General features: G+C 50.9%; 67 protein-coding genes and 2 pseudogenes (1 of these 69 cut by a window edge). 32 read left to right on the plus strand and 37 right to left on the minus strand.

The features are described from left to right. Positions 1-864 carry the 5' portion of a hypothetical protein gene (locus tag NQL71_RS31135; protein ID WP_274644685.1) on the minus strand. 531 nt of this gene lie to the left of the window's left edge, so only the first 864 of its 1,395 coding nucleotides appear in the window; the start codon lies at positions 862-864; its stop codon lies beyond the left edge, outside the window. Positions 865-1,303: 439 nt separating this feature from the next. Here NQL71_RS31135 and NQL71_RS31140 point away from each other — a divergent pair, with 439 nt between their 5' ends. From NQL71_RS31140 to NQL71_RS31150, 3 genes are all read left to right on the plus strand, one after another. After that, positions 1,304-2,062 (plus strand): GNAT family N-acetyltransferase, encoded by a 759-nt coding sequence (locus NQL71_RS31140; RefSeq protein WP_274644686.1) that lies wholly within the window; start codon positions 1,304-1,306, stop codon positions 2,060-2,062. Positions 2,063-2,192: 130 nt separating this feature from the next. Then, positions 2,193-2,426 carry a hypothetical protein gene (locus tag NQL71_RS31145; protein ID WP_274644687.1) on the plus strand — a complete coding sequence of 78 codons (234 nt, stop codon included), beginning with the start codon at positions 2,193-2,195 and terminating at the stop codon, positions 2,424-2,426. A gap of 272 nt (positions 2,427-2,698) precedes the next feature. After that, entirely contained in the window at positions 2,699-2,983 is a 285-nt protein-coding gene (locus tag NQL71_RS31150) for a nucleotidyltransferase domain-containing protein (RefSeq protein ID WP_274644688.1), read from the plus strand. 230 nt (positions 2,984-3,213) lie between these two features. On the opposite strand, the gene NQL71_RS31155 is transcribed toward NQL71_RS31150, so the two are convergent. Both NQL71_RS31155 and NQL71_RS31160 read right to left on the minus strand, forming a co-directional pair. Next, positions 3,214-3,639, minus strand: coding sequence for a hypothetical protein (locus NQL71_RS31155; RefSeq protein WP_274644689.1), 426 nt, complete (start codon positions 3,637-3,639; stop codon positions 3,214-3,216). 46 nt (positions 3,640-3,685) lie between these two features. Further along, the gene (locus tag NQL71_RS31160; protein WP_274644690.1) at positions 3,686-4,216 is read right to left on the minus strand and encodes a hypothetical protein; all 531 of its coding nucleotides are present in this window, start codon (positions 4,214-4,216) and stop codon (positions 3,686-3,688) included. Between the two features lie 173 nt (positions 4,217-4,389). Between NQL71_RS31160 and NQL71_RS31165 the strand changes: the two genes are divergently transcribed. Next, positions 4,390-4,638 (plus strand): hypothetical protein, encoded by a 249-nt coding sequence (locus tag NQL71_RS31165; RefSeq protein ID WP_274644691.1) that lies wholly within the window; start codon positions 4,390-4,392, stop codon positions 4,636-4,638. A gap of 102 nt (positions 4,639-4,740) precedes the next feature. Here NQL71_RS31165 and NQL71_RS31170 read toward each other — a convergent pair whose 3' ends face one another. Further along, positions 4,741-5,259, minus strand: coding sequence for a DUF4262 domain-containing protein (locus NQL71_RS31170; RefSeq protein WP_274644692.1), 519 nt, complete (start codon positions 5,257-5,259; stop codon positions 4,741-4,743). A gap of 108 nt (positions 5,260-5,367) precedes the next feature. After that, positions 5,368-6,360, minus strand: a complete 993-nt coding sequence (locus tag NQL71_RS31175; protein WP_274644693.1) for a Fic family protein — start codon at positions 6,358-6,360, stop codon at positions 5,368-5,370. A gap of 540 nt (positions 6,361-6,900) precedes the next feature. On the opposite strand from NQL71_RS31175, the gene NQL71_RS31180 reads away from it, so the two are divergent. From NQL71_RS31180 to NQL71_RS31205, 6 genes are all read left to right on the plus strand, one after another. Beyond that, the gene (locus tag NQL71_RS31180) at positions 6,901-8,199 is read left to right on the plus strand and encodes a tyrosine-type recombinase/integrase (protein ID WP_274644694.1); all 1,299 of its coding nucleotides are present in this window, start codon (positions 6,901-6,903) and stop codon (positions 8,197-8,199) included. Between the two features lie 278 nt (positions 8,200-8,477). After that, entirely contained in the window at positions 8,478-9,119 is a 642-nt protein-coding gene (locus tag NQL71_RS31185) for a DUF3841 domain-containing protein (RefSeq protein WP_274644695.1), read from the plus strand. A 115-nt stretch (positions 9,120-9,234) separates the two neighbouring features. After that, positions 9,235-9,855 carry a hypothetical protein gene (locus NQL71_RS31190; protein ID WP_274644696.1) on the plus strand — a complete coding sequence of 207 codons (621 nt, stop codon included), beginning with the start codon at positions 9,235-9,237 and terminating at the stop codon, positions 9,853-9,855. Between the two features lie 161 nt (positions 9,856-10,016). Beyond that, entirely contained in the window at positions 10,017-10,574 is a 558-nt protein-coding gene (locus tag NQL71_RS31195; protein WP_274645078.1) for a histidine phosphatase family protein, read from the plus strand. A 270-nt stretch (positions 10,575-10,844) separates the two neighbouring features. Next, positions 10,845-12,548 carry a hypothetical protein gene (locus NQL71_RS31200; RefSeq protein ID WP_274644697.1) on the plus strand — a complete coding sequence of 568 codons (1,704 nt, stop codon included), beginning with the start codon at positions 10,845-10,847 and terminating at the stop codon, positions 12,546-12,548. A 478-nt stretch (positions 12,549-13,026) separates the two neighbouring features. Beyond that, the gene (locus NQL71_RS31205; protein ID WP_274644698.1) at positions 13,027-13,608 is read left to right on the plus strand and encodes a hypothetical protein; all 582 of its coding nucleotides are present in this window, start codon (positions 13,027-13,029) and stop codon (positions 13,606-13,608) included. Between the two features lie 74 nt (positions 13,609-13,682). Here the strand turns inward: NQL71_RS31205 and NQL71_RS31210 are convergent, their stop codons facing one another. Together NQL71_RS31210 and NQL71_RS31215 are read right to left on the minus strand one after the other, a co-directional pair. Continuing rightward, positions 13,683-14,096, minus strand: a complete 414-nt coding sequence (locus NQL71_RS31210; RefSeq protein ID WP_274644699.1) for a hypothetical protein — start codon at positions 14,094-14,096, stop codon at positions 13,683-13,685. A 223-nt stretch (positions 14,097-14,319) separates the two neighbouring features. Continuing rightward, the gene (locus NQL71_RS31215) at positions 14,320-14,610 is read right to left on the minus strand and encodes a hypothetical protein (RefSeq protein ID WP_274644700.1); all 291 of its coding nucleotides are present in this window, start codon (positions 14,608-14,610) and stop codon (positions 14,320-14,322) included. Between the two features lie 233 nt (positions 14,611-14,843). Between NQL71_RS31215 and NQL71_RS31220 the strand changes: the two genes are divergently transcribed. The 5 genes and pseudogenes from NQL71_RS31220 (at position 14,844) to rnhA (ending at position 19,706) form a co-directional block, all read left to right on the plus strand. Beyond that, positions 14,844-16,601 (plus strand): 3'-5' exonuclease, encoded by a 1,758-nt coding sequence (locus tag NQL71_RS31220; RefSeq protein WP_274644701.1) that lies wholly within the window; start codon positions 14,844-14,846, stop codon positions 16,599-16,601. A gap of 115 nt (positions 16,602-16,716) precedes the next feature. Then, positions 16,717-17,268 carry a hypothetical protein gene (locus NQL71_RS31225; protein WP_274644702.1) on the plus strand — a complete coding sequence of 184 codons (552 nt, stop codon included), beginning with the start codon at positions 16,717-16,719 and terminating at the stop codon, positions 17,266-17,268. Then, on the plus strand, positions 17,269-18,315 hold the full coding sequence (locus tag NQL71_RS31230; protein ID WP_274644703.1) for a hypothetical protein: 1,047 nt from the start codon (positions 17,269-17,271) through the stop codon (positions 18,313-18,315). A gap of 407 nt (positions 18,316-18,722) precedes the next feature. After that, positions 18,723-19,028, plus strand: a pseudogene (locus NQL71_RS36935) (RNase H family protein); the annotation flags it as partial. Positions 19,029-19,223: 195 nt separating this feature from the next. Further along, a complete protein-coding gene (gene rnhA, locus NQL71_RS36940) occupies positions 19,224-19,706 on the plus strand; it encodes a ribonuclease HI (protein WP_274645079.1) in 483 nt (160 codons plus the stop codon). Positions 19,707-19,788: 82 nt separating this feature from the next. Here the strand turns inward: rnhA and NQL71_RS31245 are convergent, their stop codons facing one another. The 3 genes from NQL71_RS31245 to NQL71_RS31255 all read right to left on the minus strand — a co-directional run bounded on the left by NQL71_RS31245 (position 19,789) and on the right by NQL71_RS31255 (position 21,554). Continuing rightward, on the minus strand, positions 19,789-20,229 hold the full coding sequence (locus tag NQL71_RS31245; protein WP_274644704.1) for a hypothetical protein: 441 nt from the start codon (positions 20,227-20,229) through the stop codon (positions 19,789-19,791). Positions 20,230-20,316: 87 nt separating this feature from the next. Then, entirely contained in the window at positions 20,317-20,862 is a 546-nt protein-coding gene (locus tag NQL71_RS31250) for a M15 family metallopeptidase (protein ID WP_274644705.1), read from the minus strand. A 185-nt stretch (positions 20,863-21,047) separates the two neighbouring features. Continuing rightward, positions 21,048-21,554, minus strand: coding sequence for a 3'-5' exonuclease family protein (locus tag NQL71_RS31255; protein WP_274644706.1), 507 nt, complete (start codon positions 21,552-21,554; stop codon positions 21,048-21,050). Between the two features lie 110 nt (positions 21,555-21,664). Here NQL71_RS31255 and NQL71_RS31260 point away from each other — a divergent pair, with 110 nt between their 5' ends. Further along, positions 21,665-22,378, plus strand: a complete 714-nt coding sequence (locus tag NQL71_RS31260) for a metallophosphoesterase family protein (RefSeq protein WP_274644707.1) — start codon at positions 21,665-21,667, stop codon at positions 22,376-22,378. A 41-nt stretch (positions 22,379-22,419) separates the two neighbouring features. Here NQL71_RS31260 and NQL71_RS31265 read toward each other — a convergent pair whose 3' ends face one another. The 4 genes from NQL71_RS31265 to NQL71_RS31280 form a co-directional block, all read right to left on the minus strand. Continuing rightward, a complete protein-coding gene (locus NQL71_RS31265) occupies positions 22,420-23,220 on the minus strand; it encodes a hypothetical protein (protein WP_274644708.1) in 801 nt (266 codons plus the stop codon). A gap of 64 nt (positions 23,221-23,284) precedes the next feature. Further along, positions 23,285-24,553, minus strand: a complete 1,269-nt coding sequence (locus NQL71_RS31270) for a hypothetical protein (RefSeq protein ID WP_274644709.1) — start codon at positions 24,551-24,553, stop codon at positions 23,285-23,287. A 239-nt stretch (positions 24,554-24,792) separates the two neighbouring features. Beyond that, positions 24,793-25,566, minus strand: a complete 774-nt coding sequence (locus tag NQL71_RS31275; protein WP_274644710.1) for a metallophosphoesterase — start codon at positions 25,564-25,566, stop codon at positions 24,793-24,795. Positions 25,567-25,576: 10 nt separating this feature from the next. Beyond that, entirely contained in the window at positions 25,577-26,191 is a 615-nt protein-coding gene (locus tag NQL71_RS31280; RefSeq protein ID WP_274644711.1) for an HAD family hydrolase, read from the minus strand. Between the two features lie 179 nt (positions 26,192-26,370). Between NQL71_RS31280 and NQL71_RS31285 the strand changes: the two genes are divergently transcribed. Continuing rightward, a complete protein-coding gene (locus NQL71_RS31285; protein WP_274644712.1) occupies positions 26,371-26,646 on the plus strand; it encodes a hypothetical protein in 276 nt (91 codons plus the stop codon). A gap of 26 nt (positions 26,647-26,672) precedes the next feature. On the opposite strand, the gene NQL71_RS31290 is transcribed toward NQL71_RS31285, so the two are convergent. Continuing rightward, on the minus strand, positions 26,673-27,062 hold the full coding sequence (locus NQL71_RS31290; protein ID WP_274644713.1) for a hypothetical protein: 390 nt from the start codon (positions 27,060-27,062) through the stop codon (positions 26,673-26,675). Between the two features lie 122 nt (positions 27,063-27,184). Between NQL71_RS31290 and NQL71_RS31295 the strand changes: the two genes are divergently transcribed. Beyond that, on the plus strand, positions 27,185-28,876 hold the full coding sequence (locus tag NQL71_RS31295) for a Shedu anti-phage system protein SduA domain-containing protein (protein WP_274644714.1): 1,692 nt from the start codon (positions 27,185-27,187) through the stop codon (positions 28,874-28,876). Positions 28,877-28,974: 98 nt separating this feature from the next. Here NQL71_RS31295 and NQL71_RS31300 read toward each other — a convergent pair whose 3' ends face one another. Then, positions 28,975-29,793 carry a WaaZ-like lipopolysaccharide core biosynthesis protein gene (locus NQL71_RS31300; RefSeq protein WP_274644715.1) on the minus strand — a complete coding sequence of 273 codons (819 nt, stop codon included), beginning with the start codon at positions 29,791-29,793 and terminating at the stop codon, positions 28,975-28,977. A 228-nt stretch (positions 29,794-30,021) separates the two neighbouring features. After that, a complete protein-coding gene (locus NQL71_RS31305) occupies positions 30,022-30,240 on the minus strand; it encodes a type II toxin -antitoxin system TacA 1-like antitoxin (RefSeq protein WP_274644716.1) in 219 nt (72 codons plus the stop codon). Positions 30,241-30,409: 169 nt separating this feature from the next. On the opposite strand from NQL71_RS31305, the gene NQL71_RS31310 reads away from it, so the two are divergent. Together NQL71_RS31310 and NQL71_RS31315 are read left to right on the plus strand one after the other, a co-directional pair. After that, positions 30,410-30,679, plus strand: a complete 270-nt coding sequence (locus NQL71_RS31310) for a hypothetical protein (protein WP_274644717.1) — start codon at positions 30,410-30,412, stop codon at positions 30,677-30,679. Between the two features lie 147 nt (positions 30,680-30,826). Next, a complete protein-coding gene (locus NQL71_RS31315) occupies positions 30,827-31,207 on the plus strand; it encodes a hypothetical protein (protein WP_274644718.1) in 381 nt (126 codons plus the stop codon). 33 nt (positions 31,208-31,240) lie between these two features. Here NQL71_RS31315 and NQL71_RS31320 read toward each other — a convergent pair whose 3' ends face one another. Then, entirely contained in the window at positions 31,241-32,383 is a 1,143-nt protein-coding gene (locus tag NQL71_RS31320) for a methyl-accepting chemotaxis protein (RefSeq protein WP_425520715.1), read from the minus strand. Further along, a pseudogene (locus NQL71_RS36945) lies at positions 32,384-32,794 on the minus strand (methyl-accepting chemotaxis protein); the annotation flags it as partial. Between the two features lie 347 nt (positions 32,795-33,141). Between NQL71_RS36945 and NQL71_RS31325 the strand changes: the two are divergent. From NQL71_RS31325 to NQL71_RS31335, 3 genes are all read left to right on the plus strand, one after another. Beyond that, positions 33,142-33,426, plus strand: a complete 285-nt coding sequence (locus NQL71_RS31325; RefSeq protein WP_274644720.1) for a hypothetical protein — start codon at positions 33,142-33,144, stop codon at positions 33,424-33,426. Between the two features lie 124 nt (positions 33,427-33,550). Next, positions 33,551-33,859: a hypothetical protein gene (locus tag NQL71_RS31330; protein ID WP_274644721.1), complete on the plus strand. Its 309-nt coding sequence runs from the start codon at positions 33,551-33,553 to the stop codon at positions 33,857-33,859. A 60-nt stretch (positions 33,860-33,919) separates the two neighbouring features. Beyond that, positions 33,920-34,411, plus strand: coding sequence for a hypothetical protein (locus NQL71_RS31335; RefSeq protein WP_274644722.1), 492 nt, complete (start codon positions 33,920-33,922; stop codon positions 34,409-34,411). A gap of 79 nt (positions 34,412-34,490) precedes the next feature. On the opposite strand, the gene NQL71_RS31340 is transcribed toward NQL71_RS31335, so the two are convergent. The 7 genes from NQL71_RS31340 to NQL71_RS31370 all read right to left on the minus strand — a co-directional run bounded on the left by NQL71_RS31340 (position 34,491) and on the right by NQL71_RS31370 (position 37,552). Then, positions 34,491-34,913, minus strand: coding sequence for a hypothetical protein (locus NQL71_RS31340; protein ID WP_274644723.1), 423 nt, complete (start codon positions 34,911-34,913; stop codon positions 34,491-34,493). Next, on the minus strand, positions 34,913-35,242 hold the full coding sequence (locus tag NQL71_RS31345; RefSeq protein WP_274644724.1) for a hypothetical protein: 330 nt from the start codon (positions 35,240-35,242) through the stop codon (positions 34,913-34,915). The genes NQL71_RS31340 and NQL71_RS31345 overlap by 1 nt, the downstream gene beginning before the upstream one ends. A gap of 3 nt (positions 35,243-35,245) precedes the next feature. After that, positions 35,246-35,431 carry a hypothetical protein gene (locus NQL71_RS31350; protein WP_274644725.1) on the minus strand — a complete coding sequence of 62 codons (186 nt, stop codon included), beginning with the start codon at positions 35,429-35,431 and terminating at the stop codon, positions 35,246-35,248. Positions 35,432-35,527: 96 nt separating this feature from the next. Then, positions 35,528-35,845: a hypothetical protein gene (locus NQL71_RS31355; protein ID WP_274644726.1), complete on the minus strand. Its 318-nt coding sequence runs from the start codon at positions 35,843-35,845 to the stop codon at positions 35,528-35,530. Beyond that, the gene (locus NQL71_RS31360; protein WP_274644727.1) at positions 35,838-36,275 is read right to left on the minus strand and encodes a YoqU family phage-derived protein; all 438 of its coding nucleotides are present in this window, start codon (positions 36,273-36,275) and stop codon (positions 35,838-35,840) included. The genes NQL71_RS31355 and NQL71_RS31360 overlap by 8 nt, the downstream gene beginning before the upstream one ends. A gap of 55 nt (positions 36,276-36,330) precedes the next feature. After that, positions 36,331-36,726 (minus strand): hypothetical protein, encoded by a 396-nt coding sequence (locus tag NQL71_RS31365; protein WP_274644728.1) that lies wholly within the window; start codon positions 36,724-36,726, stop codon positions 36,331-36,333. A 70-nt stretch (positions 36,727-36,796) separates the two neighbouring features. Beyond that, entirely contained in the window at positions 36,797-37,552 is a 756-nt protein-coding gene (locus NQL71_RS31370; RefSeq protein WP_274644729.1) for a hypothetical protein, read from the minus strand. Between the two features lie 214 nt (positions 37,553-37,766). On the opposite strand from NQL71_RS31370, the gene NQL71_RS31375 reads away from it, so the two are divergent. Both NQL71_RS31375 and NQL71_RS31380 read left to right on the plus strand, forming a co-directional pair. Then, positions 37,767-38,954, plus strand: a complete 1,188-nt coding sequence (locus NQL71_RS31375; RefSeq protein ID WP_274644730.1) for an AcrVA2 family anti-CRISPR protein — start codon at positions 37,767-37,769, stop codon at positions 38,952-38,954. A 592-nt stretch (positions 38,955-39,546) separates the two neighbouring features. Beyond that, complete coding sequence (locus NQL71_RS31380; RefSeq protein ID WP_274644731.1) at positions 39,547-39,963, plus strand: hypothetical protein; 417 nt, start codon at positions 39,547-39,549, stop codon at positions 39,961-39,963. Positions 39,964-40,023: 60 nt separating this feature from the next. Here the strand turns inward: NQL71_RS31380 and NQL71_RS31385 are convergent, their stop codons facing one another. Then, a complete protein-coding gene (locus NQL71_RS31385; RefSeq protein WP_274644732.1) occupies positions 40,024-40,608 on the minus strand; it encodes a hypothetical protein in 585 nt (194 codons plus the stop codon). A 215-nt stretch (positions 40,609-40,823) separates the two neighbouring features. On the opposite strand from NQL71_RS31385, the gene NQL71_RS31390 reads away from it, so the two are divergent. Beyond that, entirely contained in the window at positions 40,824-41,330 is a 507-nt protein-coding gene (locus tag NQL71_RS31390; RefSeq protein ID WP_274644733.1) for a hypothetical protein, read from the plus strand. A 45-nt stretch (positions 41,331-41,375) separates the two neighbouring features. Here the strand turns inward: NQL71_RS31390 and NQL71_RS31395 are convergent, their stop codons facing one another. Next, positions 41,376-42,050, minus strand: a complete 675-nt coding sequence (locus NQL71_RS31395) for a hypothetical protein (RefSeq protein ID WP_274644734.1) — start codon at positions 42,048-42,050, stop codon at positions 41,376-41,378. Between the two features lie 242 nt (positions 42,051-42,292). Here NQL71_RS31395 and NQL71_RS31400 point away from each other — a divergent pair, with 242 nt between their 5' ends. Further along, positions 42,293-42,811, plus strand: coding sequence for a hypothetical protein (locus NQL71_RS31400; protein ID WP_274644735.1), 519 nt, complete (start codon positions 42,293-42,295; stop codon positions 42,809-42,811). Between the two features lie 19 nt (positions 42,812-42,830). Here the strand turns inward: NQL71_RS31400 and NQL71_RS31405 are convergent, their stop codons facing one another. The 3 genes from NQL71_RS31405 to NQL71_RS31415 all read right to left on the minus strand — a co-directional run bounded on the left by NQL71_RS31405 (position 42,831) and on the right by NQL71_RS31415 (position 44,673). Next, positions 42,831-43,469: a S1 family serine peptidase gene (locus NQL71_RS31405; RefSeq protein ID WP_274644736.1), complete on the minus strand. Its 639-nt coding sequence runs from the start codon at positions 43,467-43,469 to the stop codon at positions 42,831-42,833. Between the two features lie 109 nt (positions 43,470-43,578). Further along, complete coding sequence (locus NQL71_RS31410) at positions 43,579-44,166, minus strand: hypothetical protein (RefSeq protein WP_274644737.1); 588 nt, start codon at positions 44,164-44,166, stop codon at positions 43,579-43,581. A 126-nt stretch (positions 44,167-44,292) separates the two neighbouring features. Then, the gene (locus NQL71_RS31415; RefSeq protein WP_274644738.1) at positions 44,293-44,673 is read right to left on the minus strand and encodes a hypothetical protein; all 381 of its coding nucleotides are present in this window, start codon (positions 44,671-44,673) and stop codon (positions 44,293-44,295) included. A gap of 111 nt (positions 44,674-44,784) precedes the next feature. On the opposite strand from NQL71_RS31415, the gene NQL71_RS31420 reads away from it, so the two are divergent. The 4 genes from NQL71_RS31420 to NQL71_RS31435 all read left to right on the plus strand — a co-directional run bounded on the left by NQL71_RS31420 (position 44,785) and on the right by NQL71_RS31435 (position 47,170). Further along, entirely contained in the window at positions 44,785-45,159 is a 375-nt protein-coding gene (locus NQL71_RS31420) for a hypothetical protein (protein ID WP_274644739.1), read from the plus strand. 98 nt (positions 45,160-45,257) lie between these two features. Continuing rightward, entirely contained in the window at positions 45,258-46,268 is a 1,011-nt protein-coding gene (locus NQL71_RS31425; protein ID WP_274644740.1) for a DUF4419 domain-containing protein, read from the plus strand. A gap of 73 nt (positions 46,269-46,341) precedes the next feature. Beyond that, complete coding sequence (locus tag NQL71_RS31430; protein WP_274644741.1) at positions 46,342-46,542, plus strand: hypothetical protein; 201 nt, start codon at positions 46,342-46,344, stop codon at positions 46,540-46,542. A gap of 37 nt (positions 46,543-46,579) precedes the next feature. Next, on the plus strand, positions 46,580-47,170 hold the full coding sequence (locus NQL71_RS31435) for a hypothetical protein (RefSeq protein WP_274644742.1): 591 nt from the start codon (positions 46,580-46,582) through the stop codon (positions 47,168-47,170). Between the two features lie 89 nt (positions 47,171-47,259). Here the strand turns inward: NQL71_RS31435 and NQL71_RS31440 are convergent, their stop codons facing one another. From NQL71_RS31440 to NQL71_RS31455, 4 genes are all read right to left on the minus strand, one after another. Further along, positions 47,260-47,610 (minus strand): hypothetical protein, encoded by a 351-nt coding sequence (locus NQL71_RS31440; RefSeq protein WP_274644743.1) that lies wholly within the window; start codon positions 47,608-47,610, stop codon positions 47,260-47,262. 141 nt (positions 47,611-47,751) lie between these two features. Next, positions 47,752-47,961 (minus strand): hypothetical protein, encoded by a 210-nt coding sequence (locus NQL71_RS31445; protein WP_274644744.1) that lies wholly within the window; start codon positions 47,959-47,961, stop codon positions 47,752-47,754. Between the two features lie 20 nt (positions 47,962-47,981). Continuing rightward, complete coding sequence (locus NQL71_RS31450; protein WP_274644745.1) at positions 47,982-48,149, minus strand: hypothetical protein; 168 nt, start codon at positions 48,147-48,149, stop codon at positions 47,982-47,984. A gap of 113 nt (positions 48,150-48,262) precedes the next feature. Next, complete coding sequence (locus NQL71_RS31455; protein ID WP_274644746.1) at positions 48,263-48,727, minus strand: hypothetical protein; 465 nt, start codon at positions 48,725-48,727, stop codon at positions 48,263-48,265. Between the two features lie 369 nt (positions 48,728-49,096). Between NQL71_RS31455 and NQL71_RS31460 the strand changes: the two genes are divergently transcribed. After that, positions 49,097-50,884 (plus strand): type IV secretory system conjugative DNA transfer family protein, encoded by a 1,788-nt coding sequence (locus tag NQL71_RS31460; RefSeq protein ID WP_274644747.1) that lies wholly within the window; start codon positions 49,097-49,099, stop codon positions 50,882-50,884. 241 nt (positions 50,885-51,125) lie between these two features. Here the strand turns inward: NQL71_RS31460 and NQL71_RS31465 are convergent, their stop codons facing one another. Beyond that, positions 51,126-51,563, minus strand: a complete 438-nt coding sequence (locus NQL71_RS31465) for a DUF6957 family protein (RefSeq protein WP_274644748.1) — start codon at positions 51,561-51,563, stop codon at positions 51,126-51,128. A gap of 110 nt (positions 51,564-51,673) precedes the next feature. Continuing rightward, on the minus strand, positions 51,674-54,469 hold the full coding sequence (locus tag NQL71_RS31470) for a hypothetical protein (protein WP_274644749.1): 2,796 nt from the start codon (positions 54,467-54,469) through the stop codon (positions 51,674-51,676). Between the last annotated feature and the right edge of the window lie 247 nt (positions 54,470-54,716).

A 54,716-nucleotide genomic window follows, 5' to 3' on the forward strand; every position in this document is an offset into this window, starting at 1 on the left:
TGAAGTTTCGGGTGGGGCAAGTGGGTCAGCCCTGTGTTTCTGGCCTGTTGCAATGGGGTTGTCCTCATGCCATATGCGCATGTTTGAGAACATGGTGTTCACGGGGTCTCTGAGATACGTAACCCCTTTGGCCATAGCCTGAGAAAGACTTGGCGCGGAGAACATCAGGCACGACAGATTATCGTCATCGTCCATGCTCACCGTGTATTTGGTCATGAAAATATCTTCCCTGACCAGGGCCTTGTTGACTTGATCGATGACGTAGATTTCGTCATCCATCACTCTCGTCTCATAAGTCTCTTCGAGCGAAGCCGGCAGGGTCAGATCAGGCTCCTGAATGCTCAACAGGTCGACCAAGTCACGGTTCAAGACCTGGGTGAAAAATCCAAGCAGAGCTTTCTGCTGCACCACATCAGAAGCGTTGTAGAGTTCGGCCAATTTACCCCAATGGACATTTGGACTAACCAATGCCTCGGACATAAAGAAACTCTCGATCTGAGACAGATTCGCGTGACCTTTTTCTTCCTCGAACTCATTGATCTCCGGTTCTTGTAATAGAGCCAAGGCCTGAAGGCCGGCCTTGTTCACGATGGGCATTCCATCCCACATCGGCTCCATCGCCTTGCAAAGACCCGTAAACGTCGCTTCGCTGAGATTTTCAAGAGCCGCTATCTGCAACTGGCCGACACGGGAGGGCAGGTAAAAATTGGCATCTCGAAATGCGACGTCTGTATTGCTTGGCCAGTTGGCCATCGTCTGCCCAGGAGGTGCGAATTCACCAAAATCAGCTTCGTACTTGAGTTGAATCAGCGGGTGGGAGTTGATGCTTGGCGGTTTCAAAGAGGTTGGATGTGGCGCAGACATGATTTTGCTCGCTCGGGTGCTTATAGCTCCATTGTGCTGTGTAAGCGCGGACTGAAGCAATTGAGGCACACGGTTGGGCTGAAGGAAGACGCCAGAGGCTGGAGCCGTCGAAAGGTCATTCCCTCGCTGGCCCTGGTTGTGTCCAAAGCATAAGCAGCCCGCCTTAAGGGCGGGAATGCCGACCCTTTCGCTGATCATCCCCAACTGCTCGATGCGGGGCGGAAAAGCTTAACTACCGCTCAGCCTGCCAACTACTCGTCGCCTTGAAGAACGGCGTAAGGGATCCCTACGGTTTAAGGCCACTTGCGATGCCCGCTAACTCCAGTTGCTCATGGAAGATCGAACCCTGGAAGGCATGGCATCAATAAATTGCATGACTTAGACGTCCTAGCCTAAAATATTTACATAGGTGATGACAGAGTTGAGAGTGGTCGCGCAAATGAAAAGTAAAAAAATCGATTATAAAATCTCTGTAACGCCAGCCAGGAATATGTGCGACTACGAAGACTCTCACCTATTTGTCAAAAATTTTAAGATTTCAGCCAAGAAGGGCGAAAAAGAGATTGGTGTAGCTAACGGATATATATTTAACATGCGCGCCTTAGCTGAATGCAACATGCTAGATATTCTGGATGACACCGAAACAACAGATAGGCTGTTCTGCTCCTTGTATCACAGCACGCCGTTAAATGCCGACATTGAAAGCATGGTTAAAGGGTTCAAACCAGAGTGCCTCGAGGCTATAAATGAAAATTTTGAGTGCTCATTCGATTCTGTAGATGATCACGATGACGCTTGGTTTAGTCATTACGATATAACAATTGGATTTCTTGATAGTGTAGATGTTCGCAAGGAGTACAGAGGTCTTGGTATTGGCTCAAAAATGATGAACATGCTAAAGCGATTTAGGAATACCGTTGATTTTATGTTTCTTCAGAGCTACCCAGGAGAAGTCTATGAGGAACTTCGAGACCTTAAGATTAGCTATGATGAGGAAGATCAGTATCTCAAAACTGACGCAGGAAAGAAGCAACTGATGGATGGGCAACTTAATATCGATAAGTTTTATTCGAGTCGCGGATATAAGCCATTCAAAGTAGATGGTTGGACGTGGATGGTTATTGATAAGCAGGGCCTCAAGACATTGGAAAAAGAATCCAAAAAAGAAATACAAACGCCGTCTTTCGATCCGTGTTGACCGACCGATCCGACTGAGGTTGGAATTTTTTTTCGATGCGTCCCCCTAGGCCGTCTTCACAAGCTCTTGAGATCTACAAGCTGGTGCGAAATAGCATTACTTGTACCCACTCAATCATGGAGCGACCTAGATGAACGACTCAGTAATCGACTACGCGCTGGAATGCACGCCGGCCCAGGAGCGGGCTCGTCTCACCAAAATTGTTGTTGCGCTGACCGAGGACGAAGTTGGCGAAGTGGCTGCGCGTGTCTACCAGGCTGTCAGCCGTTTTAACCTCTACCGCAATGACACTCCAGGCTCTGCAGGCGGGACAGCCTATAACGCCTTGGTGGGCGCTATCAGGGCGGTGATGATGGTTCGATAGGGGATATCTGAGCTGACTACGGTAGGTGCTGCGAAAACTATTGAGGGCGGACTGGCCACCATCGCTGACATCTCAATTACATGCCGAAATCAACATCGGGTTACTTTCGCACATGAACATCATCCTTGAAGGCGTTCAGGATACTGGTTACCTTCTCGAAGGCCTCGCGGGATGGTGTTTTCGGCCCGGCATGCTATATTTCCAGAACATACCTATGCCATTATTTAGCAAATTAAGGTGCATGATCATTATCAATGTAAGTGGAGGTCGTCATGATCACTGCAATTGATGCTGAAAAACAAATTAACGAATTAATTGCCAAGCAGGACGTTTCTGCCACGATCAATGAATTCAAATCAAGAATTGAAGTGGAGATAGAATTAGAAAAGGTTGTCCTATTTGGAAGCAGGGCTCGGGGAGATAATGACCTTGATAGTGATATTGATATCAGTCATTGTGCCAAATCCTCCCGTCACGTATGTAGAAAAAAGACTGTTTGCAAAAAAGCTATCGAAAGTTACTTTCGATATAGAGCTAAGAACTGGCTTGGTTATTAACCCGTTAATAGTCGGCGTTGCTGAATTTAATAAAACAGATGGTTTATCAGAACTTTTAAAGAACATTAGACATGACGGAGTTGAAATTAGATGAGAAAAGATATTCTAGATAAGCCTAAGTCGCTTGGTAAGGCTCCTGATGGATTAAAGTCCAAGTAATTACTCGCTAAACTCAGCCTCATTACTCTCGAGATAGTCATTTGGATATGTCAACTTTGGCGAGACTGAAGTCACATGCTGAACTCCGCATCTGGCTCCTTCCTCGCATGAACCTCATCCTTGATGGCATTGAGGATGCTGGTAGCTTTGTCGAAGGCTGCGTCTGATGGCGTTCTCGGCCCGGCGTACTCGAAGGATGTTCCACCATCCTTGTCGGTATACAGCACCAGGTGCTCACCCTCGGCGAGCTTGAAGATCCAGGTTTTCCAAGGGTATTTGCCATCAAACGTAAACGCCGGCTCGCCCCACAGTTTTTTGTAAGCGTCGAGGTGGCTGACACCAAGCCGGTAAAAGCCTTTCTTGTCCTTGTCCATCATGTCGGTAAGGAATTCATGGAGTCTGTCTACCATGAAGATCGGCTCTGGTTGGGCTTGCCCAAGCCACTCGCTGGTGGTGTTGACCAGCTCAATTCCTGCCAAGTCGATTTTATTGCTCATAGATAACCCTGGTGATAGTCAGGCGGTCGCCGGCGAAGATCAGGCCTCAGGCCTGAAGTACATCCGGATGATATGTGTGTGTCTGGAGGCTTTTTTGCAGGCGCTGGCGCTCTATACCCTCAACGACATTTTTTAAAACGTACCCCATGCTCTTCTCGGCGGCGCTTTCACTTTCCCACTCTGAACTGGTGGACACCAGATAGTCGTGCGTCACGTCAGTCAGTCGGGCTTTTGACGTGAGGGGACGGTAGGGCGCACCAAAGTCAGGGGTTGCTAAATCTGAGACCGACCATTCTGTAAGCACAAAGATTGATGAGCGCTCTGGGAGCACGACGCCGCCAATAACCCTGCTAGCCAAAGCGCCGGCCAGTGGCTTATGCCAGTCAATCGGCTTGCCATTACCGATGTTGAGGACTGCAATGATGGGCGAGCCGTCATGGTCGTTCAGAAGATTTTCCATTTGCTCTGAAAACGGGCTATCCAGAGTTAGGAATACTGATTTACCGAGGGGCTCGACCTGAGATGCCAAGGTAGCCATGAAACTATTAGTGCTATCAGTTAGAAATATGCGATCCACGGGATATCCTCTTTTCCCAATTATCTCCATTGCCTGCCCAAGAAAGCAATAAACCCTGTTGTCCACCGTATGGCAATGATTGCTAGTTATGCGTAAGGGGGCGGCAGGACGGTTCAATATTGGATTTCATCATGGTAACCTGAGAACCAATACATGGGTGTTATGGGGGCTTTATGAAGGCTTATCACTATGCATTTGACGACAAAGGTGTGCGGCTCTCTTCCATCATTGTTGCAGAGAATTTAAGGCACGCTGCAAAGCTCTTCTTTGAGTCTCCTAATGGTGAGTTCTTCCGCAAAAAACACAAAATCACCCATGATATATCCCTGGGCTTTTCTGATGATCATGAGCATGAATCTGGAGAGGTTGTGACGCCAGGGTGGACTTTAAATATTAAGGTTTATCAGAGGGGCGACTACTAACTGGCCGCGAGGCAGGAAATAGAAAATCGACGGAAGATTTTGGACTGTAATCCGTTTTTATAATTGCGGGAGTTCCATCGCTCTGGCAATGTTCCGCCTGAGTCAATGCAATGAGAATGACTCAACACTGTGATCGTCATCAAGCCGAGGACGACGCTTCGCAATGTACGGTTGGCTAGGCTTGTAGTCCGGATTGAACCCGCGTTGATGCGGGTACTTTCCATTTTGGTCTGGCCAAAGCATCTGCTTGTAGGTCGGCTTCTTACCTTCGTCTTCGAAGTAGGCATCTGCCTGGATGGTATAAGCAGAGGCTTCCTCGTTATCCACGCTCTCAAGGAGCATGGTCACACTCCAGATATCCTCAATCTTGCGACCATCTTTCGGGCGATGGCACATCCTCAACTCGTTGAAGTACTCCATGATGGCGCCATGGATCGCCTGTGGCGGAAGGCCGAAGACGATGAGCTCCGGTGCGCCAATGTTGGTCATTCCGATTGTGTAGCTGAAAGGCGGGGATTCCTCAGAGCCCATCACATGCTGAATGTGCAACCCATGGCTGGATATGTTGCTGGTGATCATGGCCCTGATTCGCAGGGCGATCTCGCTGTCGCTGGGTCTCATCGTTGGCTCGTGATGTTAATTTAATACCGGCTTAGATTAGCAACTAATCCCCTGGTAGGTATACAGCATGACCATCATGGCAGGGCGGGTAGGGCTGCCTGGCTGGGATCAGGGTTCGTAACCAGCATCCGGGGTCGAGGTTTTGGTGTGAAAAATCAGGTTGTCGATCAATTCCGATCTTTGGCCCGTGCAGACATACAGGGCGAGCTTCTCCTGGTACGCCGGCATATTCAGCCTGACCTCATTCTCAATGGATCGAGGCAGGGGGTAATACTTCAGGAAGGAGTCGACATAAGATCCCAGGAAAACGTCCCTGAAGATCTCAACGTTACCGAATTCATAAACACCAAGCAGCGCCTCGATGTAGTCGCGCTTTTTCATGATGTCGAATGAGATCGGCATGCAACCATGCGCAAGCAACGGTACGTTGGCCATCATCCGGGATGTCCTTTTATTGCAATCCGCAAAGGCCTGGACGTAGGGAACTCTGGTCATCAGGTAAAAAGCTGCCTCTATAGGGTTTTCAATCTCGCTAGCCGCGTTCATTACGTAATCGATGAGGTCGTAGATTTTCTCCTGCCCGGTGCCTGGGTAGTAGGAGGGCGGGGTATAGGCCGTGTTATCGATATCCATCAGCTCTGTTGTTCTAATCTGGCCCAATTCATGTTTGAGCACAAAATGTTTAGTCGGGCCTTGAATCTCACCTGGATCTGCAATGCAAACGTGGATGGCCTTTAGCATGCGCAAAGAAACGTCTTTGCTTTGGATTACGAGGTCAAAAGCACGCTTATGATTGATGATCATTTGGGTGTCTTCCGCAGAAGCATGTTCAGCAGCGACCCCATACTGGAGCAGTTTCTGGGTGTCCAAGTGACTGTACAGGTTGCCCTCGAGGACAGACGAAGACCAGGCGATATCGACCATGAAGTTCGCTTTTTTAGCCTTTGTAAGTTGTACTTTTTTCGGGAAAACCTCATCCAACCTAAGGAGAGCGTCTTTACCAATGCCCGGTGCATACTCAAGGAACTGGCGTGAAAACTGCGCCGGTCGGCGCTCGTTCGGCCTGGTTTTAGCAAAAAGCTTCTTGAGTTTATCTTTCACGTTTATCTCCCCGTATCCAGGAGCTCAGTATAACAAGTCAGCATCTCTAATCGTGATAGTGATGCAGATCATCTGAGGGCCTGGGTCGGTTTTTAACGAAATAAGGACAAAAAGCCATTTCCAGTCAATCAATGGGTGGAAAGGCCGTTTCCTGTCAAACAATCAGGAGACAAACCCATAATCACTGCCCAGATCAGCGCAGGCCATTTTCATCCCTGATCAACGATGCCGCCGACTTTTGAAAAAGCAACAAGCCGTGATCGCCAGCCAGGCATCAGTCACTTTCAAAAGCATGTCGACAGAGAGATGCGAGCGACCGCGCTGGGCCAGACATCGTCATTTGAAAAATGAAGAGAAAACCCTGGGCGCGAAAAATCGAGAGAAGAAAGGTGATGTTATACCGTTACCTATATGTGCGATATCCGATAATGGCTAGACCCGGATATTGCACATAGGGCGCTTCTGTGCGACTATTCCTGGGCTTTTTCCCATTTTTTCGTTTTTGGGTTTTTCGCGGATTTTCTACTTGAGGGTTTTCTTGTGGCTGCCAAACCGTTACCGCTGTTCGACACGTTCAAGAAATTTCACGAGCTGAACTTTAATCGCGTCACAAGCGAATTGCCAGTCGTTCAAGAATACCTGGCGTCATTTCCAAGTCAGCTGCAAGCCGTCGAAGGCTACAAAGCTGTCCGAGGCTTCCTCAGGTCTTACGCCGGCAACGACGCTACCTTCAACTCGTATCGAACCCACGTTGAGCGCATGCTGCTCTGGTCACTGCTGGTGGCCAAGAAGCCACTCCTCGAGCTCAGCCGCACCGACGCCGAGCGCTTCATGGAGTTTTGCCTCAATCCACTGCCAGAATGGATCGGCCCGGTCGTCAAATCCCGCTTTATCCGCATTGGTGGCAGAAAAGCATCAGATGAAGATCCCTATGAGGTCAACTCTGAGTGGCGCCCTTTTAACCTGACCACCTCCAAACGCGCCCTGAAACTCGCCCAAGAGCAAAACCGTGAGGTTGAGGACAAACCCTACGAGATGTCCCAGGGTTCGGTGGCCCAGGTCTTTGCGGTGTGCGGCAGCTTCTTCAAGTACGCGACCGACGAAGGCCTTACGGATAAAGCCAACCCGATCCGGGCGATCAAGCAGAAATCCAAATACAAACAGCGCAACACGGACACCAGCGCCACCAAGTCACTGACTCCTTTCCAGTGGGATTACGTCCTGCAAACCGCTGAAACCATGGCTGCCGAGGCGCCAACTCACGAACGCACCTTGTTCATCCTGGCCACGGCCTTTTCGATGTACCTTCGGGTATCGGACATGGTTGGCCGGGATAACTGGACACCACGCATGAAGGATTTTCGCAAGGACAGCAATGGTAACTGGTGGTACCACGTGGTCGGTAAAGGAAACAAAGCCGCCAAGATCAGCGTGCGCGACGAGTACCTGGACTACCTCAAGCGGTACCGGGCGCACCTGAACATGACGCCACTGCCCTCCCCTGATGACAACACGCCGCTGCTGGCTACCTTGAATGGCCGCTCTGGTCTGTCTGACCGCCATATCCGGTTGCTGCTCCAGGAGGTTTTCGACAAGGCTCTTGAACGCATGAAGGCTGAAGGTCGGACAGAAGACGAGCTCGACAATTTACGCTCAGCGTCGCTGCACTGGCTCCGGCACACCTCGGCCACTTTTGATGCGCCGTACCGCGAAACCAAGGATTTGCAGGCTGACCTGCGCCACGAGAGTATGAAAACCACGCAGGACACCTACTACAACACCCTGGATGACGAACGCGCCCGCTCGGTGAAGAAGCTTGGGCTGAAGGATCGCGGCTGATCAGCGCCAAAAGGAATGGATATGTCAGTGAACATGAGCAGGCTCGATACGATGATGAACCACTTCCTTCGCGAAGGGTTCACAGGAACCGTGGAAAATAGACTTAGAACCAAGCCAAGCACCACTACAGAGACTTTCATAGAAAAAGTTGAGGGCGGATGGTCTGTAACTGTCAGGCATAGCCACAACAACATTGAAAAAGTTGTGGTTAGTGTCGAAGACTTGATGTTCTGGTTGTACTCCAGAACATTTTAGCCATGGATAAGTGTGAGTAATCAATGCCCGTAGCGCCTCAAAACCTCGCTGAGATTCAGCACCGGTGGTGCGAAGCCTTCACCAATGAACAAGGCCGCATCACCGCCTGGACGTTTGTGCCAAGAGCCATTGTCGACGAAGTGCTTGCAGGCAAGATTCAGACCTGCCCCATGGAGTTCTCTGACCAAGGGCTTTTGTTTCGCCTGGCCTACGAATGGATGAAAGACGCCATGGATGAGGCAGGCGTAAAAGGCCGAGAAGCTGGCATAAATCCCTGGTGGTGCTGGATTCAAACGAACGCAGACCAGACCCGGCCAACCTCCTTGGAGGCAGATGGAACCTCTGTCCTGTTGGAGCTCAGCCTCGATCCCAAGGACGTTCTACTGTCTGATTTCGACATGTGGCACGTACCGCTGAACTACTGGCTCAACGGTGAAGGTGATGAGGTTGAAGCTTTTGAAAACGAGCTGGAGTTGGCGGGTCTCAATATCTACGAAGACAAGCCGCTTCCGTATCCCTTTCACACTCGCGTCCAAGCCAGCTGGCGGGAAATTTTCTGTCTGGATCGCGTGAATGGGTATACCTGTGAACTGAAGGACAAGACCATTCAGGGTGTGTTCTGGAAAATAAGGCCAGAGAGTATAAAGGGAATCGTTGAGACTTAGCAGAAAGCCAAGGTAGCTAATGCGGAATCTGCGACGTCAGAGAAAAAACGACCAGCCATGTGATCTACTACAATCCACTGAAATTAGCGATCACGATCAGATCTCGAGGTGACACTTGAAAAAGATAAAATTGACTAATTTCGAGGAAAATCACGGCTTTGTCCCCACACGATCTATGGGGATGGTTTGGCGTGACGAGATAGATTCCGATTTCTTCCCGGCGCTAGCTTGTATAATTAGCGACTACGATCAGTTCATTTGCGATATAATTGACATTGACAAGTTTTATTCGTTTCATGAGTTTTTATGCCCAATTACCATAGATGACTATACCAATATAACTCAATCGTTCAGAGATAATATTCAATACTTTCAGCACGGTTCTATACATATTTTGGAACAGGCCTGGAGCTTCATCGGTGGCGGAGGCGATACATTTAAACACGCTGAGATTTCATGCAAAAGCATAACCCCAAATATAGGCAGGATATTTATTTGCAGCAATTACAATGCTGGTCTTTGCTTGTTTGTGTTGAGTAGTGAGAAGTATAACGATTACGAATCTATTTTCTTTCATCATACTCCAGTCATCGAAATCGCCCCTGCCACTTATGATAATCTAGGAGCAATGATCGCGATGCATAACCTTGCAAGATGCAAGGAGTCAGAGGATATTTTAATACATTTTATCGAAGATAACATTGCAACTAAAATAAAAGATGACAGTGATATCTAAAGTTAGATGAGACTTCCATTTGAATAAAGGATCATTATGATCCGCGTCAGATTGATCAGGCACGCCCAGAGCGCAGCAACGCCGACCTCCCTAAAACCGATCCCAGCGCCATACCGCTCACGCAGGCAGGACAGCGCCAGGCCCTGGAGCTAGCTGATGCCATCACGTCAGCGCCCGACCTCATCATATCCTCGCCCTACCTTCGCGCCATGGATACCGCGCTACCGACAGTCTCTCGATGCCCGGACGTGCCGTTCGAAGTCTGGGCAGTCGAAGAGTTTACCTATTTGGCTCCAAATCGATTTGCCGGATCCACCCAGGTTGACCGAAAACCTTACGTGGAAAGCTACTTGTCGAACGGTGATGCGGCCCTGGTCGATGGCCCTGGCGCCGAGTCTTGTGAGCAGCTACTGGGTCGTGCACGGGCCGTGTTGGCCAGGCTCGAGGCTCATGAGGCTCATGAGGCCCAGGATGTCCTGGTGTTCAGTCATGGGCAATTCATCCGAGCCGTGGCATGGGTCATCAAGCACGGCGCCGCTGCTGGTTCTCCAGACCGTATGCGTGAGTTCCGGGTCGCAGATGTGTGTGAGCCACTGGGGAATTGCTGCAGCTATCAGTTGGTGTTTGGCGGGGGCATGTGGACGGTCGAGCGACAGCTTGATCCATCTGGCCAGGTGGCGCTCATCGATGGCTTTTGCACCGGGCTCAAGATTATTTAGGTGGGCGATGCAAAATAACGCCTCTTCGGCGTAGCGAAGAAAACCCTGTCGTGTTCAGCCCACATGGGGTTGCGTTACGCCCATGAAATGATTATTGTTCGAGCAGGGCATGTGCATCCCTTCCGCTCACACTGGAAAATCAAAATCAGGCACAATTGTTATATGTTGTTAGTTATTGCATACATTTTCTAACACAACCAGCGTCTGAAATTGTACGAGTGAGCCGTAGTTAACCAAATAATTGGTTGTTCAGACTACTGGAAAATATATATGAGCGATTTTACCGAAGAGATGATCCAAAGAGCTTTCTCCGCACTTAAGGATTTTGCTGAAGATGAGGCGCTCAACCCTCCTCATCAGTTTTTTTCAGAGCCTCAGCGCCCTTCTACAGCACTAGAAAACTCGCTAAAGGTATCTGGGCTTCAGGAGATATTTCACAAAGACCCAGCCAGGTTTGTCGAGATATGTATCGCTAGGATCAAAGCTAAAGCCTCGATTCTAAGTTGCTTCGCTGACATAACAAGGATCAGCGCCCTTAATATTGCAGCCTCATTGTGCTATTTCAATTCATGGCGCGATCTTCATGAATATTCAAAACTTCTACCATCCATGAACGCCAAGAGCGTCATCGCGGATGCAAGGACATTTAAGTTATCAATAGGCGCTTGGGCTATCACTGAAGGCACAGGCTTCACTGAAACTATCGAAACTCACTTCAAGCTTTCCGCATTAATTCTTGGTGGTGAAAAAGGAGCAAGCGACCAACGAATTGAATACATTGCAAGGAAAACATTTAGTGATTCTAGTATTCAGTCAAAGGCTTTTGGTCAACTAGAAATTTTTAGCATGATCGAGTCAATCAATTCCAATGTTGATCAGTTTATGATTACCGACCTAATCTCAACATACCCACTGACTAATCAACAAAAGCCGCTCGATCTCGATCAAATTGAGATCATGGATTTACTCGAAGTCTTTGCCTTTGCGAAGACAGACGACTATATGTCGTACAAGAAATACTCAGAGCTCCTCTGTCGCCGCATCAAGCACCACATAAGATATTACATAGAAAACACAACCCGTGATATCGCAGGGTTGTTTTATGAAGATTCACTTTCTGATAAAAACAGTCTTCTTATTAAATTTGGGCACCCAAGCATCGATAATGAAATCAATGATTTCATCAAAAGCCGGTTCCATAAATTAGGCCGCCCGGCTTTAAGCTTCCTGGTAAAGCAACCCAATCAATACCGCATGTATGGCGAAGAAAACAATGCGCGTCTTGACTACCATAGAACCGAGTCAACAAAGATCTGCCTTGATAGAAAGCCACTAGAGTCAGGTGTTTTCTTAAGCGTATTCAGAAAGTATAGAAAGTGTGAAGAACCTAGACAAGATAAACTCTATGAGGTTTTTGCTGTAGCCGAGGATTCTGGTGGGCTAGTTATTGGCTATATTTCAATTGATTACACCAACAGCCAGTATCGCTCATTAGGTGCGCATGCAGAGATGCTCAATGATCATGATAATACTGAAAGCCTTGAGATGCTTCATTCTATTGGCCTCAGATGTCAGGATGGTCAATCCTACTGGGATTACCAATCGGCTGCGTTTGTATTTGATTGGGAGGTTGCGATCTCACACCAGAATAAAGGAATTGGTACTGAGTTATTCCATGAGGCCTTTCGCCAAGGACTCAAGGGCTTAAAAAAGCCAGAAGTTGTAATTGCTAATGTTGAACCGCTGCGCTATCCAGTAACGCCGACTTGCGCTTTGAAGAAATTACCCTTCTTGAATTACAATAAAGATAAAGATGTTATCGAGAGTATTTGGAATAAAGTCACAACCAGAAGCTCTAATTTCGGAGGTATCTGGTGTGACTTTGTTGCAGGAGGACATTGCGGGCATTATCACGGAATTGGTAACTCATTTTATCGAGGAATAAATGAGATCCGGGCAATGGATTTGGATTAATCCTGCCAAGCGATGCCAGGGGATGCCCTCGGCATCATAGGCCAAACTCACACACCTTTGCCTACCTTAGCCTTCTTCCAGAAAGACTGGATGTCTAGCAACCACTATGGGGCCATTCATGGCCCCTTTCTTTTGGTACACGTTTCTACTCGTTACATAAAATACAGCGGTTTTTAAATATTTTTCAGTCTCACTCAAATTTTGCCGATCAGATCAATATGTTGTCAAAAATTCCTAGGCTATTGATTTTCTTTGCTAAAATTCTGATTTTTTGACAGCTCGAGCCACGATCCCAAGCATTTACGTATTTTGCCATTTGGCTCATTTTTTGACTAAATGTTGTCAAAACAGCCAGAACAACCAGCAAATCATAGAGTTGGTGATTGCAGATTTGACAACATGGTTGTCAACTAGCCCAAATTGACAAGAAAGAAAAAATACGATTAAGTGTGCGAACTCAATTTATCGGGATGCAGGTATGACTATATATTCAACGGTGGTGTTTATAGGTGTTACCCCAAATTTCAAACAGTACAAATGCCCTCCGAGAGTAGATGCTAGCCAAGCAAATTATGGTGTATTGGAAGAGTTCTTCAGGACGCTACCATCAGCCTCAAATGAAACAGAAATTATCATGCCTTCTGACTACATAGATTTAGCGGACATGGAGATGATGTTAAAGCTCGGAGATAGTGGAGGCTTAAAGGTATATGCCGATGATTTTCATGATTTAGCGAAGGCAAAAAAATTCAATGAAAGTCTCTTTAATGTTCCAAGATGGCAACAACATCATGTATTGAAGGACAGATCTAAAGCAGCTCCGCCAGGCATCATTCCATTACTATCGTACTCAAGTACGTCATTCGCAAACGCCCAATGGTACTTTGAGCTTTGTGAGGACTTGAATATAAAAGCAGCAAACGTTTCCAGGATTGTAGATAGCATGAAAATAAGTGCTTCAGATTTCGAAGGAAAAATGCCGAAGAAATTCAAGTCCGTGCTTGAAAATGTGTTCAATATAGAATTCATTGATAGAGTCACAGTGCAAAGGCTCATTTAGTCCTGGGAAACAAAATCTTAGTGAGTGCACCTAAATCGAATACTTGTCCTGCTGCTCTCCCGGTTAAAGACCGCTCACTCCATTAGGGCGCTTGGCGGGAGCAACTCAAGAAGGACTTCATCTGTCAGCACCGTGTCCCGGTCAAAGGACAGCCGCTCAGCCACTGCCTCGACGTAGGGCAGCAGCCTGGTCTGCCCTTTGGGTGCAAATCCGCTTTTGCCGCTCCGGTAGTAGGAGGCGCCACCAAACGACTCGCTATGGTCGATGATGATCCGCTTCTGTCGCCCGCTCGCCGGGTTCACGACCTTCACCAGGCGATAGCGATTCATGTTGTGCTGCTGCATCGACAGGATGAGGGTCTGGCCGGCATACGGCGGGTGCTGATCGAAGTGTTCCTTGACCAGCTCATCGGTGAAGTTCAACAGGCGCCGGGCGAAAATCAGCACGTAATGCTCTGGAATCGAGATGCCTGTCAAAATTTCACTCATTTCACGCGTCCTATCGAGTTGTTAGGTATTACCTGGAAATGACCTTCTGGATTATTGGCTCCTGCTTGTCAAGGCGGACGGGCTCAACATTCGCAGGATGCGGTGGGTACTTCACGGATAAAGCTAGTCATGATGGAGTGCTCATCAGGGCTGTTCGGCCTATTGTAGGAGCGAGATATTCGTTACCTCGGTGGCGAATCGACCCGCAATTTCCCTCGAGATGTCATGCCTTATCTTCGGTTTTACTCGAAGCCTTGGGCCGCTCCTCAGCAATTTTCTTGATGAACGTTTTGTGGGCGTCGGCATAGTCATAACCGCTCCACGTCAAGGCGGTGACCTCAAATGTTTCATTCACGCGCCTGACCAGGACGTAGCCCTGGCTGGACAGGAGCCAGGCGGCGTGCTGAAACTCATCACTCGATACGCCAGGCAGCGACGTGATGGGTGGGGCTCTGTGTGGCGCTTCCAGCAAAAGCAGAATGATGTGGAAAAGATGCCTCTGGTTTCGCCTCATGGCCGTACCTATTCTTATCGAAAACAGATCCGCCGTGACGGGAAACGGTTATCTGTTTCGTTTGGTCTCTATTGGCACATTGTTGCATGCAGAAAGATGCCGTTCAATCGGTCGCCAATTGCCTTTAATTGTCTTCGCCAAGGCCTTGATCTGTACCTTTTTTACAGCGTTATTTTGGTTCCGAAATGAGCTACCCTTGATGAATCTCTGCCGTATGGAAAACGGATTCACCCATGGCCGTCAACCACGTCGACATGATCAGAAATCTCGCCCTGGAAAACAGTCGTCTTCATGACGCGCTGCAAAGGGCTGAGAAGATTCATTTCGAGGCCACCGGAAAGTCACTTTCGGCGCAGCTTGGGTTAGATAACGGTGCCTCGCCTGTAATCACCCAGGCCGCCGTCGCCACGAGCATCCAACCCTCGATCCCGTTTGAAGCGGCCCCTGCCGTGCTCCCTGCGACCATGCAACGTCTGAACAAGTGCAAGGCCCCGCCTTTGCGGTCAAACCCCACGAACTATCGACTCGGGGCGCACCCCCTGACAGACGAGCAACAGCAAGGCGTTGATTACGCCGTGACCGGTTGCAGCCTGAAGGTGGAAGCTGGCGCCGGCTCTGGAAAGACCAGCGGATTAACCGCTATCAGCCAGAACATGGGTAAACGTAAAGGGCTGTACCTGGCGTTTAACAAGGACATCATTAAAGACGCGTCATCGCGGTTCCATAGCAACACAGACTGCCGGACAACCCACTCCGTAGCCTTCGAGGGGGCCGGCCACCCGTTCAGTCACCGGATTCAAAAAAAGACCCTGCCCAGCAAGGTGATTATCGATGCCCTGTTCCTGGAGGACTGGGCTGGAATTTCAAAATGGGCTCAAGCCAACCTCATACGTCAGTGGGTGGTCAATTTCACCCAAGGTGCCGAACCCTACCTCGATCTCAAGTCAGCCCCGTGGAAGCAAATCTTCCTCCTGACCAAGGAAGCCGACAAAGCGAAGGCGTACCTTGCGGCTCAGCCTATAGCGTCAAAACTTGGGCCATTTGCCGCCAGGCTGTGGGAGCTTCTGCGAAACGTAAACGGCACGCTGCCGATCTGGCCAGACGTCTACTTGAAGATCTGGGCGCTTTCAGAGCCGGTTTTGGAATGCGACTTCATCCTGCTCGACGAGGCTCAGGATACAGCGGGTGTCGTTCTGAAAGTCATCCGCGACCAGCCCAGTCAAGTCATCTGGGTCGGGGATCGCCGGCAGCAGATCTATGCCTGGCGTAACGCGATAAACGCCATGGATACCATCACCACTGATCGAACCACTACCCTCACGCGCTCGTTCCGCTACGGACAGCCGATTGCTGAGATGGCCAACGCTGTCCTGCAGAACTTCCTCGGGGAGAAGACCTTTAAGATCGTCGGGTCGCCCATGGTGGATTCGAAGTTGTGTGAAGTACGCAACCCGAAGGCCATCCTCTGCAGAGGTAACAGGGGCGCTCTGACCGAGCTGATGGGCGCCTTAAATCAGGGCAAAAAAGTCCACATGGCCGGCGATGTCATGACCTTGATCAACGAGGTTGAATCATGCGTTAGCCTGATGACGGGTAGGCGCCCACGCTCACCTGACTTCCAGATGTTTCAGAGCTGGCATGAGCTCCTGGAGTATTCCAAGACTGAAGTGGGTGCGGAACTGGCCACCTTGGTGAAACTCATCGAACTGTGGCCGGCAGAGCAGTTGCTGGCCGCCCTCAATTCCGTCCAAAAAGTCGGAGTGGCTGATGCAGATGTCACCATTTCAACCGTACACAAAGCCAAGGGCCTTGAGTTCCCCACAGTTAAGCTTGCTGATGATTTTGCATTCCCGCCTGTTGACGGCATGAAGTCCAAGATGCCCTTCAGCGAAGAGGAAGCCAGGATTTTCTATGTGGCTCTGACCCGCGCCCAGTACGAGCTGGATGTCACCCAGTGCAGGGCTGCTCAGGTCGCGCTGGACTGGCGTTGAGCGCGAAATCAATCACTCCCGTGCAGCGGACTTAGGTTCCTCGACTTTCACCAGAAATTCACAGATGCGTTAACCTTTCCGAAACCCAGAAATTGAACCCCATAGGTAACCTTACGTGGCAAAAGACAGCTACCCGAAGGAATCGAAGGACTACGGCGCCTACAGGTGGCATAGCGCCTGGCAAATCGACGTGGTAAAGCGCGAAGCACGCCACAAGTCCGGGTTGGTTTATGACTTTTTCTGTGGCATCGCTGGCGCCAAAGCTGCTCCCATGGGTGGACGCTGCCCTTCGTTACACTGGCGTGGTGAGTTGCGTGGTGGTTCCCAGGCGCTTCCCGCTGACCAGGCTGAGCATGTCGCCATTCGGTTATGCCTAGAGGCCTGTACGCTGTTTTCAGGCATGGCTTGGGATGCGTGCCAGGATTGCTCAAAGCATACGGCTGGCGGTGACTACTACATGGTTCAGCATGCTCTGTGGTCGCAGGTACACCCTAATCGCCACGGAATGCTATGCCTGTCGTGTCTTCAGGCGCGGCTTGGTCGGCGTTTGATAAGGGATGACTTCCTAGATGCTCCAATCAACCAGCGTAACCGTGCAATAGAAGCCATACTCGTAGAATCCACCCTAAAAATACCTATTGAAGAACACATTCTAAGTGAGGGCTGAATGGAATATTTTGATTTCGATGGGAATCTCAATGAAGTTGTTGGCGGGCTGGAATTCAAAATTGAAAAGAGGCCGCACGACAATCCACGATACGAAGAGATTTGCCCAGGTGGTAAAACTGTTCTAGTTACAAGTGAAATTCTACAGCCAAAGACGGCTGACGAATTTTTCGATATGGCGAGGAGAATAATTGCTTCGTACCCGCCATTCATAAATCCTAAAGATTGCTCATGGATGTTGGCTTACATCAGTAAAATTGAAGAGTCGATGAGTTCTAACCATTTCGGTTTTAACCAAATAGTTGGCGTCAAGAGACGAACATTAAGCGAGTCTGATGTGTATCGCTTCATTGAAAACCCTGATCCAGTTTCAATAACGCGGTTTTTATATACATTCGATGTATTAGAGCGTTTATTTAGCGGCTACTTAGGCGTTCGTGACTACTTTAATATCAACAAGAATGTTGATGCTACCTATAGTAGCATTGATGCAGAACTCTTACTTGGGGATAAGGAAAGCTACCGACTCTCACAAAACCTCGATAGATCAAAGTCTTTTAAGTCTACTATGACAAGAGGATTTTACGGTGGAACGGATGTAATCATCACAATTCCAGATGGCGAAGAGTTAGTGTCTCAAAGCATGCACGGGAAAAAGATGATTATAGGGTCTGGTGCCAAGTTTGAAGGAACGATGGTCAGGTTCTACAAAACTGAGCCGTTTTGGGCGAATCGAGCTAATTTTGAGTTTTACCCAACCATAACAGGCGCGATCAGACCTACCCTTGTCGAGACGCCAATGTTTGCTATGACTTTAGAAATGGCTAAAGGTGTCGAGAATATCCTGAGTGGCAGGATGTATGGTGCATATAGTGGCTTTCATGGCTATTCAATAAATGCATTCATCCCTTTACACTGGATTTCGCATACATTGATAGACTCAGAATTTTATGAGGTTAGTAATCACCCAACTCCTAAACCATGTTTCTATGACCCAATGGAAGGCACCATGCCGATGATCGAATTCCTAAAGGGATTTGCTGGGTAGCCGATGTACTAAAACCGCTCAGCAAAAGCTTAGGGTGGGGAAGCAATCCCGATTTTTTCAAAACCTCGTGTGAGACTGCGGTTAGGTAGCCAAAAGTCAAATAAAAAACCCCCGGCCTTGTGGCGCCGGGGGTTAGCAGAAGGAGTCGGATCGCTGCCCTACACATCCTTCAAGGTACCGCTTGAAGCCCTAGCGGCACATTGAACAATAGTACGGATGGTCGTGTTGTCAACACATGTAAGTAAAACAAGCTTCTTGCCCACGGTGTAGGCTTTAAAATTCCCGCATGTCATCCCGTGGAATATCAAATCTTTCCTGGCTACAGGCCTGGCTCCGACTTAGCACTGTTGTTTACGAACCCTCCCATGAAACAATGAAGAAAAGCAGAATCAAGATAAGGCACCGTCATGAGTCAGGCTGTTCAAGTTCATATTGCCGGCGTATGCCAAAAGCAACGTGGCCCTGGCGCGTGGGGTGCTGTACTTAGCAAAGGCTCAGCGCAGAAAGAGCTCGCCGGCGTTGACGAAGAAACCACCCAGCACCGGGCGGAAATGACTGCCCTCATAACCGCTCTGGGTGCCCTCTCAAGGCCCTGCAGGGTCGAGGTGCATTCGGGTTCTGAGTACCTGATCAAAGGCTGCTGTGAATGGTTGGCTAACTGGAAGCGAATGGGCTGGCAAACCACCAACCAACAATCAGTGAAAAATGCCGATTTATGGGAGCAGCTCGATGAGCATTTTCAGCGCCATGCGGTGGTCTTCCAGTACCTGAACGAAACGGAGCCGGGCCCCCAGGGGCGACGGGCCAAGAAGCTAGCCAACAAAGGTATGAATGACCTTCAGGCAGACCTGAAAGCCCGTAGGGACGACGACTACAATAGTCGCTATCAGGCCGAGGACGGCTCGACCATACAACCAGTCAAGATCTACACAGACGGTTCCTGCCTGAGGGATAGAACAGGTGGATGGGGTGTGGTCATCGTGAATGAAGCCAAAAAGAGGGAGTTGTCTGGCTCTGAATATCGCACCACGTCGAATCGCATGGAAATGCTGGCGGTGATACAGGCCCTGGAGGACGTAGATCCATTCCTACCAGTCCGGGTTACCACTGACTCCAAGTACGTAAAGCGCGGCATGGAAGACTGGCTTAAACAATGGAAGCAATCAGGTTGGTTGACTACCGAGGGTGAGCCGGTAAAGAACGACGACCTGTGGAAGCGCCTTGACGAGATCAGCTCAGAAAGACACATCACCTGGAAGTGGGTGAAGGGGCATAGCGGGCACAAGCACAACGAGCGTGCTGACGCCTTGGCCAGGGGCGCCTCTTCACTAGCGTCAAAGCAGAAGCAGTCCCGAGCGGTGGAGCTTGAAACATCACCGTCCGGGCCATGAATCACTCACCCTTACTGAGATCCACTTTTTGGAAACAGATAGGGCTGAGTGGTTGGAGTCAAACCTTCAGGCAAGAAACTGATTAGGGCTGGAAACCGTCATCTTGTTTGCTGATCGATCTGGCCGATGGCCTTTTTTCAGCAGGGCTTTCGGTAGCCCACGCGTCAAAAAACTCTTTCGAGTAGATGCCTCCAGCGGACTCGTTCGCTTCCTCTGCCTGAAGATCTGACTTAGGGCCTGTGATCACCATGCCCGATTTCGATGCAGTGGTGTAGAACCACATACTCGGTTTCCCTGGGTAGTCCACGTCGATCAGGACGTGCACGGGCTCCTCAGATGTCTTGCTTCTGGCAAAAGCCTGATCTTGTTCTCTTTCCAACTTTGGGCAGCCGGCCTGCTTCCACTTAACGGCGGCGTCCAAAGATGAGAACAGCGGCTGAAGTGTCCACCCAGGACTTGTCCTGTACACCAAAAATGCCTCTGTACCGTCTTTGAACACAGCTTTGCCAAAATAATCTGACATTTTAATTCTCTCTTGAACCTCTACCGAAGGTGGAACTTCTGGTCATTTATCCAGTATGTCATGCCCATTCTTAGCCAGACAAACATGTCACTCGGTAGGGATCCGCGTAACCGTTGAGGCGTACCGCCAGTGCCACGGCTCATAGGCGAATCCTCTGATGTTCCCTTGAGGGTATGACATTTCAAAACCGAACGAGCCTGCGTGCTTCGTTAGCCATTTAAAGGCTTCGGTTTCCTCAAAAGCTTGCTCCAGATCCGTTCTGCCTGGTGTTCCCACGTCGACCGCTTGGCCGGTATGGTGTTCACTGAAGAATGGCGGCGCCGAGAAATCCAGAATTCGTTCGATGTTCATGCCCATGCGGATTTTTCTTTCGAATATTTCCGCCTGGCGGTTGACGCTTCTGAAAGCGGAGATCAAATAAAGCTCAATGCCTTCGGCCTGAGCGGCGCTTCGCAGGTTACGCCATGCCTGTGCAGCGGCTGGTGCCAACATATGAGGCCGACTATTGACATCAATCTCAACAATTTCAAGATTGGTTGCCTCAGCGAACTCTTCGAGATTTCGATTGAAAACCAAATTCAGCGAAATACCAAGCCTCTCAAGCATGTATATAGCGTCAGGCGAGTACAACATTTAGTGTTCCTGAATGCGAGCACTTTAACCTTTCACAATTATTGCACATTAAGGCGTTAGTTAAAACTTTTACGAAAACAGTTATAGGTGCCCGAGGGCTATCTGATGTTGAAAGTAACATTTGTTTGGTGCCGGTGAGCGCAATGTTATTCCGAAGATTCGTCCCTTCGGCGCAACGAGCCGGCTTAGCGCTTTACCGCCCTACCCCTTGGATTTTTTAAAGAGAAGTATGAGTCAACGGCCACACTGAGTCCTTTGGCATCCGGAAGCGCCCGATGACCTTTCCTCACTGGCAGCCGACCAAAGATCTCCGTTGCTGCCTCACGCCCTACAAATGCCTCTAGGGGCCGCACAGTGAACGTGGGCCCTATCCATGCAGCCTCATAAAGAGCCTCAAGCCAGAAGCAATCTGTGGGTGCGTCAGAGCACAAGGTTTTGCCTGCAAACAGCTCATTCATGACGATGGCCACTTCAAGCGCCGGCCTGCCCTCCCGCAGCAGCTGGTCACGGCTTATCCCATGCATGTCCTCCGCGTCATGGCTCCAGTGATCCCAGTAAGGCGCCGGCTGAATGAGTGTCTGGAACTCACTGCCTGGGTACACCACCGCCACTTCTATGGGGTAGCTGTCAGGCGCAATGCCAGAAGCCTCGAAGTCGATGAAGTGTGTAGGTTGATCAGGGTGAGACTTCATTCTTAATCCTGTCGGTGCTTACTGGCTTTTATTGCTTTCCGATAAAAGTCGGTGTGGCTGTTACAATATGCCGGGATAAGGTGAGTAAAGCTAACAAAATGGAGAATGGCATGATCTGGCTGTTGGGCGACCCACACGGTAAATTCGACTACATCATTACGATGGTCAAAACGCACAAACCAGATGCCATCATCTTCCTGGGCGATCTTGAGTGTCCTTTACCACTGGATGTGCTGCTACGTCCCATACTCGATCTCACCGAGGTGTGGTTCATCCACGGCAATCACGACAGCGACAAGGGCGCCTATTGGCACAATCTACATGGTTACAGCCTCGCTGAGCGCAATCTGCATGGCCGTGTAGCTACGGTTGCCGGATATCGTGTCGCTGGGCTAGGTGGAACATTCGAAGCGCCTGTATGGCTTCCTGGAGAGCCTGAGGCCGGTATCCAGAACTATCAGGAGTACCTTGCTCGCCTAAGCGCCAACCCGCAGCCAGTCGACGTGATCACCACGAAAAAGCAGCATGCTCTGTCACACATTTATCCTGATGACTATTTCTGTCTAGGGATGGAGCAAGCCGACATTCTCGTTTGCCATGAAGCGCCGAGCTGTCATCCCTATGGCTACCCAGAGATTGATGACCTTGCCACTTCACTCGGCGTTAAACAGCTCTTTCATGGGCACCACCATGATTGCCTTGATTACCGAAAATCTTGGCCCAGAATCGGCTTTGAAGCCTACGGCGTCGGTTTCAGGGGCATCATGGGATTGAATGGACAGGTATTTCGTAACGAATCCGCGCATGAAAAAAGCCGACACTAGGTCGGCCTCTTGTTCTTAAGCGTGTCAAACACACAAATCCGTCAGAGTGACGGCTCATCTGGACTTGGCACTTTCACCGCCGCAGCAGGATAGTAGGATGACATCAAGGCACTGATGGAGTCCTGGTTAAACCGCAGGCCTGCCGAACCCACCTGTTTGTGGATAGCGTCGATATCGGTCACCGAGGCGCTTGGATCGAAGTCAGCCGGGATGATGTCTCCCCGCGCTTTGATCTGTGCAGGATCGGCTTCGATGGCCACCTTCATGCCATCGAACTTGGCCAGCAACGGCTCCAGCTCCCTGTAGTCCTGGACATCACCGTAGTGCTTCTGGAGCCTGGCTGGCTCAGAAATATCGACACCCCGTGGGTCAAAGCCAGGCGTATCGAGGATTATCCGCACATCCCGAGGGCTCCCAACCGATACGGCCACTTCAATTGGCGTTTGACCGTCACTGTTCTTGGCGTTGATGTCGCCACCGGCGAGCAGGTAGTTTTCCAGGTTGGTGGTCTTGCCATTGAACAGGTTTTTGTACTCAACCAGCTTCAGCGGCGGCAGGCTCACGGGCTCAGAGGGATAAATCCCCAGTTCCTGTTCGGTAGGCCTGGTGTAAATGAGCTTGTCCGTATTGCCTTGATACTCCTGCGGCAGGAACGGAATTTCTTTGGCATTCGCCAGGATCTCATCAACCGCAGTGACTATTGCACTAGAATTGCCGACGATTTCATCGAGCAACGGCTGATGGTTGTTATTGTTCGTGGCCCAGACCTTGTCCATCGGGACGGCGTTACGGACGATGTCTTCCAGCAGGTTATCAGCTGGATTGGATTCCTTGTTTCCCATCAGGTATTCCCTTGTTTTTATTGTTATTTGTTCTAGATTACCAGGCGCTGGCAGAACGCTGCAATCAGAGTCCTAAATCCTGGCTGAAGACCTGGCCCAATTGCTTGAGGGTCAGATCTTTGACCCGGTCAGGGTGGTTGACCCGTATATAATTAGCAAATATTGACTTACCGCCTGGCGTGGCTTTCTTCTGCACCTCGGCAAAGTCGACATGCGGGAACAGCTGGTTCAGGAGGTCATGCTGTCTATCGAGACCCACATCTTTCTTGAAGGTGACATTGCCAAACACGGACACAGCTGTCGCAAAGAGGTTGGTGTACCCGGCCTTGAGTTGTTCTGGGCTGCAACCAAGCCTCAGAAGGTTCGTATGCAACGCCGCACACTCTCTAGTGAGGTCTCTAAACGCGATGTACCTGTTCCCAGCGCTACCGACCGCCAAGAATGACGGGCGGAGTAACTTGGAAGGCGCCTCCAGGGTAGCTAGAACCAGCGCAACAGCCTTTTCAGGACGGCGGACATGGGATTCGTAGCGGTAGGCATCAGAGGCCTCGTTAGCTTTTTCTAGGAGCGTGTTGGCGTTACCTATGACGGCCACCAGGTTAGACCCTAGATGCAGCTTCTTGTCGGTGTCCGCGATCATTGCATCGAACCTGTCATTAAGCCGGCCCATCAGACCTTCATCGACCCGGATGGCATCCCCCTCGTGATGAATGAAACACGTAGTGAGGTTGTTCTCCAGTGCCAGGAATTGAGGGAATCGACTGGAATACGTCTCGAGCTCAGGCAGCCATCGATTGACGGCACGCTTCACCTCGGCGTCCATCTCGATCATGAAGGGGTATTCTTTGTTCAGCTTGACCACTACCGCCGCGAACACCTCACACGCCCGGTGCCACGGCGTGATCTTGGCGTCTTTTTTCACCGCTAGGTGCCGGCTAAGCTGGTTCAGCATGCGGGCCGCCGTTTTCAGACTCGGCTCACCGATTGCTTCGAGCGAAAACTTCGTGGCCAGCGACAGTGTGAAGTGGTCGCCAAGGTAATCCTGATACTCAGCGTCCAACGCCGAAAATAGCATTGTCGCCGTCAGGGGAAGCCTCTTCTGACTCCACCTCACAAATTCCGACACCAGGTTCCAGTTGTACTTGCTGTTAACCATCATGTGACGCCCAAGCACATGGGTCATCACGTCATCGACGCCAGAGATATCCGACCAGTCCGAGCCTTCGTTGTCGATGATGATGGCCAAGACCTGTAGCAGAGTGGGATCAACAAGCTCTTGTGGGACGATGAGGATTTTGCGGGCCTTCTCACTCAGCTCAAAAGGTTCTTCCATTCGTCTCTTTCTCCAGGCGCTTTTCTTCTCATCATGACCGGTCAGTCGTCTCCGGATCAATCAGAATGCCATTTTACGGGCAACAAAAAACCGCCCGTAGGCGGTTCGTTGAACTTCTTTACTTTCACAGCAGACGGTATTAGCCGTGTCGCCGGGGTGGAGTGCTGCTCTCTTAGCCCGACCGAGTTACTAATCATACCATTAGAGAATCTTTCAATTCAACTGTCAATTTACATGCTTTAAGGGATGAGAAGTCCCTGGCCTGGCTTGAGTTTTTCGATGTGTTTTTGCAGTTCCTCCATCGAGACATCGACCCGCACCACGCTCAACTGGCCGTTACCCTTCCACTCAGGCGTTCTTCCCTTGTAAGCGCCGGTGTCTATTGCCACCACGTTGCCGAGAATGCGTGGACGTCTGACGATGTTATGACCCACGTACACGCGTTCAACACCAGGCACCGGTGTGCAGTCGTTGTTTTTAATCCGCTCTCGATTGCTGAGCAGCCGCCGCTGCTGCTGAAAGTCAGGATCATTAATCAGGTCAACGATGGCGTCCCAATGCATGCCGCTTGGCACATCGGCGTGAATGATCCCTACCCGGCCAATCGTGGTTTCAAGTTCTGCGGCGATGGGAAGCTTGCCAACCTTCTCGATGAAGGCCCGACGGAACGCCGGCGAGGTCTTACCCCACCATCCGAAACCGGAATCCTTGTATTCCAGGGCGTCCTTCAAGGCCGCTGGCGAAGGGTTACCGTCGCGGTACAGCTTGAGTATGAACGCTTCGTGGTTGCCTAAGATTGCCCTGAACCAGTCTTCGTCCAGGTAGTCGAGCACCATCTCGTTATGAGGGCCCCGGTCTACCAGATCTCCAGCGGCTACTGCTAAATCGATCTTCTTATCAAAGCCCACAGCGGCCAAGCGCTTCTCAAGCAACTTGTAGCAGCCATGAATGTCACTGATCGCAAAGGTGCGCCCTTTGGTGTTGAGCGGAATTTTTTGAATCCAATTACCCATGGAACAACCTCTAAACTGACTTTTGCTTGGTGATTAGCATGTGAGCAAAGCTGGCCAGATCCTTGAGGGCGGACTCTCCCTTTCGATCTAGATACCAGCCTTGCATGCCAAACTCAGTCGGGCCGGTTTGGTCACACCGTTGCGAATCACCCACCATGTCAATCAGGTAGGGTTTCACATCGATCCTGGTGCAGGCATCTTGGTAGATCGCGAATTCTGGTTTTACGGTACCGACCTCAAAGCTGTAGCTGTAGCCATCCAGGGATGGATAGAGACGCTCGATAGCCGCAGCGTAAGGTAACGCAAGGTTGCTGCAGACCGCTACCTTGAACCCGGAATTTTTCAGTAAATCTACGGCTTCCAGTCCATCCGGATAGGCCGTAATCTGCGCAAGCTCCTCGTCTAGTTGAGCCTGAATGTGCTCAAGGTCGCTGTCTACGACGGAGATACCCAGGCGCTTCGCGGCTTCGGCCAGGCCCCACGGGTTTGTCATCAAAGTCTTGGCATCTTCGGGCTGTGGTCGACGTCCTTGCTGGCTACCCAGCTTCAGGATCTGGCGATACGGGTGGTTACCCTCATGGATTTTCACCAGGGTGCCGAAAGCATCGAATATCACACCGCGCATGAACACCTCTGACCGAAGATGGGCTGGTCTCTCGTGAGCCCGCAGTACCAAGCCTATCAAAATTAGGGGATTTACGCACGGTGGCCAGAGGTTCGCTCGGCTTGTTGAGCCGGCTACTCGCGTATGGTCTACTGGTTAAATAGACAGACTTGATAGGCCGGAAGGAAGGATAAACCACGATGACCACAGAAGATGGCTACGAACTGGTAAAAATCGACAGCCAAAGCGCGATGAATGCGCCAAAGGACGTCTACTTTGATACTGACGGGGTGTCGGCCTACTCCTGCTTGATCCCAGAAAATAATGAGCTGGCCAAGCGTGTTCACTTTGTAAGCGGTGCCGATGGCGACGAATACGGCCAATTCACAACCAAAGATAAAGCGAAGGCAAAGGCGGCCAGTGTTGTCCGCAACGCTAAACAGAAAGACGCTTCTGACGATTTTTCCTTCCGCTAAGCCTGACAAGTGATCGCTGCTGGCGGCTAAAGCCCTGGCGGCGATTTCTCTCGAGCAAGAGCCTCTTCGATGTACTCCTGCACTGCGTCATCGTCGCTGTCGCATCCCCTTCCCGCCCCCAGCATGTCCGCATGCAGCTTCTTCAGCGCAAGTTCACCCTGGTGGGCTTTGCCAATGTCATCAATCGCCTTCCAGGTTTCAAGCTCGTCTTCCGCCATAAACCGGTAGGGGTCGACCACCATTCCGCATTCGAAGCTGCCGTCAGTGGATTGCATCAAGGCTTTACAGTTCACGTCATCACCCAATTCAACGCCTATCTCGCAGACTTTCGCTATGCAGCAGACACCACAGCCATTGCACGGGTCGCCCATGACAGGTTTTTCCAGGGTCACTGAATGGATAATGTGCCACTGCATTGAGGCTTACTCCGGCTCTCGGTTTTGTAAATTGGTCGTATTGTGAAATATCCATTTGATAGCACAATACTATGCCATCTGATATAAATTGAACAGACTAACCAGCGCACGGACGTCAGACCATGAGTGGACAGACAATCGACACAAACGCCCTGAAGAAAATCGTACAGCAGTTAACCAGGCCATCTCTGACAGAGAAGATAAAGCTTCAGCTTCAGTCGTCATCGGCGCCAGAATCGAAAAACCCGATCAAGGCGCAAGGGAAAGCCTATGCAAACCGGCATCGCAAACGCCAGGGGCAGTCTGGATCGATTGCAAAATCTGAGAAGGAACAAGAGATCCACGAGATAATCCGAGACAACCCCATTCTGCTGCACACCCCTGAGTTGTACTCAGGCGGACTGTACTTGAATACGGTTGTAAGCAAGCACCGCCTGCCATGTGGGTTGGTGCCGGATTTCCTTTATATAACCGTGCATAACCGAGTGATACGCTTCACGTTGGTTGAAATCGAGAAACCCGCGCATGGTGTATTCAGCGGTAGCTCGTTCATGTCAGGAGTCAATACTGGATTGACCCAGGTGCGTGAGTGGATCACGCTCATGGAGCCAAAAGCGCAGCGAGAAGCCCTCCTGCTCAATCTTAAGCGTTTATTCGAGTATTACCCTATTGAGCTTTTTGCAGCTGATGGCTCGGTCAGCAAAAACACCCAGATCGAAATGGGTTATGTGCTTATCGTCGGCTCAGAAACGATTGAGTCAGATCTGCAGCAAAAGATGGTAGACGAGCTTTACCTCAAAGAAGGCATTCTGTTCATGACCTACCCGATGATGGTCGAACAGGTTAAGAGGCATCCATTGCACAAAAACATGCTGAAGTCCGGCCCCCACGGCATCAGCGCATTCAAGCTCGATAGTCCAGACATCATTCTCAGGAAAGGCCCTTACATTGGGTTTGATCGTCTTGAAGACAACGACCCTTACGGCATTACCACCGGCGCTTTAGGTTGGAAGATCTACAACCTCAGACTCCGCGATTACAGTAGGCATCCTGAGTCAATGAGAGAGATTTTCTATCGAGCAAATGGGAAATGCGAGCATCCCGAGTGCGCCGAGCGAATCGTCCAAGATGGTGAGGTACACGGGAATCTTGGACGTATCTACAACATGTTCGAGAAGGCTTCAGATGTGAGCCAGCTGTGGAATACTGACTACACCCCTTTGTTGTGTCCAAAACACCACGAGGCCTCGAACGCTACCTACCCGCCATGTTCATTGTTTTCTGACCATCCGATGAAGCTGGCGCTACAGGCCCGCAGACCCTACCGACCGCACCTGGATGCTGAGCTATCCATATGTCTGGCGAAATGGCGTGACTCCATTGGCCAGTCAGTACTCAACATCCTTGAAATCGATCAAAAGCTTGAGCCTGAGTTTGCAGCGCAGATACATGAATGGATGCTGGCCGTCACTTCACTTCCGTGGCAATGGGCGATGTTACTGAAAGACTTGGTTCTGGATCATTTTCAAATAATTCGATGGTATGAGGTGAGCCGTGCCGAGAAAATGCTCGATAGCCATCCGGGTTGGCGCTATCTCCTGAGGGCTGGCTTGATCAGGGTTAACCCATCGGCGAGAGCTCACCTGAAAATTGAGCCAAATGTTTTCAGCCGGGCATTCATCGACCGCGTACTCGAGAAGTTTCCCGAAAATGGTTACGTTGCTCTCGCAGACGTCTGCACCGCGAATGTCTATAAACTATCCAGCCGAGGGAAAGAACTGGGGGATCCTCATAGGCTGGTGGCCATTTTGTAAGGCAAGGCCCAGCCGCCTTTGGGCGGAAGTACGACTGCCCCGTTCGTGGCTACCTGGATTCCTCACTCTATCTCCATTGCTTTTTGATGATCTGACCCCTAGCAGGAAGCCAACTCCGGTTGCGTTGTGACTTGGGTTTTTGTTGATTTTTTCAGCAGCCCGTCCAGCATGTCCTCAGAGACGTAGGGGATCACGTCCGACTGAATGCGTGAGATGGGCGAGAGGTTATAGACTTTGAACGAGTCGTTCACTACTCGCTTGGACATGAGCTTCAGAGAGGGGAGTATCCGCGTTTCAAAATGGCTATCAAGCCCGCAAGGCGACTTGTAGTCCAATCCTCCCTCATAGAAACGACCGACTGACTCGTTCATGTCGAAACCGACCATAAATACCTGTTCAAATCCAGTGTGGTAGGCGATCTGCAGGGCGATGTAGGCCACCGTTCGAGCGTCGAAATAACCTTGGCTGAGATCCTTGCTGAAACCTATAGGGCGCACTTGGAAGCCTTTTCGCGACGCCCCGCGAATCAGATCACGGTTAGGTACAAGCCACTCCATCATTGATTTTTTTGTGGCCTTTTTCAGGGCGTAGGTTTCGTTAGGTAGCTGCCCCTGGAAGCTGTCAATCACATCTGGCCATAGCGCGACTCGCTGACTCAAGCGCAGAGCCTCGTTAAAAAGCTCTGGTTGCTGCGAATAGAAGCTTTTATCCGAGCATGTGTAGAAGAATGGACGGACGCCGGTGTCTTTGAACATGGCAATGCCACCGTTCATGGTGATCATCGGATACTGAGCATATTTCTTGAAGGAGAAGTCTTTTGCTGAGCTGCCGGAAGCGACGATGAACACTGACCCGTTACCGATACCTTTGCAGTGGTCAAAGCTGATGGCTTCATTCGTTTTGGGTGCCTTGCTCATAGTCTTGCTTTTCCTCGCGTCCGGGCGATTAGATCTTCGGTCAATGTTCAGATAATTTTTTTACACGTGTTCGTCATTTTCTCACGCAAAGACCATTTAATCAAAGGCTTGAACTGGTTTATCGGACAACCAACTGGGCTCGGTATGGCCCCCAAGCCGTGCTGCAGAGATCATGGCCAGCAGTAGCGCAATGTCGACGGTGATTGGCCGTTTAATTCAGGCCGAGGTTCAGCGCAGGGAATATGAGTCCAGTGCATCCTCGAAGGCTTGAGCCTTCTCGATCCGGGCGGCCTCATCGGGGCCATTCAAGATCAGTGCCTCAGCCCTGGCAGTCGCGGCGTCGGTGATAAACGCCGTACGATTAACACCTTCCATTGCAGCTGCAATGTCAATCAGACGTACCCTGTCCGCTGCGACACGCATGTTGATCGGTACTTGCTTGGTCACGGGTCGCATTAATAAATCTCAAATAATAGCCATCAATTGTCTACCCGATGGCGCTAGGCCTGGGGTTATTTTGACGGAAAAGTCAGTGTATTTTCAATGAGTTGAGTATTTCATTCGCCAAAGCTCACCGCTAATCTTGCTTCAGGTAGCAATCAAGTGAGGTTTTCTCATGAATTACAATCGCGAATACAGCAAGCGTTTCGGCACCGGTTTGATGGCCCTTGGTCTGGCCATCCTCGTGGCCTTCGGCTCGTTCCTTCTGAACTTCGATGTCTGGGGCGCCGAATCCCACACGTTCCTGCCCTGCACCATCCTGGTGGCGTTCAGCTCCGTGGCAACGTTCTTCACCGGCGCCGCGTTTCGCCGTGGCGTATTCCTGATGTCTGAACAGGTGATCAAGCCGCCCGTTAAGCAGGGAACTCCAAGCGCCGCTGCCTGAGTGGCACCAATCAAAAAGCCCGCCTCGGCGGGTTTTTTGTGTTCAGGATTGTTCCAGCGGTACATAGCTGTGGCATTAATTGCACTTCAGAAAAAGCCCTGTAGTATGGAGACCCTTCGATAGCCTTGCCGCTGGCTGGATAAATCTATGCACCACGAGAAAATCGCTGAAGAAATAAGCGCAAAATCCTGTTGGAATACCATTCGTTGGGGATGGCGCGACTTTGGTTCAGAAGCCAACACAATAATAGACAGCCTTCTAGAGCACCGCGAAGGGGTACAGCCAGAGTTTTTTCTGGTAGGCGCTGCCGCTGTGGACGAGGTGAAACAATCAGGTTTGTTTCAAGCGACATCAGAGCCGGGTGTTAAAATCGGCTACATCAGGGGACTTCCAGTCTATGTGACTGAAAATATGCCACCCGCTTTGATTGCCGTAATTGCTCCAGGCTCGAGGCTGTTTCCTGGAGAGCCCAAGTATGAGGTAACTCACAATGTGGCAAGCTGGCTTTTAATACAGGGAAGCCACTAACGCGACACCCCTGTAAACAAATTGGAATAAATGTTAGAGGCGGAAGCGGTCGACCGATTGCGACAACTTGCCGGCCAGCGTAGATAGTTCATCGGTCGTTGAGGCCGTCTGGCCAATCACCTTGCTGTTCCCTTCCGACATGTTGGCGATCATGGTCACCTGGTGCGCAATTTCGTTGCTGGCCAGGCTTTGTTCGCCGATGGTGCGGCTGATGTCATTCACCAGCTGTGTGGTGCTCAGCGTCGCCTCGAGGATTTCACGGATCGCCCGCTCAACATCGGTAGTAACAGCCATGCCTTTGTCCACCTGCACTACACCGGCTTCGATGCTGGTCACCGCCTCGCGGGTGCTTTGCTGAATGCGTGAGACCATATTGGAGATTTCTTGAGTCGATGCGCTGGTGCGCCCGGCCAGGCTGCGCACCTCATCCGCGACTACGGCAAAGCCGCGACCTTGTTCGCCGGCACGGGCGGCCTCGATGGCGGCGTTGAGCGCCAGTAGGTTGGTCTGGTCAGCAATGCCCTTGATCACTTGGATGATGTTGAAAATTCCTTCAGACTCCTTGTCCAGCGTGCGGATGACTTGTGCTGACTGTTGGGACGACTGCGCAATGCCATCCATATCGTTCACCACTTGGTGAATGACTCTGCCGCCGTCCTTTGCCAGTGTTTCAGCTTGGTGGGCCATATTCAGTGCGCGCTCTGCATGCCGGGTGATTTCCTCAATGCTGGCGGTCATTTCGCTGGCAGCAGCGGCCATGGTGCTGGCGGCGGCGCTTTGCTGCTGACTGCTGTCAGAGACCTGATGGCAACCGCTGCTCAACTGTTCACTCATTCCGCTCACGCCGTGGGCGTTGCTGCGTACCACTTCGATCATTCCACGCAGGTCTCGCTGCATCGTCGCTAGGTTGCGAATCAGGGTACTAGCCTCATCCTTCTGCGTTGGCTCAACAATCGCCTCACTCAAGTTACCCATGGCAATACTGTTGGCAATCCGGGTGGCGATCTGCAGCGGAACCATGATGCTGGAGATCACCCAGCGCCCCTGTATGAGCAGCAACACCAGAGTGACGGTAAGCACTAGACCCAGGGTCAAGTTGGCACCCTGGATCGCTTGCTGGGTGCCCTGGCTGGTCTGTTGCGTGTCGGATTCGATCAACGAGCTGAGGCTGGCCATCTGTTCTTCCAGTTGGCTGAAGGCGGCATTGAACGAGCCCAGGTCTTTCTGCGCAGCCTCAGGATTCTCCAGCGCTAGGCCAACGATGCGCTCGGCGGCGCCGATGTAGGTATCGAGGCTTGGCTTAACCTTGTTCAGACCGGCCCTGATGGTGTCGTTCACCGGCAACTTGAAGTTATCCCCCAAGACGTCCCGAAAATGCTTGGCATGCTCCTCGATTGAGCTGCTCACATCACCTTTGCTGCTGGCGCTTTTACCCAACCCAACCAGCATGGCGGACATCACATCGGCCCGCAGGGCGTCATGCATCATGTCGGCCTCGAGGTGGTTGCGCAGCGCTGCCATGCTGACCTCACTCTCCTTCACCGCCTCTGCCATTTGCGTGTTCCCTACGTAGCTGACCAGGCTCACGATCAGCGCGGCGAGCAAACTGGTACCAATCAACAGGAGCAACCTGAGCTTTATCGACAAAGTGGAACCCTCTTTTTGGACGTCTCTTGTCTAAAAGCAATCGACTGCTCCGCCCAGATATTTAAGGTGCATTCAAGATTTTCAGGGGTATTCGACCTGTGGCGCTGGATTGCGGCGTGTTTGACATCTCAAGGCCCGTGTACACGCCAATCGCTGGGGAAAACCCGACAACAGTCGCTACGACATGGCCGGCCAGCTATCGACAGGTGTCCACTTATTTGCGCAGAGTGCTTGGCACACTTGGTATGATGGGAGCATTGGATGCACAGGCAAAAGGGGTTGGAATCATGAACTACGTCATGTGGGCTATGATGCTTTTTATTGCTGTTTACGCAGGTGCATTATCTGGCTATCCAATAGGTAATCGGTTGTTTTCGCGTGTCTGGAATTTTGTTTTTAGCGTTATGTCAGCCGCTTTCGGCTTAACGTTGGGCGTGTTGATCACGGTGAATTTCATGGGCCAAATGCCTGACAACATCCCACTCATCCTGATTCTGGTACTTACTGTAGCGCCTGGGCTCATTGGCGCGATGTTGGCAGAGTGGATCCGCCGTTGTGGCAAAAAGTCCTAAACGGCTTCTTCCGGTCATTCCTGAGCGGTCGGGCCGCGTTCTGACATGCCTGGAGCCGCCTAGGCATGTTCTATAGTCAATTTATCAGCTATATTCGGCAAAAATTGCACTGGAGCATCACGCAATGCTGGTCATTCTCGGGTCACTGGTACTGTGTGTTGTGTCCGGCCTCCTAATGACGGATATCAAGCGGACTTCGTTCTGGATGGCCTTGTTAGACTATCTCGTCGCGATGGCGTATTTAGGATTCGGCCTGCAGTTTAGCCAGAGCTTGATGGACTATCTCCCTACCCCGAACACGGGCCGCCCTCTTCTCAATAGTCTGCTGGAGTGGGGAGGCCTTGGCTTTTTCTGCCTGGGAGCAGTGGCCTTGGGTTTGGTGGCAAACATCGCACTGAATAACTGGAAGTCGCGCACCGGCAAGAATTTCTGAACCCCACCACCGACCATAAACGTCTGACCCACAATCAGCAACCCACCAGGAAGTACAGCCATGCTCGCCATTATTGGCTATTTGTTACTCGCAATTTCCTTGCAGGCACTAGCAAAACTCGCACACTCGAAGAAAGGTCGCCTATGGGACTGGATCGGATACGGCCCGTTTTTCGCCTCGATGATCTTCAGCGTCGCGTTCGGGACTGCGTTAATCCAGTGGATCCCCCACCCCGTCGCCGACTCGATGCAAAGCCGAATGATTCTAGACCTGGTTGGCGTCGTGGTCTTCATTACGGTTGGTTGCATCACGTCTTACGTCGCAGGTGGTGTGTTGTTCAGTCAAGCAATGGCCTACGCGAAAAAGCGCCGGGGCGAGCTTCCAGAGCCGGAAACGCTTCCAGAGCCGTGGGCTTATAAGGGACAGGTGAATTATCTGGACACCCCTGCGATCATTAACGAGAACGATCCCCAGCTTGATGATGTCGACCATCTGCGGGTCACTGACTTACTTGGTCGGCCACTGGGTAATGTCGCGGACGTTGATCGCTAGGATCTGTTGCGCTCCGGTATAGACTTGGTGAACACGATGGTACCCAGCTTTTCATAAGCCGTGAATAATCCCCGCGATTTCAAAGTCGTTTGCGGATTACTTGAAAGAGATCATCGCCTGTAGCAACAGACTCATTGTCGGATTTACCGATTGGTCGAACCGTGGCTTTGGCCAGGTAGTGGATTCTGGTCACCAGGTTTTCAGTGAACAGATACCCCTTCAACTCACCATCTTCAAACTCTGGCGCCAACGCCCTGATCTCGGCGGCCAGGAGTTTTGGATCTATGCGAATGATCGAGTCCGATAATGGCCGGCTGGGAAACACATAATGGTGGAGCACATCGGCCAGGCGCAGCGTCAGCGCTGATGGTACAAGCCACACAAGTGCCGAGCCTTCGCTCTCAAGCGGCGTAGCAAGCGTGAGCTCATTGAGTAAGCCAGCCACCTCAGCATTCAGCTGAGTGCCAGACAAGATCACCTGCAGGTTGTCGTTCTCGGCCATTACTTTTTACCCTTCAGTTTGCTCTCCGCCTTAATGGCGGCCTTGACCCAGTCATCAACCGAATCATGTGTCTTTTGCAGCTGATCGCCCTGGATGAACGTCGACCCGGTGATGTCCACGTACGTGAGCTTTTCATCCGTCCAGCTCGTTCGGAATGCGATCCGATCACGCAGCCATAGGTACCACTTCCCATAGTGCTGAAGATCTTTAGCCCGCTTGCGGGAAAGTTCGATCTCCCCTATTGCTTTGGCCACCACTTCTCCGTCACGCGGATCGAGGCGCTTGATCAGCTCCATCATCTGATCCAGGTTTGCCGTCACTTCCACCATGTCTCAACCCTCGCTCCAGTTCGGATCGTCTTTTGCAACCAAAGCATCGCCGTGCACAATCATGCCCTTGCCGGTATCGACACGAATGACAGCCCAACTGCCTTTGCCGGTGTAGTCAGTGGGTTCGACCGTGCGCACCATGTTCCCGCTCTTTTTGAATCGGTACTCTGTGTCTGGTTGGATCTTCATGATCTTGGTGCCCTTTAAAATACTGATCCTGCAGATTACAGCCTGGACTGCAGCATGTCGCACATCCAGGGCTATCAGACAATTCGCAGCAGCTCGCTAACTCATGACCGATACCGCTAGCGCGATAATCAGCGCCGTAACACTGCCGTGGATAGCTGTAAATGCAGAGATGCAAAGCCAAAGCACTGGCCTGCGCAAAAATTCACGATAGCCCATGCGCCATTTGATCAGGGCAAGACCGAGTCCGCATGCAACAGTACCAATGGCCCCGAGCATCACCTTGACGTCAATGGTCAAACTCTTCGTCATTAGAAATGTTAAGCCCATAGCCATACATGTGACCACCAGGACGAAACCCAGGAGTGTTTTCTCGTCCACATCAGGCACTTCGCTTAACTCTGCAGTTTTATTCATGTCCTGAACTCACTGTCTGGGCACGCTGCTTGAATACCGGGAGAGCCCCGGCCAATTCACGGACGGTTTTCATCTCCGCTTCGTCGTATCCCCAGATATTGGAGTCGTCAAAACGCTCCGGGCCCAGGTAACCCGGATGCAGGGGCTCACCGGTGCGGATGTAGTCCCGAAACTCTTTGACCAAATCCTTCAACGTGCCGCCGTTGGAGAATCCCTTCCAGCGCCCACCCCAGGCGGTCTCTGTGGTCAGGATCGCTTTACCTGTGTAGTGATCGACGAACCAGACCTTACCGTATCTATCAACGTGCATACTGGAATAGGTTTGGGCGGTTGCATTGTAAAAGAACCGGCGCCCGTGGTCGGCGATGATCTTGATCACTTGATTCACGTGCTCGGCACGCTGGTGTTTTTGTGCTGTTTTGCTCGCCACAATGACCTCAATATCCCTAATGATTTACGCGCTCTGACGCGCACTCTCGGTGTAATCAGTCCAGCTTCATGCCTTGCTTAATCAAGCTCTCGCGAACGTCTTGCGGACGATACAGTTTCTCGCCGATGACCTTGGTGCCGACCGGACGATAAAAGAACTCGTTGTCTTGGATCATGATGTGACCTACGGTCTTACCCTCAACGGTCACAACCGAATGTTCGTCCGGGGCGGCATAGGATTTCAGCGCGCTTTTGAGGCTAGCCAGGCTCGATTCTTCATAGCGGTCACCGGACGGTGCATTGGCAACGTATAGCCGTACATTTGGTTTGTACCATACGGAAAACACAATACCTTCGGATTCAACCTTGATTCGTTTGTCCCATTCAGGAACATCTGAAGCCTTGAGTTTCGAGACGTTCAGTGCATTGTGTTTGTTCTGTGATTCAGCCATGTTCTCTCTCTTAACCGCCTGAAAAGGTCAGTTGTAAACTAATGGTTTACAACTGAACGAGGTATACCGACTAATTTTTGTACTGATCAGGCTTGCTCTGGGTAAAGATCTGCGGCGCAAAATCGACGATTTGCCGATTACTGATCAATCCACAGATACCAAAGCCTTTGATCACACCGTAAAGCATAATCGCCGGCGTCTGTAGGGCACGCGGTCTCCCCGCCTCGTCCTCAAGGTTGATCAGATGGCACAGCTCGCGGACTTCAGAAATCGCCAGATCGGCGCTCATCAACCTGGCAGATCGAACAGCAATGGCTAATTCGTTGACCAGAGCTTCCAGATCATCAGGGAGCTGATCAGCACTATTTCGCACACCACCGGTCTGCGCAGCGGTCGGAAGTGGCGTGGTGACGCGGCCCAACCAGTTCTCAACGTTTTCACGAAAGTAAGGCTCGAGCTTCAAGGCCTGGGCGATACCAGGATCTACATTGCCCATGTGTCCGCCTGCCTGGCTTCTCGACCAGTACCGACGCATCGTCTCCAACATCTCTCCGACGGAAGCGCCGCTGGTGAGGGCATGCAGCGCGGCTCGGACACAATCACCTGCGCCAGGAACACGTCCGTCGGCCATCGCCTCGGCTGAGCCGACCTCGGTTGCTGGAGCTGTGACCTGAGCAATGTCAGAATATAGCGCCATGATCGAGCAGGCGATGACAACCGGGTGCCCTGGAAATACCAAGTCAGCTCCGGAGACCTGGCGAATCCACGAGAGCACTTCGTTAGTTTCGTGGAGCTTCGGGAGTTCATGCTGCAAGCGGCTGGTCATTTATTCATCCTTGGTAAGCTAAGTGGCATTAATGGCATATTAGTACCATAAATCCGTGAGCGCAATCAAACCAACCTTGTTCAAGGATCGAAGGTGGAGATATCAACTCAAGGGAACCAAATAAACAATAGCCATATATTGCATTTTTTCTGCTGCTGATTCGCTGCACATGATATGATGGCTCAATGATACTTTTCACAAGGGTGTGCGAAACTTGAATCAAGATCGTCTGAGAGCACTGGTCAGTCAAATTGTCCAGATCGGCCCAGAGGCTGCCGTCCTGCCGCTGCCGCGTCGCTTCAAAATTACTCCTTTGCGGCTTCTGAATGAGGAAGTCATGGGCCCGGCCATCGATTTCTTCAAGGAGCACGCTAAGCGTGAGTCATGCACCACTAGCATGCTGCGTAGCTTGAATGAATGCCAGGATCTGTCCGACTACTTCAAGCAGCAAGGGACTTCATTCTCGACGCTTCGAATGATGCAGATCCGTGCCCGGCACGAGTACACCAACGCACCCATTTTTACGGTAGCGCCTGGCCTCAAGGGGATGCTCAAAGAAACAGGCCTGAAGGGCAACATCCCTGCCAAATTCTTCACCGGCCCCTTCCGCACCTCCTATCTTGAATTCGATCCAGCTGAAGACCGCCGTGTCCTTGCGATGAGCAAAACGGAGCCAGCCGATCTGGTGGAGGGTGTGTTTTTCCAGGAGCAGGTGCTAGACACCCCGCCACCAATGCCCCAACACCAGAGGGAAATCCTCGAGCTCGATCCGCACAAGCCGGTGCGGGTTATCGATGTGGCGTTCACCTACTCCCCGATCAACTCTGCCGATAAGGCGATACAAGGCGCTCCCCTGGTGCTGGGCGACCGGATGTCCTACATCCAGATCTACGTTCAGGATGAGCTTGAGCCCATCGCCGAGTTACTGGAGCGGTCGATCCAATTTGCCGCTTCTGATCCGCTCGGGATGGAGTCGGTCGGCGCCGAAAACGTTGAGGCCTTCAAAGAGTCCCTACGCACGAACTTCAGCAAGCTGACCAAAATCCTGTTCTATATGCATGTCGAGCGCAAGGCGCAGGTACATCAGACACCAGCCAAGGAGCTCGAGGAGCGCATACTGGCGGTTGGGGACAAAAAGAAACCCAAGCTGCAACGGATGCTCAATCGCGTCTATGACCGCATCGTGGTCGGCCCGATGACCTACATCCCTCTGGCTGATCGACTGGCGCCAGGGGAAAAGATCAAAGGTCGCAAGGCAACGCACTACCGAAGCAGCTACTTTGCCATCCGCTGGAACGGCTCTGGCCAGGCCAAGGTGCCAGAACTCACGAAGATCAAGGAATCGATCATCAATGAAGATCAACTGAAGGTCAGACCGGAGCGGGAATACGAGATCCGGTGAAGTCTTGACCATCTGAATCAGTTGAGGGCGAAGGAAGCATCACATTCACAAAGAATTGACGACTTGCGCCCTCTTCCTTGCAACTGGCCATGCCCGGCTACACTGCCTGGTTTGTTAACTTGTGCGCGGATATTGGATAGCGCTTACTCAACCGGTAGACAACGATCTAATTTTCAGACGATGTTGTGATTGACGTACCCGTCAGAATGGCGGGCCGGACTCATCCAAGACTTGCTTGTGGTGACCCTGGGCCAGTTCGACGGCCTGCTCGGCGCTAATCTCGCCTTTGATATAACGCTGAGACATCTTTCGAATGAAGGCGCCAGCCTGGGCCGGTGAGGTGCCGATGAGCTCTATCGTTTGGCCGTGAGGAGCCGCTGCATCTGCGCGTTGATCAGTCCTTTCTACCACGTTGCTTCCCCTTCTCTCTTCGTTTTCCTGCGCAGTGAGCGAATCATTTTACACAAGGTAGAACAGTAATTATGATGCCTCCGACCAAGGGAAATCCACCTACCAAAGTGGAATATTTCTATTAATTGCCACTTGTTATTCATCGATTTTTGTTGCTGATAAACCCCTCCCCGGAGCATACGTGGACGCTATCAAAAAAGGCTGGATCGACAACACCTTTGAGGCTATTGAGTCGTGCGAACAGTACTTAAAGCTCCAGGGCGATGAGTACGACGACTTTAGAACGCTGGCCAACTGGATCTACTTCACCAACCTGAATGCCTACCTGTTCATGCCGGTCGGTTGGGAAGCCGCCAAGCACACCGCCCGTGACTTCAGCAGCTTTCTCCACGTGCTCCATCTCACGATGATCAAGGAAGGAAACTGGTGCATCGTTGAACCGCAGGTGCAATGCAGCTTCCTGGTGCTGGGTGTCGATGTCCGTGATGAAGAGAAACTTCAGGCTTTGGTCGACAAGAAAATTGGGTTGTCTTATCGCCGACCCTTCTTGGTTCACCAGGATGTGGAGCGCTTCATTCATCTCGTCGAAAAACACTGACTCCGCTTGGCGCACACGCGACACCCAATACCGCATTTTGGCCTGTTGATCTGGTTGTGCCTAAGGCCAGTCATCATCCATGTCGCCATCGTACATGTGGCGCGGATCGCGAGGTAGGCCATCGTCGCCGTCGAATGTGGTACCTGTCACCACCCTGTAGATCTCGAGAGCCCGGTGTCGTGGCCGATTGGAATATTCGAGCGTCTTACAACTACCGTTACTATGGGTGACGGTCACGATCCTGTCCCAGGCTGGGAGGCCGTAGTCATCGGTCACCTCTTGCCCGCGTGAGGCCTTAATGACCCAATCACCCCAGATGAGCTTGTTACCCTTATCCATCGCATCAAAGATGACGCGTGGCGTGAGCTCTTGGCACTCAACCGGCCTCCACTGCTCATAGGCTTCTTCATAGTGGACAGCCATGGGGCCAAAACTCTCGTAGAGCGGCGAAGTCCTCGCATCTCTCCCCTCAGCCTTACTGGCGGCAGCAAGCGTCAACAACGCGCTCATGGCCTCATCAGCGGCTCTATCCGGGTAATGACTGTTATCATCGTCTTTGTAAAGCTCCAGCATGCGCCGATGGTGGACGCAGGCCAGAGCCGTCATTACGAGCATCTCGAAATAGGACACTTTTTTGCGCTGCATGATTACCCCCATCGGGTTTATGCCTTATACGTCGCTTCCGGAAACCGAACATAACCTGTGGAAACCAGGCTGCTGTCTGTCCGCTGCGTATTCATGGCACGAATAATACCAATACGCTGGGCACGGCTGGCAACCAATTTTTGATCATTGCCGTTGAACCGCAGGCCACGCGATCTGTAATCTGAAGAAAGCTATTTACCCAGGAATTCCATCACATGGCCCAGAGTATTGCCGCAGAGAACCGTCGCTTCAGAAAGGCACTGTATGAGCCGGTTATCTCCTTGTATCACTACAACGGTTGCGGTTTTTTCGACGGCGGGTGTTTATTACTCGCTGATGCCCTGGTGCAGTGGAGCGATGGCGAGCTGAAGCTTGGCGCAATTGACCGGGTGAGCAACAAGAGTGAATCCGGTGGCGACCACTGGTTTGTGTCCATGGACGTGGCAGGAAAGACGTTCCTTCTGGATGCCAATGGCCTGAAATTTCCGGCCCCATATCGTAGGTACTTTGAAAGAGAGGAAGTTCAGGAGCCATGCGTGTTCCTCGAGAATCCACAGCACAACCCTGAATCTGAAGTGCCAAGGGACGCGGCTTTCAGCAAAATCCTTTGCGATCAACTTTTCACTGCCCTGGGCGCGTATCCCCTTTGGAAAGCAGATATTGCGCGTGTCTTCGAGACTGATCTGTCGCTCGCGCCCAGCGCAATGTATGGGTGCTGGTGATTGAGCAAGGGGGCTGCTTCGGAGCCCCCTTTTTTTCTTGAGCTATCAGAGGCCCAGGTCGTTGTCGAATCTAAGACGATCTGGTTTTGATCGATCTGGTTCGAATGGAAGCATTTCTCGGACTTCGTCCCTCCGAGCTTGAGCCGACTTCGCTGTCGCGAGCTTACTTGCGCTGATGATCTGTTGACAGAGGTTTTCGTAATGGGGCATTTCGAGAACGCCGACTTCGATGTTTCGCAGATAACCATCCACCGCATAAGCAATCGCATCTTGGTGAAAGTTGAAAACAAAACCTGGATCCCTGGCAAAAGGTTCCTTAGCGTTCATTCGGGAGCCAACCCACTCACCCATGTTTTGAACTTCTGAAAGCAGCGATATACCCTGCTCGATGCTGGCCAGTCGCGAGGTGTTTAAATCGTCTAGCGTGGTTGGATTTGCCAGGTTTTTTATAGCCTTGGTGATGAACGTGATCTTTTTTTGTTCGGCAGCTGCCGGATCCATGAAAAGGACATCACTGATCCGCCCTAAGAGCGACTTTGGCGGGTTGTACACTGAAATATTCAGTGCGAGTTTCATAAGACCGTCCACTAGCTTGTCACGCAAATCATGATCATGCAGTGAAATCAGGCCGTTAACCTTTTTCTGCTTGGATTTCCATTCCTCAACAAGATCCGCCATCAATTTGCCGTTCTCGCTGTTTTCGGCGGGTACCTGAGCCATTTTTTGAATCCTCAAAAGGTTACTTTCACTACTGTGCCACGCCAGCGCAGTGTCCGTAAACGTAGAGAAAACCTGACGCAGTAGTTCTGGTGGCGTTGAACGACGCGCTACCCCCAGGAGCCCCACCCTGCTGATTTCCCGGAGCGCGGTTTGAGGACATACGTATCCGCAAAAGTAGACAACGATCTAATTTTAAAGCCGGCGATATATTGCTCTGGAACAAGAACGAATGTGGTGCGATCATGCGCATCGTCGGCGGCCCGAGTCCCAACGCCAGCCGCGATACCCATTCCAAGGAGCCTTTGGTGTCAAACCAGTTCGTGTCTATCCCTAAGCTGTCCCGTGTCTGCCTCAGGGGCCGCCGCATCATCGGCCTTATCGCTGCGCTCTCAGTATTATCCCTCACGGGCTGCGCCAGCATGGTCAACGGCAGCAAACAATCGCTGAAAATTGAGGCTGTTGACGCAACAACCAAGGCTCCTAAATCAGCCACCTGCAACGTCTCTAAACCCGACCTGAGTATGGCCGTTAAGACTTCAGAGGAATTTCAGGTCAAACGAAGCTCAAGATCCCTCTACATCACTTGCGAAGATGGCTCATCAATCGGCCATTTGCGGGAAAAAAGTGACTTTGCCCAGCGCTTTCTGTTCTTGGATCTCGCGACGGACTTATGCCTGGTGTCGTGCTTCATCGACGGCTACCACAAGGCCTGGTATGAATACCCAAGCACACTGGTTGTAGAAATGAAGCCGGCTTCATGAGCCAGCGAGGGCTGCCAGGTCATACAGGATCTGGCGCCTTAGCCTGTAATTGCTTGGCGAAGATTTCCCACTCTTTTTGAATCTCGTCGTAAGGCATGAAAATGCTGACGCGTTGACTGTTGGCAATCTCAGGGTTGGGTGATTTCGAGAAGTACCGGTGAGGAAGGAAGGACGTCACAATCCCAACGACTTTAGCGTCATCGGCAAACACCGGGCCTCCGGACATCCCTTTCACGAGGGGAAGGTCGGCGACGGAATATCGGACTCCGTCATTGACGTCGGAAAGCACAACCCGTGAAGCCAGCGCATGGCCAGTCCCCTTCACCGGGATAAAGAATGGGCTGAATCCTGCTGCAGTAAGCCGCTCGCCACCTGTGTACTGCCGCCACTGCGGCACCTTTTTAGACTTGTGCTTGAAGAAAACAAGATCACCCTTCCCTTCATGCGCGACGTGCCAGAGGAATGGGATGTGTTTTGCCGTCACGGCGTAGTCTTCGTTCCACTGGATTGCAGATCCTTGGAACATCAGCGGCAACGGCGGGCCGGAGTTGACTACGAAAAACTGACTCAAGACCGGATCCGTTACAAACGGCGTGGGAATCCCGTTGCACCCAGTCACAAGAGCGCAGAGCGCCAGGCCAGCGGCCAAGGTTTTCACAGAGGTGTTCCTTTTTTATTATTTTTTTAGGACTGTACCCCCCGCTCAGTCGAGCGTCAATTGATGGCCTATGATGCATTCAGCTGCTTCCTACTGCCGCATTGGATCATTATCCCAAGTCGAAAGTGGATTCGCTGATGGCGTTCGTTTTGTTGAAAAATGGCGTGGTCGCTGGAATTCCACTGGCCTCGAATGAATGCCAGGAACTGCCTACAGGCAGAATGACCATGCACGGGTACTGCTGGAGTTCCTTGACGTAGAATCCCAAAGCTTCCTGTTCACCAGGTAGAAAATCTTCCAGCCTCCCGGACGCAATCCATTGACGAATTAAATTTTCTGCATCAATGCCTGAAATCTGCTCAGGCTCGAACGCCTCGTTATATTCACGCTGGATCTCTACACGACTACGAACGCCACGCGCATCATGGACATAGCCGGTCATAGAGCCCTCCAATTCGCAGAAGGCATGGTCAAGCGCCGCAACGGGTTCATCATCAGCATCGTAGCCCGCCTCAAGGTCAAGCATGACGCCACACTGCAGCCCGGTTTGCTCCCGGATAGCCAACGCCATCAGATGGCAACGACCGTGCAAATAGTCTTCTACGCGATATTCGCCAAACACCACAAAATCTTCGTGAACACTTAGATGCTCGACGTCGTGGACGTACAAATGTTCTTTAATTGGCATCTCTTCCATCACCCCTTACACATCGATCTTCTCTTATCTTGGCTGGTACCTGACGGTAAACTCAACGCATAGCGCTTGGCTTATTTTAGCCATACGAGAAATTTCGGGATGGTGAGTAGAGCTAGCCTCGGAGACCTAGTGCTGCGTATTCACGTCAATCATCACACCCGTATACCGTAAAACCACATCATCCTTACCCAAGGCGATGACGATGATGGCTTCAGGATTCCACAACTGATCATTGGTAAAGGCATGAACGTCCGCATGGCTGATATTACCGATGATCGCGCCAGGCCCAGCCTCAATCATTAATTCTTTAGGTGTTCCAAGCACCTCGCGTTTCAGTAGGCGCTGGCGAACCTCCCGGCCAACGGCCCAAACCACCTGATGGGCTTCCGATGTCTTGGTGTAATGCCGGAGCGCTTCAAACGTGGTGTCGTTCAACAGCATCGGCGCACTACGCAAGAAGCACCCATCGGTAAGGGAATGAATCCCCTTTTCCAGCAACTCATCCAAGATCATCTCATGCTCCAAACGGCCAGAATTTTACTGTACTGAGGTTGTCAATTTTTGACAATTGTCCGCTTCTTCGATAGATTCTAGAGATTCTCTCATGAGTTATCCAGCATGTTCGTCCTCATCCTCAAGCGTTACCTGACATTCCTGATTGGCTATGTCTTCACCGCAGCTGCCCTATGGATCCTCGCCATCTGGTTTACGGATGGAGTGTTGCCGGCGTTGGCCTTTTTAACAATCATCCTGGCCGTGATCTTCACTGTTCCGTACCGAATGTACGTCGACTACACAGAGATCAGGGATCAAACCATCGCCATTCTTTCCGGACGCCATGCCGGCGCTCCATACCTGGACAACCTAAAAGATCTCGTTGCCGAGAAAACCGGTATTCCAGCGCCACTGGTGAGCTTTCTCGCCAACCGCTCGAAGAAATTCGTCACCATCGTCGTAGAGAAAGCCAAGGCCAAGCCGATCCCGGCTCAATGACGGCGCAACACTGAATTTTTGAAGACCTGCAGGGTCATGGCCGTGGATTTAACGGTCTTTCCACCAACAACAAACTTCGAATACAAGGATGCAAAGCTATGATCATTACCCTGAACGACGAACTCAAATATGTACCGCCAACTGAGCAACAAGCGGCTAACTGGAATGACAAACGTCAAAACAGCCATAAAGGATTCGCTGATCGTTTTGCTAACAAATGGCACCTGAAAGCATACTCCGACGTAGATGGTGTTGTGGTTCGCGGACTGAGAGATCATCAACGGACACAGACCGGTTTCATCAACGTTGTCGCCCAGGCGTACTCGCGCCACATCGGCCTGGTCGTCAATCCCCATGACATCTGGTTTGTGATCCTCTCCAATGTCGTGGCTCTGATCCAGGAGCACGCCGATGAATTCAGATCCATCTTCACGGTCTCGGATAAAAAGGAGAGCCTGCTTGTCCTGCAGGATCATCCAACAGACATCAACATTGATAAACTGATCAAGGTTCTAAAAGCTGCGGCGCCAGTAGACCTTTCGATGTTCCTGCCTGAGTTTTCGGACACCACCCCGGAAGCCCAATTGGCGATGGCTGCGTCGGTCTTGGACATGGCGCAGCACCACTACGATTACTGCATGTTCTGCTGCGGAATTCCTGCGATTGACCTGCGCGGAACCCGTGAGGACTGGCTCGCAATCTGTGATGCGATCACCGATATTAAAAAGGCCGTGTATGCCTCTGGCGCCAGTCCAGACGCTATTATCTCCGTCACCCCATACCTGGGTGACGCCTTGAACATCGCTTCCAACATCCTGGAATCGTTCGATCAAGACCAGACTGAATTCTGGACTGACATTTTCACTCAGAAGAACGTTGGCTCCGGTGGTGATCTCCAGATCAATGGCTGGATTTGCGATCTGTATCACAATGTAAAACGTGGCTCCTTGCTCGCCTCCTTTCATGACTCGGTTTCTAAATTCCCCTACAAAAATGTGTCCACGGGTCAGAATTTCTTGATGGTGCACGGCGCATTCGGCAGCAACATCGAGAATGGATTCGTCACCACTGTGTACGATCACATCACCATCGAATACACGCCGAAATAAGGCTCAAAAGTATGATTACCCTACCCAGCGTGGTTGGGTGATCTGCCGAGTATCTTTAACCGAAGGGGGAACCATGACCAAAGGCGAAAAAGAGTTTGAAGAAGGCCTGGAACGGGTCAAGAAGTACCACGCGGTCACGAAGGATCTATTTGGCAAAGTGCTGAAAGACGCATCGGAGGCTAATCTTACATTTGCCGGCCCCCTGGCCGGCAACATCGTTAAGCACATCCTCCAGGCTCAGGAACAAACAGCACCAGGAACTAAAGTCGTCTGAAATTTCGTTCATTTTACAATATACACAAGGACACGCTATGTACATTGAAAGTCCAGGTTTTGAAACCCGAGGTGTTTTGGAAATTACGGACATGGTCGAAAATCTTTCATGGGGGGTCGACCTTGCCGTGGAAGGCTACGATACCGCTACTGGATGCAAACTTGTGGATGGCTACAAGTTGATCGACGAAGATCGTATGCGCCATTGGTTCAACTTTGGGTTATCCCAAAAAAATGATCAGGTTTCCTTTGGCATGCGATACAGCAACAAGCTCGACATTCTTGCCATCGAGGCTGTATTCGCTGAAATGGCCCGGCTGATACCACTAATTGAGAGTGGCGAAGTCGCCCCTGAGTGCGGCTACGTTGAAATTTATAAAAGAGGTCTCCTGTTCGCATTCAGAATGAATCTCAGCACGCGTCATGTGCTTGAATGCTCGCGAAATGATCAAGGTAGGGAGATGCTTCAAAAAGTTAAAAGCTGTTCACCTTTCACCAACAATTTAACTGTCTACGTCGTAGTTCCAACCGGAGAACTAGTGTCTGCTATTTATAACTTGTACGCTCCGTTGGAAAACGCCATTAGTGTAGCCAATGATTTCGCTATGATGAGAGCCACCATCAGGTGATTCGTGAAGCTACAGGCCGGTAACCATAGAAACGCCCCGTTATTGACGAGGCCGCTCCGTGTGTTACATGGCTGCTGCGGGGTGCCCCATCAGGGGAAGATGCCATAGCGGGCGAGATAGGACAGGGTTTTCTGAAGATTCTCCGTCCCCATACCACGCAGATCGCTCAATTCCTTTCTACTCATGGATCGTAACTGTCCAAAAGTCCGGATTTCGTTGCTACGAAGTATGTTGGCCGCACGGTAAAGATCAGAATCGTAGAGTTCGAAATCATCAGGTGGAAGCGTATTGTCGATTGTATCCGCCTGGAGTGCTAGTGCTGCCAGTATTTCCCTTGCAGCCGGCGCGGATTCGCACTCGACCAAGGCCTTGGTGCCTTTTTCATCGTGCCGGGTGATGACGTAGCGAGTAACTTCACGAATGCGGAATTCTGGTTTCATGTGCTTCTCCGGCCTGCGCACAGGCTGAGTGAATGAAGAAAGGTTACCTCGATAGCGCTGCCATCGTAATGCGATCAAGCCTGAAGCGCAAATGGATCACTCAGGCGCATGCCGGCGCTTACCTGGAAGCAAGACAATCGGTCATCTGCCGATGATCTCGATCCGCCGCTTTCGAGCAATCAGGCCAATGCGGGCCGACTCAATGTGCTCGAACATTTGACTCTCCTCGGCTGTAAACCGATGCGCTTCATGAGTGATCGCCTGACGCTTGGCCCCTGCCGCCGCAATGGCTGCAAGAACCTCGTCGTGGAACGCGATGTCAGCGGTGATCTTGCTCAGCTCATCGGTCATTGGTACACCAGGCATCGCGTTTAAAGTGTGCAGGTCTTGGCCAACAGAGCCGGAGTGACTTCTTGGGCCGCGAACTCGCGGGCTAGCCGTTTGTTGGTGTTGGCCATGCGCTCACGGGCAGCCTTCAGGCTCTCTTCATGAGTCCCGTTTCGAGTGCGGGCTTCTTCGATCATGCGTTCCAGAGTCAAAGCTCCAACTCCCTAGGATATAGGTTCCACAGTACAACAATGATTCGCAATCTACGAGCTGTAGCTTTACTCACCTTTCACATTACAAAGCCAGACCTTCAGAAATCTAGCGTTTAACATGGTGGGTAATCGGGACGTTCGTAAGTATTCACGCCTGAGGCTCTTAGCCGCTCCATGTGCGCCGGAAAGTCGTTTCGCGGGTAAATCATCACCATTTGATCTATCCCCAGGTCTTTCTCTACTTCGTAATTATGGCGGCTTACGTGCTTCATGCCTTTGCTGAGCCACTTATACATCTCTTTACTAGCGCAAATGGCACGAGAGTAGCCCCACGATCTGCGGCATTGCAAATCGAGCTTCCCTTGCTTCCAGTTACGCCGACGGCCAACCCCGTTATAGCGCACCATCACATCTAGGTCGCTGGGCTCTTGCGACCCCTTAACGGTCGAACCGAAAATCCACACCTGATAAATCCTGACGGCTTCGAAATCACAAAGCGGTGTTGCCAGCAAACCATTTACTGCTTTGCAGCGTTCAGCAATCCGTTGCGCATAGCGCTCAGCCAAATCTATTTTCATCTATGGCGGCTCACCTGCAACCTCGTAAGATCTAATCATAGATGATGAATTGACAGGATGCCAATTTATTTAATCGGCCTTTGGTAAAAAACATAAAGAACATCATGCCAGGCACACCGACCGCCTCAAATTTTAATGAGATGCTTATACGTCAAATTGAAGTATAAAACCACTAACCACTATACACAAATTTATAATATAAAAATACTTCGAAACATTACAAAGAAATCAATTGACTGATTACAAATCTTTATTAAGATGACTGAAAATAAAAATATATTCCGAGATTTGAATGCGAACCACAGTTTTCCTCAGATGGATTCACCTTTCGCTTGAAGCAGCCACGTTCTCGAAAGGTGGTAACTACGAATGATCTTCAAAAATCGAAAGAAAATCCAAGATAACCATGTTCTCCGGATCGGTATCACCAACCCCCAAAAAAATGAATATTCAATCTCAGATGATGACCTGACAACATCTTTGATTGCTTTCGGTGCAACAGGCTCTGGCAAAACATCGTCGGTTTTGCTTCCGGCATTACGTCGACTGGTAGATTTAGGTCATTCTGGACTTGTACTAGACGTGAAAGGGGACTACGTAAACTACGCCCTTAACTTTGCATCTGAAAGAGCCACAATCATCGGTGCATCTGACAAATGCGTACCAATAAACATAATTGCAGGCATGAAAGCTGAGGTTTTTAGATCTTTTTTGGCGCAAATAGCCTTAAAAGCTGGAGACAATTTCTGGGGTATTGGAGGGATTCGTGATTCGATGATGCTTTATTACTACTACAGAGATCACTTCAAAAGATACATATCACTTTCAGATCTTTATGGTTGTCTTGTTGATTGTCGCAAAACGGCAAGCAACTTAGACGATTTTGTCTCAAACAGTACAACACTTTCTAATGATTTTATTAATATATATGAATCTGCGCTCGCTGACCCTTTTGGGCTTCTGGCAATGGGTGCTTCAAAATTTGCAAATCCTGATGTTTCACACAGAAAAGAAGAGCAGTATGCATGGCACACAGCAACACTACTTAATTCTCTTCGACCATTTGCTGAAAATAAATTAATAAGAGCCAAGCTGTGTGAGGGATTATCAAAAATAAACCTTGCAACCGAAATATACGACAAAAGGAAAGTTATCTTTCTTGACATGCCTAACCATCAATACGGTGAAGCCGGATACACAGTTTCTAAGATTTTGCGTGAGAGATTCTTTAACCTGGTGTTTTCAATGACACCGGAGTCTAGGCTGCGCCTAACAAAAGATGTGAACCATAAGACCTTCATGTTGGTTGATGAATACCAAAACTTCATTAATGAAAGTAGTACATTCACAACAATTGATGACAATACATGGATAGATAAATCAAGGTCATTTGGCCATATAAACATTTTTGCAACACAAGGAATTTCCTCTCTTTACGCTAAAGCATCAAAGGAAGCAGTAGATTCAATCCTACAGAACATCCGAACAAAAATTTATCTTCCGACCGATGATAAACCTACGCTAGACCACATAGAACAACACACAGAAGCTACAGAAGAATTTTTATACCCTAAAACTTACGGGTCATGTTTCATATACAAGGGTAATGTACCGTCATTCGCTGGGTGGTTCACGCTGCTAGACTATTTTACTGCCCGTGGGCCAATATCATCTAGTTATAACACTAAACCAGAAACATCATTAAACAAGAGACATGTTAGATACAATGAACAATGGTGCTTAATATGCCCTAAAAGCAGTATCGTTGTTCAGGATTTTGAGACGGCATTTATAAAGGAAATGGCTGAAAACCCGATAGGCAAACATTTTCTCAAAAAATTAAGAGTTATTCGTCTTCAGGGGCCTGAAAATATAGAGAATTATGCAAAAGCATTAGTTGAGGCATTCTCACCAACAAGAAAGCAAATAAACTTAATTATTATGCGTGGCGGCGGAGATAAAGAATCTTTAGACTTCTACAATGACCCACAGCTAGTAAAAACTATAAGATCATTGAAAAATTGCGGGCACATTCATCAGTTTCTATTTTCTGTTGGACATGCAAAAAACAAATTCACACTTGATGATGAATCAATGGTGAGGAGTACCACACCAACCGACCTTGGCACCGCCCTCGGAAAAATTATGAAAGCGTGAAAAAAATGACAGATCAATTAGAAATCTCGCATGACGACAAAAGCGCTGTAAAAAAACTTGAATATGATGTTCTTGACCCTATTTCAATTATTCTTTATCACTGCAAGAAGCCAGAGCCATCACCCATGGTAAAGGCAAGCAGGCTTCTTAGTGAATCAATTTCTAAAATTATGGATGAAGGATAGGTGTGATATGCGAGTCTTGTTAGTTATATCTGATTAAAAAGACCCCGTAATTCTCATCAGCCGTGAATGGACATCACCACATCAGGATCAGCCGTTTTGGCAAGCCCAGCGCCGACAAGCACATAAACGGTGTTCACCGTTTCAAATAGCCCACCATGGGTAAAGGAGACCTGAAGCGTGCTGCGTACCCACTGACCACGGTAAAAGCGCCCAGCGCTGTCCTGGAGCACGTTGTGGGCATAAACCAGATATGGCTCGCTGCCTATGCGTTGGATTGCCTTCAAAGAACGCTCATCGGCGTCCATCTTGATCAGCATCCAGTTTGAGACCAGGCAGTACGGTTTATTCGGAAAGTGACTCTTCACAAATGCAATGGCCTCCCCTTCGGTCATGTCTAAACCCATGAGCGATTCACCAGGAGTATTCAGGAAGCCTGAGACTGTGACCAGGTAGCTGTCTACTGACTGCGGGAAAGTCGGCTCTTTTACGTTCATAGGGCTTATCCAACCTTTACGGTCTGTGGGGAATGCGGTGACTGCGTGGTGGTCACCTTCCGCCGCCTTGCAATCATATGGCATGAATTGCCAGCATCACAACTCGGTTGTCAGCCTTCGTGGTAAAACCCAAAACTCTCATCTCGATGGATGAACCGGTCTACCTGATCAGGCTGGTAGTTGGCCAACTCGAAGACCATCGCCTCGTCCGGCTGGATGCCCAGCTCGATGCTCTTCTCCACCAGATACTCATCTGGCCAGACCAGCCAGGCGTTGGAAGCCGGCGCTGTCCTTCGGTAAGCCCGACGCTCCCAGGAGGATTTGTCAGTCGAGTTAACGACTTTCTGCAACACGAACTTACCGCAGTCCTGATCAACTGCAATCCGGTACCGATCCGTCGACGTTGACCCGCGCAACGGGTACCGCTCGTAGAAAGCTTGGGTCATCCAAGCCGCTTCGCACCCTTCCCGCCTGAGGATGATGTCCATACCCTCCTCAAGGCGCTTGCTGATGATTCTGTCCTCGTCCTTGGCAATCTGCCGCCCACTGAGTCGGAATGACGCGTCAATGCGCTCCAGCGGTGTCTCAGCCCCGCCCACGTGAAGCATCTCACTGATCTTTGTTGAACTGTACCGGCAGGCCCTGACTTCGAATCCTGGTTTAACAAAACATGGTTGGCTGCCAAGACCCTTACGCTGGCTCCCCTTCAGCGACCGTAGGTTGCAATCTAGGATCACCACGTTTGGCTTATCCACTTCCACCAGGCGATGCCGGTTCACCCGCCCACTGGTTTGCACGATGGACTGAGCGCTCGACGGTTCGATGACAGCCCAGTCAAAGTCATGATCGCGCCCCACTTCTTCCACCGGCGTTGCGATGACAATCATTGGGACAGAGCCAGCCCCTGTCGGGAAAGCAGCGAGCAGCTCTGGATCTGACCCTAGCCTCTCCTGGTGACCGCTTTTACGGTTAAGCAGGTAGTCGAGCCTTTGTTCCTTCAGGTGCCGCTGAATGCGCAGCTCATTCGAGTGGTAACACGCGATCCTGGGCCCGGTCTCGCCGAATTGTTCACTTAGGTACCTGGCCACTTTAATGGCGGTCGAGATGTTGGCCACCCTAATCAGACCGAATGACAGGTGTTTGCCCGGCGCCAGCTCCCATTGATGGTCGGCATGCAACTGCAGAACCGAATTCCGGATAATTTCGAGATAGGCCTGATCACTGCTCCCCGCCACCTTGGCGATCCTCGGCTGGCGATACACCGCCTTCTGCTGAAGGGAGTCGATCATTTCCGCGTAGCGGGCTGCGACAAAGGCACCGAGCTCGCCGGCACCGTCGTGGAACCCAGCTGGCGGCAACAAATCATCGATCATGACCACAACCGGCCTCGTTGAGCCAGGCTCTACGGCTCCCCGCATCCGGGCACCACTCAGAAACGCTTCATGTACCGCAACCGCCACCGGTACCGATAACGTCGCCGACGAGCAAATCACATTCCGCCCGAGCATGGCACTCAGCTGTATCAGCCGCAGCACTGCGACCATCGCTTGGGGGTCGTAACTGTCTATCTCGTCAAGTATGAGATCGCTGTTCATGACACGGAGCAGCGCCAGCGCATGGTGCCCCTGGCGGCCCGGCTCACTGGCGTTGATGATGAAGTCGATGGTCGACACTAGAACGGGTGGCATCAGCAGCTGGGGGGCCTTCTGGCTCCTTGCGAGAGGCTGAAGCCAAGTCGGAATCACGAAGTCATCACAGCTGACCTCGATTTCTGTTTGATCACCGGCGTTACCATTCAGTGAGAAGGCGTCCGAACTCGCCCTATGCATCTGCTCTGTGATGCGGTCACCGATCACGACCGCCATTTCGTCTGATCTGATTTGCAGGTCGCTGCGAAGACTATCGCCGGTTTGGAGTGTCAGAGAGCGAAGGTTGAGAGCAACACAGAACCGAGGGTTTGCAGAAAGCGCACACGCTATTTTCGCATTGCCTCTGGTCTTTCCCGCCCCGGTGCCGGCGCCGCAGAAAACGAGTGCTGGAGCACAATTATTTTCTCTCACCTCCTTCAGGTAGGCCACTGCCTGATCTTGCCAGTCGAAACGTGGATGCGTTGCCGGCGCCATGATCGAGGCAATCGTGGCCGGGCTCAGCCCTGGGTACTCTTGCCTACCCATTTCCATAGCAATGTCACCCGCCAGGTCGCCAACACTTCGCAAATGCCAATCGAGGGGCTGGTCATATCGACGCTGCCCGCTGGCAGTGTCCTTAGTATTTGCGAAAAGGCATGACGCCGCAGGCTGGCCGTGCAGCGCTTGATAATCCACTGAAGAAATGAAGTGGTCGGCCAGGATCAGGGCTGCTCGAGAAAATACGGCTATCAACTCCCAGTGTTCTGCTCCGTAAGCTTCGGGAATCCTGGTAAGAAGCCTCGAAGCGTCTGCGTAGAGGCCGCCATCGATATTTCCGGCAGACTTCACGCCACTAACTGGGATGTGTCCTTGTATGTGGGCCGCACCACTCAGAGCAATATCGCGCCCACCGAGGAGCTTATGGTGACTGACGAGCAGGTACTCGAGCACCCTGTCACGATCCACCAAACCTTTCTTCAGCGACTCGCAGTCATTGATCAACGACTGAGTGCTGGCGCCACCCCACGCAGCTTCAAATCCGTGCACCCTCGCCGCCTTGAGCAGCGCGTACGAAAGCCATTCATGGCGCACCGGTTCGACCCGTCGCTCCCGGCCTTGAACGGAGTCTTCAAGCTTCAGGAAGAAATCTTGGCTGCTCTTGCCCCAATCATGGAGATACCCAGCCGCTCGGGCCATAAGACAGGCCTGATCGCGCCATGTTGTGAGGCAAGTTTCACGCAGGATGGAGCTCGAAATGGGGACGAGAAGAGAGGTCATCTGGCTCAACATATACCATGTATTGACGGAGGGCCGCATAGTACCTATATTCCGCCCCCATCTGAAGCCCTGGGAATGGTCTGCCTTCAAAGGTAAGCGCTCTCACACTGGGTATGCTCTTTAAAATCACCTTTTCTCTGTTTATCCTCCACCGCCAAGGTGGTTTTGAAATGAATTTACCAACCAGGGTCAACTCAAGGTTTGTTCTCCACCTTGTGGGTGGTTTTGAATGATTAGCGGTTAAGTA

Origin of the sequence: Pseudomonas serbica, from assembly GCF_028823535.1 — a bacterium.
Lineage (GTDB): Bacteria > Pseudomonadota > Gammaproteobacteria > Pseudomonadales > Pseudomonadaceae > Aquipseudomonas > Aquipseudomonas serbica.

Excerpts from the sequence above, each read along its gene's own strand:
- NQL71_RS31250 (WP_274644705.1), bottom strand. The coding sequence starts at position 20,862 with ATGTTGTACTCGCCTGACGCTATATACATGCTTGAGAGGCTTGGTATT.
- NQL71_RS31340 (WP_274644723.1), bottom strand. The coding sequence starts at position 34,913 with ATGGCCGAGAACGACAACCTGCAGGTGATCTTGTCTGGCACTCAGCTG.
- NQL71_RS31145 (WP_274644687.1), top strand. The coding sequence starts at position 2,193 with ATGAACGACTCAGTAATCGACTACGCGCTGGAATGCACGCCGGCCCAG.
- NQL71_RS31430 (WP_274644741.1), top strand. The coding sequence starts at position 46,342 with ATGACCAAAGGCGAAAAAGAGTTTGAAGAAGGCCTGGAACGGGTCAAG.
- NQL71_RS31325 (WP_274644720.1), top strand. The coding sequence starts at position 33,142 with ATGAACTACGTCATGTGGGCTATGATGCTTTTTATTGCTGTTTACGCA.
- NQL71_RS31310 (WP_274644717.1), top strand. The coding sequence starts at position 30,410 with ATGAATTACAATCGCGAATACAGCAAGCGTTTCGGCACCGGTTTGATG.
- NQL71_RS31260 (WP_274644707.1), top strand. The coding sequence starts at position 21,665 with ATGATCTGGCTGTTGGGCGACCCACACGGTAAATTCGACTACATCATT.
- NQL71_RS31425 (WP_274644740.1), top strand. The coding sequence starts at position 45,258 with ATGATCATTACCCTGAACGACGAACTCAAATATGTACCGCCAACTGAG.
- NQL71_RS31155 (WP_274644689.1), bottom strand. The coding sequence starts at position 3,639 with ATGAGCAATAAAATCGACTTGGCAGGAATTGAGCTGGTCAACACCACC.
- NQL71_RS31460 (WP_274644747.1), top strand. The coding sequence starts at position 49,097 with ATGATCTTCAAAAATCGAAAGAAAATCCAAGATAACCATGTTCTCCGG.
- NQL71_RS31215 (WP_274644700.1), bottom strand. The coding sequence starts at position 14,610 with ATGAGGCGAAACCAGAGGCATCTTTTCCACATCATTCTGCTTTTGCTG.
- NQL71_RS31410 (WP_274644737.1), bottom strand. The coding sequence starts at position 44,166 with ATGGAAGAGATGCCAATTAAAGAACATTTGTACGTCCACGACGTCGAG.
- NQL71_RS31445 (WP_274644744.1), bottom strand. The coding sequence starts at position 47,961 with ATGACCGATGAGCTGAGCAAGATCACCGCTGACATCGCGTTCCACGAC.
- NQL71_RS31285 (WP_274644712.1), top strand. The coding sequence starts at position 26,371 with ATGACCACAGAAGATGGCTACGAACTGGTAAAAATCGACAGCCAAAGC.
- NQL71_RS31255 (WP_274644706.1), bottom strand. The coding sequence starts at position 21,554 with ATGAAGTCTCACCCTGATCAACCTACACACTTCATCGACTTCGAGGCT.
- NQL71_RS31210 (WP_274644699.1), bottom strand. The coding sequence starts at position 14,096 with ATGAGTGAAATTTTGACAGGCATCTCGATTCCAGAGCATTACGTGCTG.
- NQL71_RS31275 (WP_274644710.1), bottom strand. The coding sequence starts at position 25,566 with ATGGGTAATTGGATTCAAAAAATTCCGCTCAACACCAAAGGGCGCACC.
- NQL71_RS31390 (WP_274644733.1), top strand. The coding sequence starts at position 40,824 with ATGGCCCAGAGTATTGCCGCAGAGAACCGTCGCTTCAGAAAGGCACTG.
- NQL71_RS31220 (WP_274644701.1), top strand. The coding sequence starts at position 14,844 with ATGGCCGTCAACCACGTCGACATGATCAGAAATCTCGCCCTGGAAAAC.
- NQL71_RS31280 (WP_274644711.1), bottom strand. The coding sequence starts at position 26,191 with ATGCGCGGTGTGATATTCGATGCTTTCGGCACCCTGGTGAAAATCCAT.
- NQL71_RS31165 (WP_274644691.1), top strand. The coding sequence starts at position 4,390 with ATGAAGGCTTATCACTATGCATTTGACGACAAAGGTGTGCGGCTCTCT.
- NQL71_RS31295 (WP_274644714.1), top strand. The coding sequence starts at position 27,185 with ATGAGTGGACAGACAATCGACACAAACGCCCTGAAGAAAATCGTACAG.
- NQL71_RS31440 (WP_274644743.1), bottom strand. The coding sequence starts at position 47,610 with ATGAAACCAGAATTCCGCATTCGTGAAGTTACTCGCTACGTCATCACC.
- NQL71_RS31465 (WP_274644748.1), bottom strand. The coding sequence starts at position 51,563 with ATGAACGTAAAAGAGCCGACTTTCCCGCAGTCAGTAGACAGCTACCTG.
- NQL71_RS31200 (WP_274644697.1), top strand. The coding sequence starts at position 10,845 with ATGAGCGATTTTACCGAAGAGATGATCCAAAGAGCTTTCTCCGCACTT.
- NQL71_RS31355 (WP_274644726.1), bottom strand. The coding sequence starts at position 35,845 with ATGAATAAAACTGCAGAGTTAAGCGAAGTGCCTGATGTGGACGAGAAA.
- NQL71_RS31365 (WP_274644728.1), bottom strand. The coding sequence starts at position 36,726 with ATGGCTGAATCACAGAACAAACACAATGCACTGAACGTCTCGAAACTC.
- NQL71_RS31395 (WP_274644734.1), bottom strand. The coding sequence starts at position 42,050 with ATGGCTCAGGTACCCGCCGAAAACAGCGAGAACGGCAAATTGATGGCG.
- NQL71_RS31170 (WP_274644692.1), bottom strand. The coding sequence starts at position 5,259 with ATGAGACCCAGCGACAGCGAGATCGCCCTGCGAATCAGGGCCATGATC.
- NQL71_RS31435 (WP_274644742.1), top strand. The coding sequence starts at position 46,580 with ATGTACATTGAAAGTCCAGGTTTTGAAACCCGAGGTGTTTTGGAAATT.
- NQL71_RS31150 (WP_274644688.1), top strand. The coding sequence starts at position 2,699 with ATGATCACTGCAATTGATGCTGAAAAACAAATTAACGAATTAATTGCC.
- NQL71_RS31335 (WP_274644722.1), top strand. The coding sequence starts at position 33,920 with ATGCTCGCCATTATTGGCTATTTGTTACTCGCAATTTCCTTGCAGGCA.
- NQL71_RS31370 (WP_274644729.1), bottom strand. The coding sequence starts at position 37,552 with ATGACCAGCCGCTTGCAGCATGAACTCCCGAAGCTCCACGAAACTAAC.
- NQL71_RS31330 (WP_274644721.1), top strand. The coding sequence starts at position 33,551 with ATGCTGGTCATTCTCGGGTCACTGGTACTGTGTGTTGTGTCCGGCCTC.
- NQL71_RS31300 (WP_274644715.1), bottom strand. The coding sequence starts at position 29,793 with ATGAGCAAGGCACCCAAAACGAATGAAGCCATCAGCTTTGACCACTGC.
- NQL71_RS31185 (WP_274644695.1), top strand. The coding sequence starts at position 8,478 with ATGCCCGTAGCGCCTCAAAACCTCGCTGAGATTCAGCACCGGTGGTGC.
- NQL71_RS31315 (WP_274644718.1), top strand. The coding sequence starts at position 30,827 with ATGCACCACGAGAAAATCGCTGAAGAAATAAGCGCAAAATCCTGTTGG.
- NQL71_RS31385 (WP_274644732.1), bottom strand. The coding sequence starts at position 40,608 with ATGCAGCGCAAAAAAGTGTCCTATTTCGAGATGCTCGTAATGACGGCT.
- NQL71_RS31290 (WP_274644713.1), bottom strand. The coding sequence starts at position 27,062 with ATGCAGTGGCACATTATCCATTCAGTGACCCTGGAAAAACCTGTCATG.
- NQL71_RS31455 (WP_274644746.1), bottom strand. The coding sequence starts at position 48,727 with ATGAAAATAGATTTGGCTGAGCGCTATGCGCAACGGATTGCTGAACGC.
- NQL71_RS31320 (WP_425520715.1), bottom strand. The coding sequence starts at position 32,383 with ATGGCCAGCCTCAGCTCGTTGATCGAATCCGACACGCAACAGACCAGC.
- NQL71_RS31270 (WP_274644709.1), bottom strand. The coding sequence starts at position 24,553 with ATGGAAGAACCTTTTGAGCTGAGTGAGAAGGCCCGCAAAATCCTCATC.
- NQL71_RS31350 (WP_274644725.1), bottom strand. The coding sequence starts at position 35,431 with ATGAAGATCCAACCAGACACAGAGTACCGATTCAAAAAGAGCGGGAAC.
- NQL71_RS31140 (WP_274644686.1), top strand. The coding sequence starts at position 1,304 with ATGAAAAGTAAAAAAATCGATTATAAAATCTCTGTAACGCCAGCCAGG.
- NQL71_RS31345 (WP_274644724.1), bottom strand. The coding sequence starts at position 35,242 with ATGGTGGAAGTGACGGCAAACCTGGATCAGATGATGGAGCTGATCAAG.
- NQL71_RS31400 (WP_274644735.1), top strand. The coding sequence starts at position 42,293 with ATGCGCATCGTCGGCGGCCCGAGTCCCAACGCCAGCCGCGATACCCAT.
- NQL71_RS31245 (WP_274644704.1), bottom strand. The coding sequence starts at position 20,229 with ATGTCAGATTATTTTGGCAAAGCTGTGTTCAAAGACGGTACAGAGGCA.
- NQL71_RS31420 (WP_274644739.1), top strand. The coding sequence starts at position 44,785 with ATGTTCGTCCTCATCCTCAAGCGTTACCTGACATTCCTGATTGGCTAT.
- NQL71_RS31230 (WP_274644703.1), top strand. The coding sequence starts at position 17,269 with ATGGAATATTTTGATTTCGATGGGAATCTCAATGAAGTTGTTGGCGGG.
- NQL71_RS31205 (WP_274644698.1), top strand. The coding sequence starts at position 13,027 with ATGACTATATATTCAACGGTGGTGTTTATAGGTGTTACCCCAAATTTC.
- NQL71_RS31470 (WP_274644749.1), bottom strand. The coding sequence starts at position 54,469 with ATGACCTCTCTTCTCGTCCCCATTTCGAGCTCCATCCTGCGTGAAACT.
- NQL71_RS31265 (WP_274644708.1), bottom strand. The coding sequence starts at position 23,220 with ATGGGAAACAAGGAATCCAATCCAGCTGATAACCTGCTGGAAGACATC.